At 52.1% G+C, this 45,561-nt stretch carries 40 protein-coding genes, 1 tRNA gene, 2 rRNA genes and 1 pseudogene; 24 read left to right on the forward strand and 20 right to left on the reverse strand.

Going from position 1 to position 45,561, the window contains the following annotated elements; all coding sequences use genetic code 11:
- Positions 1–3 precede the first annotated feature (3 nt).
- The 3 genes from rrf (ACH0WD_RS23145) to rrf (ACH0WD_RS23155) all read left to right on the forward strand — a co-directional run bounded on the left by rrf (ACH0WD_RS23145) (position 4) and on the right by rrf (ACH0WD_RS23155) (position 364).
- Positions 4–119, forward strand: a 5S ribosomal RNA gene (gene rrf / locus ACH0WD_RS23145).
- Between the two features lie 14 nt (positions 120–133).
- Positions 134–209: transfer RNA gene (locus tag ACH0WD_RS23150), tRNA-Thr, on the forward strand.
- A 39-nt stretch (positions 210–248) separates the two neighbouring features.
- Positions 249–364, forward strand: a 5S ribosomal RNA gene (gene rrf / locus ACH0WD_RS23155).
- 615 nt (positions 365–979) lie between these two features.
- On the opposite strand, the gene ACH0WD_RS23160 is transcribed toward rrf (ACH0WD_RS23155), so the two are convergent.
- The 3 genes from ACH0WD_RS23160 to ACH0WD_RS23170 all read right to left on the reverse strand — a co-directional run bounded on the left by ACH0WD_RS23160 (position 980) and on the right by ACH0WD_RS23170 (position 5,721).
- Positions 980–1,201 (reverse strand): membrane protein, encoded by a 222-nt coding sequence (locus ACH0WD_RS23160; RefSeq protein WP_000825645.1) that lies wholly within the window; start codon positions 1,199–1,201, stop codon positions 980–982.
- Positions 1,202–1,438: 237 nt separating this feature from the next.
- Positions 1,439–4,552, reverse strand: coding sequence for an efflux RND transporter permease subunit (locus tag ACH0WD_RS23165; protein WP_001273283.1), 3,114 nt, complete (start codon positions 4,550–4,552; stop codon positions 1,439–1,441).
- Between the two features lie 11 nt (positions 4,553–4,563).
- Positions 4,564–5,721, reverse strand: coding sequence for an efflux RND transporter periplasmic adaptor subunit (locus tag ACH0WD_RS23170; protein ID WP_000160383.1), 1,158 nt, complete (start codon positions 5,719–5,721; stop codon positions 4,564–4,566).
- A 413-nt stretch (positions 5,722–6,134) separates the two neighbouring features.
- Between ACH0WD_RS23170 and envR the strand changes: the two genes are divergently transcribed.
- A complete protein-coding gene (gene envR, locus ACH0WD_RS23175) occupies positions 6,135–6,797 on the forward strand; it encodes an acrEF/envCD operon transcriptional regulator (RefSeq protein WP_001085725.1) in 663 nt (220 codons plus the stop codon).
- A 26-nt stretch (positions 6,798–6,823) separates the two neighbouring features.
- Here the strand turns inward: envR and ACH0WD_RS23180 are convergent, their stop codons facing one another.
- The 13 genes from ACH0WD_RS23180 to ACH0WD_RS23240 all read right to left on the reverse strand — a co-directional run bounded on the left by ACH0WD_RS23180 (position 6,824) and on the right by ACH0WD_RS23240 (position 19,820).
- Positions 6,824–8,899, reverse strand: coding sequence for a bifunctional diguanylate cyclase/phosphodiesterase (locus ACH0WD_RS23180; protein WP_001145339.1), 2,076 nt, complete (start codon positions 8,897–8,899; stop codon positions 6,824–6,826).
- Between the two features lie 150 nt (positions 8,900–9,049).
- Complete coding sequence (locus tag ACH0WD_RS23185; RefSeq protein WP_000620015.1) at positions 9,050–9,214, reverse strand: DUF2556 family protein; 165 nt, start codon at positions 9,212–9,214, stop codon at positions 9,050–9,052.
- An 82-nt stretch (positions 9,215–9,296) separates the two neighbouring features.
- Positions 9,297–10,181, reverse strand: a complete 885-nt coding sequence (yhdJ, locus tag ACH0WD_RS23190; RefSeq protein ID WP_000642611.1) for an adenine-specific DNA-methyltransferase — start codon at positions 10,179–10,181, stop codon at positions 9,297–9,299.
- A gap of 85 nt (positions 10,182–10,266) precedes the next feature.
- Positions 10,267–10,563 (reverse strand): DNA-binding transcriptional regulator Fis, encoded by a 297-nt coding sequence (fis, locus tag ACH0WD_RS23195; protein ID WP_000462905.1) that lies wholly within the window; start codon positions 10,561–10,563, stop codon positions 10,267–10,269.
- Positions 10,564–10,588: 25 nt separating this feature from the next.
- Positions 10,589–11,554: a tRNA dihydrouridine synthase DusB gene (gene dusB / locus ACH0WD_RS23200; protein ID WP_001219664.1), complete on the reverse strand. Its 966-nt coding sequence runs from the start codon at positions 11,552–11,554 to the stop codon at positions 10,589–10,591.
- 661 nt (positions 11,555–12,215) lie between these two features.
- Entirely contained in the window at positions 12,216–13,097 is an 882-nt protein-coding gene (gene prmA / locus ACH0WD_RS23205; RefSeq protein ID WP_001145849.1) for a 50S ribosomal protein L11 methyltransferase, read from the reverse strand.
- An 11-nt stretch (positions 13,098–13,108) separates the two neighbouring features.
- On the reverse strand, positions 13,109–14,560 hold the full coding sequence (gene panF, locus ACH0WD_RS23210) for a sodium/pantothenate symporter (RefSeq protein ID WP_001175748.1): 1,452 nt from the start codon (positions 14,558–14,560) through the stop codon (positions 13,109–13,111).
- Positions 14,550–14,792: a YhdT family protein gene (locus ACH0WD_RS23215; RefSeq protein ID WP_000340018.1), complete on the reverse strand. Its 243-nt coding sequence runs from the start codon at positions 14,790–14,792 to the stop codon at positions 14,550–14,552. The genes panF and ACH0WD_RS23215 overlap by 11 nt, the downstream gene beginning before the upstream one ends.
- A gap of 108 nt (positions 14,793–14,900) precedes the next feature.
- Positions 14,901–16,250: an acetyl-CoA carboxylase biotin carboxylase subunit gene (gene accC / locus ACH0WD_RS23220; RefSeq protein ID WP_000884627.1), complete on the reverse strand. Its 1,350-nt coding sequence runs from the start codon at positions 16,248–16,250 to the stop codon at positions 14,901–14,903.
- 10 nt (positions 16,251–16,260) lie between these two features.
- On the reverse strand, positions 16,261–16,731 hold the full coding sequence (gene accB, locus ACH0WD_RS23225) for an acetyl-CoA carboxylase biotin carboxyl carrier protein (protein WP_000354626.1): 471 nt from the start codon (positions 16,729–16,731) through the stop codon (positions 16,261–16,263).
- 392 nt (positions 16,732–17,123) lie between these two features.
- Complete coding sequence (gene msrQ / locus ACH0WD_RS23230) at positions 17,124–17,723, reverse strand: protein-methionine-sulfoxide reductase heme-binding subunit MsrQ (protein ID WP_001240053.1); 600 nt, start codon at positions 17,721–17,723, stop codon at positions 17,124–17,126.
- Positions 17,724–18,728 carry a protein-methionine-sulfoxide reductase catalytic subunit MsrP gene (gene msrP / locus ACH0WD_RS23235; protein ID WP_000723877.1) on the reverse strand — a complete coding sequence of 335 codons (1,005 nt, stop codon included), beginning with the start codon at positions 18,726–18,728 and terminating at the stop codon, positions 17,724–17,726.
- A gap of 117 nt (positions 18,729–18,845) precedes the next feature.
- A complete protein-coding gene (locus ACH0WD_RS23240; protein ID WP_001148246.1) occupies positions 18,846–19,820 on the reverse strand; it encodes an MDR family oxidoreductase in 975 nt (324 codons plus the stop codon).
- 203 nt (positions 19,821–20,023) lie between these two features.
- On the opposite strand from ACH0WD_RS23240, the gene csrD reads away from it, so the two are divergent.
- The 8 genes from csrD (at position 20,024) to tldD (ending at position 32,485) form a co-directional block, all read left to right on the forward strand.
- Complete coding sequence (gene csrD, locus ACH0WD_RS23245) at positions 20,024–21,964, forward strand: RNase E specificity factor CsrD (RefSeq protein WP_001241381.1); 1,941 nt, start codon at positions 20,024–20,026, stop codon at positions 21,962–21,964.
- Between the two features lie 307 nt (positions 21,965–22,271).
- Positions 22,272–23,315, forward strand: a complete 1,044-nt coding sequence (gene mreB / locus ACH0WD_RS23250; protein ID WP_000913396.1) for a rod shape-determining protein MreB — start codon at positions 22,272–22,274, stop codon at positions 23,313–23,315.
- 64 nt (positions 23,316–23,379) lie between these two features.
- On the forward strand, positions 23,380–24,432 hold the full coding sequence (gene mreC / locus ACH0WD_RS23255) for a rod shape-determining protein MreC (protein WP_000802538.1): 1,053 nt from the start codon (positions 23,380–23,382) through the stop codon (positions 24,430–24,432).
- 2 nt (positions 24,433–24,434) lie between these two features.
- Positions 24,435–24,923 (forward strand): rod shape-determining protein MreD, encoded by a 489-nt coding sequence (mreD, locus tag ACH0WD_RS23260; protein ID WP_000179403.1) that lies wholly within the window; start codon positions 24,435–24,437, stop codon positions 24,921–24,923.
- Between the two features lie 8 nt (positions 24,924–24,931).
- A complete protein-coding gene (locus ACH0WD_RS23265; RefSeq protein WP_000210306.1) occupies positions 24,932–25,525 on the forward strand; it encodes a nucleoside triphosphate pyrophosphatase in 594 nt (197 codons plus the stop codon).
- Entirely contained in the window at positions 25,515–26,984 is a 1,470-nt protein-coding gene (rng, locus tag ACH0WD_RS23270) for a ribonuclease G (RefSeq protein ID WP_000123188.1), read from the forward strand. Before ACH0WD_RS23265 ends, rng begins: the two co-directional genes overlap by 11 nt.
- Before the next feature lie 110 nt (positions 26,985–27,094).
- On the forward strand, positions 27,095–30,895 hold the full coding sequence (yhdP, locus tag ACH0WD_RS23275) for an AsmA2 domain-containing protein YhdP (protein ID WP_001253502.1): 3,801 nt from the start codon (positions 27,095–27,097) through the stop codon (positions 30,893–30,895).
- 144 nt (positions 30,896–31,039) lie between these two features.
- Positions 31,040–32,485 (forward strand): metalloprotease TldD, encoded by a 1,446-nt coding sequence (tldD, locus tag ACH0WD_RS23280; protein WP_000055940.1) that lies wholly within the window; start codon positions 31,040–31,042, stop codon positions 32,483–32,485.
- A gap of 121 nt (positions 32,486–32,606) precedes the next feature.
- Here tldD and aaeR read toward each other — a convergent pair whose 3' ends face one another.
- On the reverse strand, positions 32,607–33,536 hold the full coding sequence (aaeR, locus tag ACH0WD_RS23285; protein ID WP_000440300.1) for an HTH-type transcriptional activator AaeR: 930 nt from the start codon (positions 33,534–33,536) through the stop codon (positions 32,607–32,609).
- Between the two features lie 181 nt (positions 33,537–33,717).
- Between aaeR and aaeX the strand changes: the two genes are divergently transcribed.
- The 4 genes from aaeX to ACH0WD_RS23305 all read left to right on the forward strand — a co-directional run bounded on the left by aaeX (position 33,718) and on the right by ACH0WD_RS23305 (position 37,278).
- Entirely contained in the window at positions 33,718–33,921 is a 204-nt protein-coding gene (gene aaeX / locus ACH0WD_RS23290) for a p-hydroxybenzoic acid efflux pump operon protein AaeX (protein ID WP_000051840.1), read from the forward strand.
- A 7-nt stretch (positions 33,922–33,928) separates the two neighbouring features.
- Positions 33,929–34,861 carry a p-hydroxybenzoic acid efflux pump subunit AaeA gene (gene aaeA / locus ACH0WD_RS23295; protein ID WP_000855138.1) on the forward strand — a complete coding sequence of 311 codons (933 nt, stop codon included), beginning with the start codon at positions 33,929–33,931 and terminating at the stop codon, positions 34,859–34,861.
- A 5-nt stretch (positions 34,862–34,866) separates the two neighbouring features.
- Positions 34,867–36,834, forward strand: a complete 1,968-nt coding sequence (gene aaeB, locus ACH0WD_RS23300; protein ID WP_000510912.1) for a p-hydroxybenzoic acid efflux pump subunit AaeB — start codon at positions 34,867–34,869, stop codon at positions 36,832–36,834.
- Between the two features lie 171 nt (positions 36,835–37,005).
- On the forward strand, positions 37,006–37,278 hold the full coding sequence (locus ACH0WD_RS23305; RefSeq protein ID WP_001103887.1) for a hypothetical protein: 273 nt from the start codon (positions 37,006–37,008) through the stop codon (positions 37,276–37,278).
- 59 nt (positions 37,279–37,337) lie between these two features.
- Here ACH0WD_RS23305 and yhcN-B read toward each other — a convergent pair whose 3' ends face one another.
- The 3 genes from yhcN-B to argR all read right to left on the reverse strand — a co-directional run bounded on the left by yhcN-B (position 37,338) and on the right by argR (position 38,806).
- Positions 37,338–37,604 carry a DUF1471 family stress response protein YhcN-B gene (gene yhcN-B, locus ACH0WD_RS23310; RefSeq protein WP_000853277.1) on the reverse strand — a complete coding sequence of 89 codons (267 nt, stop codon included), beginning with the start codon at positions 37,602–37,604 and terminating at the stop codon, positions 37,338–37,340.
- A 103-nt stretch (positions 37,605–37,707) separates the two neighbouring features.
- A complete protein-coding gene (yhcN, locus tag ACH0WD_RS23315; protein WP_000695693.1) occupies positions 37,708–37,971 on the reverse strand; it encodes a peroxide/acid stress response protein YhcN in 264 nt (87 codons plus the stop codon).
- Between the two features lie 364 nt (positions 37,972–38,335).
- Complete coding sequence (argR, locus tag ACH0WD_RS23320; protein ID WP_001257852.1) at positions 38,336–38,806, reverse strand: transcriptional regulator ArgR; 471 nt, start codon at positions 38,804–38,806, stop codon at positions 38,336–38,338.
- A gap of 414 nt (positions 38,807–39,220) precedes the next feature.
- Between argR and mdh the strand changes: the two genes are divergently transcribed.
- From mdh to ACH0WD_RS23360, 8 genes and pseudogenes are all read left to right on the forward strand, one after another.
- On the forward strand, positions 39,221–40,159 hold the full coding sequence (mdh, locus tag ACH0WD_RS23325; RefSeq protein ID WP_000861586.1) for a malate dehydrogenase: 939 nt from the start codon (positions 39,221–39,223) through the stop codon (positions 40,157–40,159).
- A 119-nt stretch (positions 40,160–40,278) separates the two neighbouring features.
- Positions 40,279–40,908: a GntR family transcriptional regulator gene (locus tag ACH0WD_RS23330; RefSeq protein WP_000723773.1), complete on the forward strand. Its 630-nt coding sequence runs from the start codon at positions 40,279–40,281 to the stop codon at positions 40,906–40,908.
- Positions 40,895–41,560, forward strand: a complete 666-nt coding sequence (locus tag ACH0WD_RS23335) for a GntR family transcriptional regulator (RefSeq protein ID WP_001171585.1) — start codon at positions 40,895–40,897, stop codon at positions 41,558–41,560. Before ACH0WD_RS23330 ends, ACH0WD_RS23335 begins: the two co-directional genes overlap by 14 nt.
- A 210-nt stretch (positions 41,561–41,770) precedes the next feature.
- On the forward strand, positions 41,771–43,039 hold the full coding sequence (locus tag ACH0WD_RS23340) for an SLC13 family permease (protein ID WP_000433397.1): 1,269 nt from the start codon (positions 41,771–41,773) through the stop codon (positions 43,037–43,039).
- Positions 43,040–43,071: 32 nt separating this feature from the next.
- The gene (ttdA, locus tag ACH0WD_RS23345; RefSeq protein ID WP_000045349.1) at positions 43,072–43,971 is read left to right on the forward strand and encodes a L(+)-tartrate dehydratase subunit alpha; all 900 of its coding nucleotides are present in this window, start codon (positions 43,072–43,074) and stop codon (positions 43,969–43,971) included.
- Complete coding sequence (ttdB, locus tag ACH0WD_RS23350) at positions 43,971–44,588, forward strand: L(+)-tartrate dehydratase subunit beta (protein ID WP_000162405.1); 618 nt, start codon at positions 43,971–43,973, stop codon at positions 44,586–44,588. Before ttdA ends, ttdB begins: the two co-directional genes overlap by 1 nt.
- 156 nt (positions 44,589–44,744) lie before the next feature.
- On the forward strand, positions 44,745–44,987 hold the full coding sequence (locus ACH0WD_RS23355; protein WP_000180118.1) for an oxaloacetate decarboxylase subunit gamma: 243 nt from the start codon (positions 44,745–44,747) through the stop codon (positions 44,985–44,987).
- A 15-nt stretch (positions 44,988–45,002) separates the two neighbouring features.
- Positions 45,003–45,561: pseudogene (locus ACH0WD_RS23360) on the forward strand (oxaloacetate decarboxylase); the annotation flags it as partial.

Raw genomic sequence — 45,561 nt, forward strand, 5'->3', positions numbered from 1 at the left:
TTGCCTGGCGGCACTAGCGCGGTGGTCCCACCTGACCCCATGCCGAACTCAGAAGTGAAACGCCGTAGCGCCGATGGTAGTGTGGGGTCTCCCCATGCGAGAGTAGGGAACTGCCAGGCATCAAATTTAGTGTGCTGATATGGCTCAGTTGGTAGAGCGCACCCTTGGTAAGGGTGAGGTCCCCAGTTCGACTCTGGGTATCAGCACCACTTAATACGGTTAAAGTTCGGCATTTGAAAAAGAATTTGTCTGGCGGCAGTAGCGCGGTGGTCCCACCTGACCCCATGCCGAACTCAGAAGTGAAACGCCGTAGCGCCGATGGTAGTGTGGGGTCTCCCCATGCGAGAGTAGGGAACTGCCAGACATCAAATAAAGCAAAGGGCCCAATCGAAAGACTGGGCCTTTTTGCATTTATCTTTCTATGGAAAAAGTTATCGGGTAATGACGCCGACGCGTTTTAAACATCTTCGTAGAGTGGATAAAAACCGTTTTAGTCAACGTGATTTCCCGCCATATATCCGCCTGAACCATCGAATGTGAACCGTGCTGAAGTAGATGTACAAACGGCTTTTACTTACGCCTCTAATAAGCAATAGAGATATTCGCTGAGGACTAAGAATCTGGCCCATTAGGCTATTTTATTTGCCAGTTTGGCCCTGGGACAGTGCTCAAAATCCTCATGTATTACGTGTATGTTCCGGTTTATATCCAGACTGTCTGTAATAATTACGCCTAATGATCACGCTCTAAGTCTTACTGTATAAAGCCTGTTTGTAATGCGGCTTACGATGCTATCAAGCTACAATTTTGTCTGCATCGGACAAGGAATAGAATAAATACCATCGGGATGGGCGAGTAAGAAAAGGGAGCGTTTTATCGTGTTAACTTTCGGGGGATAGACTGAACAGATTACGTCGCTGAGTATCCTTACGACCTTTATATTATTACTGAAAGCGCGGCATTGCCGCGCCTGCATGTATCATTTAGAAAGCGCAATGATACCCATCGTCAACCCTGCTACCGCCGCAGCTCCGCCAGCGATAGCGCCTGCTGTCTCCCAGTTATCCTGCGTAGTACCTTTCATACATGTATTGGTATGAACCAGCCGCCCTTGATCGTCATAAACCGGTACGCAGGGAGAATCATGTGCACAACCTGCCAATAAGGTGGTAAGCAATGCAACTGGAATTAGTCTTTTCATGGTGTTACCTCATTAATCAGCGTTTCGCGAAGTACAACAACGTAAATGCTGGCTCTAACCGCTGCGAAAACGAGAGTTATTTTACCACCACAGAAAAAATGGCCGACATGAGGAATCATCTCAATTCATGTGAATTGTAAAAACTATGGAGAATGCAAAAGTAAGCGGAGAGGGGGGAATAGCGGAGATAAAGACGTACCGTTTAAAAAGGCGTCCGAAGACGCCTCTGTTTACCGGTTAATCATGATGGCGATTAAATCGGCGTTTTACAACAACGAAGAATACTGGCACGAAGAAGATAGCTAATAAGGTTGCGGTTAACATTCCCCCCATAACCCCTGTGCCTACTGCGTTCTGTGCCCCACTACCTGCGCCACGACTGATAACTAACGGCATTACCCCGAGAATAAAGGCCAGCGAGGTCATTAGAATAGGACGTAAACGCATACGGGATGCTTCCAGCGTCGCTTCAATCAATCCACGTCCTTCTTTTTCCATGAGATCTTTGGCGAACTCGACAATCAGGATGGCGTTTTTAGCAGAAAGGCCAATAGTGGTTAACAAGCCAACCTGGAAGTAAACGTCATTGTTCAGACCGCGCAATGACGCTGCAAGCAGAGCGCCAACCACGCCGAGCGGTACGACCAGCATTACCGAGAACGGAATTGACCAGCTTTCATACAGAGCGGCAAGGCAGAGGAAAACGACAATGAGTGAGATTGCGTACAGCGCCGGCGCCTGGTTACCTGACAACCGTTCCTGATACGACATACCTGTCCAGTCATAGCCAATACCGTTTGGCAGCTGTGAAGCCAGGTTTTCCATTAACGACATGGCTTCACCGGTACTTCGTCCGGGCGCTGCTTCACCGAGCAGTTCCATTGACGGCATCCCGTTATAGCGTTCCAGGCGTGGCGAACCATAAATCCACCGTGCTGAGCTAAAGGTAGAGAAGGGCACCATCTCGCCATTGGCGCTGCGTACATAAAGATTGTTGATATCTCCCGGCAGCATACGGAACTGAGCGTCAGCCTGAACGTATACTTTTTTCACTCGTCCGCGATCGATAAAGTCGTTAACGTAATAGCCGCCCAACGCCGCGGAGATGGTTTCGTTGATATCAGACAGCGAAACACCGAGCGCCTGCGCTTTTTCTTGATCGACATCCAGCTTGAACTGTGGCGTGTCTTCCAGCCCGTTCGGGCGTACGCGCACTAATAGATCAGGATGCTTCGCGACCATACCCAGGAGTTGATTACGCGCTTTCGTTAACGCATCGTGACCGAGTCCTCCCTGATCAATCAGTTCAAAGTCGAAACCTGTCGCGGTACCTAACTCGACAATTGCCGGCATGTTGAAGGGGAACACCAACCCGTCGCGAATCTGGCTGAAGGCGCGTGTCGCTCTGGCGATAACGGCTTCGACGCTATTTTCTTCACCGTTACGCTCTTCCCAGGGTTTAAGGCTGACAAATGCCATCCCTGAGTTTTGTCCCTGACCGCTAAAGCTAAAGCCGTTTACGGTAAACACGCTTTCGACGTTCGCTTTTTCATTATTCAGGTAGTAATGAGTGACTTGATCCAGCACTTTCTGCGTACGTTCTTGCGTAGCGCCAGAGGGGAGCTGAATCATGGTCAGGAATACCCCCTGATCTTCTTCCGGCAGGAAGGAGGTCGGGAGGCGTAAAAACAGAACCGCCATTCCGACTACAATAAGTAGGTAGATAATGAGATAGCGACCCGTATTACGCACGATACCGCTTACGCTGTTAGTATAGTGATTAACGCTGTGATCAAACCTGGTATTGAACCAGCCAAAGAAGCCGCTTTTTTTCTCGTGATGTTCAGCAGATACGGGTTTAAGCAGCGTAGCGCATAGCGCTGGCGTCAGAATCAACGCAACCAGAACGGATAGCGCCATTGCTGAAACAATAGTAATAGAGAACTGGCGATAAATTGCCCCGGTCGAGCCGCCAAAAAAGGCCATCGGGATAAATACCGCAGACAGTACCATCGCGATACCAACCAGCGCTCCCTGAATCTGCGACATGGATTTTTCCGTCGCCTCTCGGGGAGAAAGGTTATCCTCCATCATTACACGTTCAACGTTTTCTACGACCACTATCGCATCGTCAACCAACAGCCCTATCGCCAGTACCATGCCGAACATCGTCAGGGTATTGATGGAATAGCCAAAGGCGGCGAGTACCGCAAAAGTGCCTAGCAACACGACAGGAACAGCGATGGTAGGAATCAGGGTTGCCCGGATATTCTGTAAGAACAGATACATTACCAGGAACACCAGAATAATTGCTTCAAACAGCGTTTTTACCACTTCGTGGATAGATATTTTTACGAAGGGCGTTGTGTCATAAGGATAAACCACCTTCATTCCCTGAGGGAAGAAAGGCTGCAGCTCCGCCAGTTTCGCTTTGATTGCGGTTGCGGTATCCAGCGCGTTAGCGCCGGTCGCCAGTTTAATACCGAGACCGGAGGCCGGTTTACCGTTAATGCGCGCTACAACATTATAGTTTTCACCGCCAAGCTCAATACGCGCGACATCTTTGAGATGGACGACAGAACCGTCGGTATTGACACGCAACGTAACTTTGCCGAACTCTTCCGGATCTTTCAGACGCGTTTGGGCGATGATTGAGGCGTTAAGCTGCTGGCCCGGTAATGCTGGCGTGCCGCCCAGTTGGCCTGCCGCAATCTGGTCGTTCTGTACTTTTAACTGGTTGATGACGTCAACTGGCGTGAGCTGGTATTTATTTAGCAGATTCGCATCCAGCCAGATACGCATGGCGTACTGTGCGCCAAATAGCTGAACGTCGCCCACACCATTAAGACGGCTGATAGAATCCTTAATGTTAGAGGCGACATAGTCAGAGATGTCGTCCTGGGTAGTGTTCGGATTATCCGAGACGAACCCGGCGACCATCAAAAAGCTGCTGCTGGACTTTTCAACGCTAATCCCCTGCTGCTGGACTTCTTGCGGTAGTAAAGGCGTGGCGAGCTGCAATTTATTTTGCACCTGAACCTGCGCGATATCCGGATCGGTTCCGGACTGGAAGGTCAGGGTGATGGTCACGCTACCAGCAGAGTCGCTGGTAGAGGACATATACATCAGGTTATCGATACCGTTCATATTTTGTTCGATAACCTGAGTAACCGTATCCTGTACCGTCTGCGCATCCGCGCCAGGATAGGTTGCAGAAATAGAAACCGCTGGCGGCGCAATGGTTGGATACTGCGCAACGGGAAGTTGCATTATTGCCAGTGCGCCAGCCATCATCAGGATAATGGCCAGAACCCAGGCGAAAATAGGACGTCTAATAAAAAAGTTTGCCATGTACGGTTACCTTATTGCGCCGTTTTCGCTGCAGGAGCATCGGTAGTGGCTTTCACCTGGACGCCCGGTCGCGCTTTTTGTAAGCCGCTGACGATGACCTTATCGCCCGGTTTTAACCCTTCGCTGATGAGCCATTTATCGCCAATAGCCTGCGCCGCCACGACATTGCGGGCTTCGACCTGGCTTTTATCGTTAACCACCATCACCATTGCGTCGCCGCGCGGCGTGCGGGTTACGCCCTGCTGGGGGACAAGGATGGCATTGGGCTGGACGCCTTCATCAATGCGGGCGCGAACAAACATACCGGGAAGCAGACTGTGTTGCGGGTTAGGGAAAACTGCCCTGAGCGTGATAGAGCCGGTGCTTTCATCTACGGTAACGTCGGAAAATTGCAGCGTGCCTTTAATCGGGTAGACCTGACCATTTTCCATTACCAGTTGAACCGTGCTACTGGCGCTGTCTTTATGCAGGTTACCTTGTTCGACGGATTGCTTGAGTCGCATAAAGTCGTTGCTTGATTGCGTCACGTCGACATAAATCGGATCGAGTTGTTGCACGGTAGCCAGTTCAGTTGACTGACCATTAGTCACCAGCGCGCCTTCAGTCACATTAGATTTTCCTATACGCCCGCTGATGGGTGAGGTGACTTTGGTATACGCAAGGTTAATACGCGCGCTTTCAACAGCGGCTTTTGCCGCCACAACGGCGGCATCGGCCTGGCGGGCGTCGGCAATCGCCTGATCATATTCCTGTTGGCTGATATATTTTGTGCCGACCAGTGGAACATAGCGTTTGACCGTCAGGTGCGCGATAGCCGCAGCCGCTTCGCTTTTAGCAAGTTCGCCTTTAGCGCTGTCATAATCGGCCTGATAAGTGGCAGGATCGATCTGATAAAGCGACTGCCCGGCCTCTACATCGCTACCTTCGGTGAAGTTTCTTTTAAGCACGATCCCGCTCACCTGGGGGCGAACCTCCGCAATGCGAAATGCGGACGTACGTCCGGGAAGTTCGGTCGTTACGGCTAGCGGCGCTGTTTCGACCACATGGACGGTGACTTGCGGCTCGCCGGCATGAGCCTGGGTATCTCCCTGGTCATTACAACCGGCCAGCAGCGCAGCAGAGAATATGATGAATGAGGGCAGGAGTGAAAACCTGGCATGTTTCGTCATTACTGTTCCTTAAAAAACCGAAAGCTCGTTATTCACCGGATAACGGTAAGGCGTTAACGCGCGAAAAATAGAATAGCAGTGGGGTATCCTACAAATTATTAGCTTGTGATGTAAGCAATACTTATTTTGGGATGGGGTTCACGGCACATAAAAGCAAAAAAAAAGAACTATTCCCTGTCGTTTCATAATGTCCCGATTAGTAAAATCATGATGTTGAATAACATAATTAGAAATATATATTTTATATGAATATGTTTTATTAATTTATTTGTTTTTATTATTGATTTGGCGATATTGTGCGAAATAAAAATGGCTGTCTCTCGTCTGACTAAAAAGGACATGGTAAAGTTGTTTTTTGTGCTGAGTATTTTATCAGCGTATTTATCGTTTTTATGGTCCAGGATATCTTAATTATGGCGAAGAAAACGAAGGCGGATGCGCTTAAAACGCGGCAACATTTGATTGAAACCGCTATTGCGCAGTTCGCTTTGCGCGGCGTTGCCAACACGACGTTGAATGATATCGCTGATGCCGCTGATGTCACGCGGGGCGCCATCTACTGGCACTTTGAGAATAAAACGCAGTTGTTTAATGAGGTTTGGTTACAGCAACCACCTTTACGCGAACTTATTCAGGATAGGCTTACGGGATGCTGGAATGATAATCCTTTACAGGATCTACGAGAGAAATTTATTGCAGCCTTACAATATATTGCGGCAGTGCCTCGTCAGCAGGCATTAATGCAGATTTTATATCATAAATGTGAATTCCATAATGGTATGATATCGGAACAGGCCATTCGGGAGAAGATGGGTTTCCATCATCAGTCGCTGCTTGAAGTATTACAGCGATGTATGGATAAAAAGCTGATCTCAGGCAGTCTTGATCTGGATGTCATATTAATTATTCTGCATGGTAGTTTTAGCGGAATAGTAAAGAACTGGTTAATGAATCCCACAAGTTATGATCTTTATAAGCAGGCGCCTGCATTAGTCGATAATGTATTAAAAATGCTAAGCCCGGATGGCAGTGTGAGGCAATTAATGCCAAATGAACAACAGGCGGAAGAAGCCTGAGATTATTTTGAGTTGATATTATATATTTACCTTGTGAATATATTGGCAGGGTCCCGAATATCGCGAGCAATTTCCTCTGCCGTACGCGGCTTGCCAAGCAGGAACCCCTGAAGCGTATGGCATCCTAACTGGGTCAAAAATTGTTGCTGCGTTTCATTTTCTACCCCTTCTGCCACAATTTGCAGATTTAACGCTTTCGCCAGCGCGACAATAGCCGCAACAATGGTCGCGCCGTCGCTTGCCTCGCTGAGTTCATGTACGAAAGCGCGATCAATTTTTAGTTCGCACGCCGGAAGACGTTTCAGATAGAGAAGGCTGGAATAACCGGTGCCAAAGTCGTCAATAGAGGCCTTAACCCCCATTTCCGTTAATCTGGTGAGTATAGCGACGCTTTGCTCTGGCTTGTTCATCGCCGTGGTTTCGGTGATTTCCAGAATCAATAAATCGGGACGGATACTGTGTCGGGCCAGGCTCCGCGTAATGGTGTCCACAAGCCCGGGCTGCTCAAATTGTAAGGCGGACAGGTTTACCGCCACTGACCATAAGGCGTATCCCTGTAAGTGCCACTCGCGGAGCTGTCGACACGCCTCGTCTATCACCCAGCTACCGATAGTGACGATAAGACCCGTTTTTTCCGCCAGCGGTAAAAACTGGTCAGGATTCAGTACGCCTTGTTTTGGATGATACCAGCGCAACAGGGCCTCAAATCCTACAATGGGGCCGGCAGGAGCCTGAAATTTAGGCTGATACACCAGCCTGAGCTCTTGTCTTTCCAGCGCCAGCCACAGATCATTCATTAGCTGAAGCTGGGTTTGCGCCAGCATATTCATTGATGGCTGAAAGAAATGGTATCCGTTACGCCCCGTATGTTTCGTGTGGTACATTGCGGCATCGGCGTTGAACATCAGTTCCCGTTCGTTTTTTCCGTCCAGCGGATAGAGCGCTATTCCCACGCTAAGGGTGACGACCAGTTCGTACGGATCTATCGTAAAGGGCGCATCTATCGAATGTACCAGCGCGCTGGCAAGGGAAGCCGCTTCGTCAGGCGCGCTGACTTCTGCAAGCAGCACAAATTCGTCGCCGCCAATCCGCGCCAGGGTAAACTGACCGCTCAGTGGTTGGTTCAGACGATGCGTGACCGCCACCAGTAGCTTATCGCCGATATCATGACCATAAGCGTCATTAACGGCTTTAAAGCCATCCAGATCCATAAACAGTAGCGCGAAAGACGAGCCTTCCCGATTCGCTTTGCTGATGGCCTGTTCCAGACGATCCTCAAGAAGTACCCGGTTTGGTAAACGGGTGAGCGTATCATGCAGCGCCAACTGCGCCAGTTCCTGGTTCGCCTGCGCCAGCGAAGAGGCAAGTAGTGCGGTGCGGGCCTGAAGCCGGGCGTCAAATAAAGAAACCAGAAGAGTAATGCCCAGGATAGTCAGCGCGACCACGCTGACAAGAACAGCCAGCCAGTTGCTATCGACGCCACGATGCTCCATCGGCCAGTTTTGGGGAAAGTGTGCGGCCTTCATACCGGCGTAATGCATGCCGGCGATAGCTATCCCCATTAATACCGCGGCGCCTGCTCGCCTCAGGGCGACATCTGTTCCCTCATTACGCAGGCGGAACGTGAGCCACAGCGCGCCGCAGGACGCCAGTAGCGCGATAATGATAGAGAGGGCAACCCATGCGCTATTCCAGACGATAATGGAAGCAAATTGCAGCGCCGCCATCCCGGTATAATGCATTGCGCTGATGCCCAGTCCCATCACCAGCGCGCCCGGTAGTAAACGGCGCAGGCGCAGTTTTTCAGCGCTAACCAGCCATAGCGCAAACAGGGAGGAGCCGATCGCGATCAGCATGGAGAGGCCGGTGAGGAACGGATCGAAGCGCATGTTCATCGCGTGATCCATCGCCAGCATCCCGACAAAATGCATCGCCCAAATACCGACGCCCAGCGCGAAGCCGCCGCCCATTAGCCATATTCTGGCGTTTGATCGGGCGCTTCCGGCTACGCGTCCGGCCATATTTAATGCGGTATAGGACGCAAAAATAGCGACAGCAAATGAAACCGCCACAAGGATGTGGTTGTACTCACTAACCGGCATGTATCATTAGCTCATTGGTTATGCAGGAAAAGAACAGGACAAGACAGTATCACCCCTTCTTTTATCCTCAACGTGTTTTAATTCCCTGTTTTTATAAGGGATAAAAGAAATCCGGGCGATAAATAATCATAGGTTAAATCGCCCGGTTCGCTACTCCAGATCGGTACAATTGATCAATTTAAGAGGGTTAACCGAGTCCATGTTTCGGCACTTATCCTGTTCAGTCGCCATCAATTCGATCCATTGCATCAAAAGCGCATCAAAAAGAAAAACGGAGACGGCAAAAACAACCAGCCACCAATACTTACGTATCATCGTCAAATCCTGTGTATTCATGCCCATGCGTGCTGGGAATATACATGAAATTTTGACGCTGAAAAGCGGACTTACAATGCTTTTACTTCTCTGAAGATAGCGCGTTTATCCCGACATTTCGCTGCTTTTTGGACAGGTTTTGTGTTTTTCTCTTTTTGACTTTTGCAAGTTCATTTTCTGAATAATGCGAAGTGACGCTCAATCTTCTGAGCCCCATTTTTACGTACTCATTATTGAGTTCAATACCGATAAACTTACGACCTGACGCCGCTGCGACAGCGCCTGTGGTGAAACTGCCCGCGAAAGGGTCCAATACGGTATCGCTCGGGTTAGAAGAGGCCAGTATGATCCGTTTTAACAGCGCGCTGGGCTTTTGCGTAGGATGGTTTTCATATTCATCCATCAGATAACGTACGCGAGGAAATGACCAGACGTTGCCCGGCACTTTTTTCTGATTGTATGGTTGGGGCGGGTTTTTTCGATAATCGATTAGCGCGCGCTTAGCGCCCGTGGTGGTCTCGACCAGAATCGCGTCACGGTTAAAGGTATAGCTTTTCGGGTTTTTTACCATCATCAGGATCGGTTCATACATAGAACCAAAGTATTTTTTCGCCTGCACCCCGGAACTATCATAGGACCAGACGATACGGCTTTTGATGGTAAAAAGCGTTCGGCATTTGAGATCGATATACGGCATATTTTCTGTGCTATTCATGATGTACATGGTGCCGTGTTTCTTCAGTACGCGGTGGCATTCATCAATGCATTCATACAGCCAGGCCAGAAAAGACGCTTCGTCCCAGGATTCCACCATACCGTCGAAATCTTTTCCGATATTGTAAGGCGGATCGGCAAAAATTAAGTCAATGCTTTCAGAAGGCAGTTTTTTAAGTTCTGTTAGCGCGTCACCGTGAATAATCTTCTTCGATTCATCGCCAAAGTACTGAGGTTCACATTCCGCTTTCATGACCAAATTCCATGTGATGCGTATAAAAAAGGCGCTTCCCCATGCCGAGTAGCGCCTTTTTAAACAAGCAGTTAGCTAATCGAAATTAGTTCATGCCGTATTTTTTTAATTTTTTACGCAGCGTACCACGGTTGATGCCCATCATCAGAGCAGCACGGGTCTGGTTACCACGGGTGTATTGCATCACCATGTCCAACAGGGGCTGTTCTACTTCAGCCAGTACCAGCTCATACAGGTCATTAACGTCCTGACCATTCAGTTGAGCAAAATAGTTCTTCAGTGCCTGTTTAACCGAGTCACGCAGGGGTTTTTGGGTTACCTGATCCTGAGAGTTAACGGTAGAAACGGTCAGTACGTCAGAATTTACGCGTTGTTCGAACATAGTTCTGTCAGCTCTTTATTTCTGTTTACGCAAAATTTTCGAAGTATGCCTCCAACGCCTCCAGCTGTTCGCTGGCGTCCTCAATAGCGTTGAATGTGCGCCGAAACTGGTCGTCTGGAGCGTGCTCCTGGAGATACCAGGAGACGTGTTTACGCGCGATTCGGTACCCTTTTGCCTGACCGTAAAAGTCATGCAGTTCCCGAACATGCGTGCAAAGCAAGCGCTTTACCTCTGCCAGCGGCAGCGGCGGAAGCAGCTCCCCAGTGTCCAGATAATGCTGGATTTCCCGAAAGATCCAGGGTCTTCCCTGAGCTGCGCGGCCTATCATCAGGGCATCCGCCCCTGTATAGTCGAGAACAGCTCTGGCTTTATGCGGGTTAGTAATGTCGCCATTCGCGATAATCGGAATGGAAACTTTCTGCTTAACTGCCCGAATACTGTCGTATTCAGCTTCTCCGTTGAACAAACAGGCGCGGGTGCGGCCATGGATGGTCAGAGCCTGAATACCACAATCTTCAGCCAGTTGGGCAATCTCTACGCAGTTACGGTGTTCCGGCGCCCAGCCGGTGCGAATCTTGAGAGTCACAGGAACGTCCACTGCGTTTACGACCCCGATGAGTATAGACTTCACTAAATCCGGGTACTGCAAGAGGGCTGAACCTGCCAGCTTACGATTCACTTTCTTCGCCGGGCACCCCATATTGATATCAATAATCTGGGCGCCGCTTTCCACGTTAATACGTGCGGCATCGGCCATCTCAACAGGGTCGCTACCGGCAATTTGCACCGTGCGAATTCCTGGCTCATCAACGTGCACCATCCGTAAACGAGATTTATCGCTTTCCCACACTTGCGGGTTAGAAGACATCATCTCGGATACTGTCAATCCTGCTCCCATCTCATAGCACAGCGTCCGGAAAGGTCTGTCAGTAATGCCAGCCATGGGCGCTGCGATCAGGCGATTTCTGAGCTGATATTGTCCGATGCGCATGAGTTAAGAAATGACCATACTGTGACTGCAAGGCGGCGTATATTACGCATTTTTTGCACGAGATGAAAGGCCAAACTTTGAACAATCCACTGTTGTAGATCAATGAATCGTGCTTAAAAACAGCAAAATAAATTTATAATTCAGTAAAATCATAGGGTTATTTATTGTCGGCGGTTTTGTACGCGCTTACAAATTCCCGTAACTTCTCTCTATTTCTTCGTCCAGAAACAAGATAAGCGGAATAATCTGCTTTTTTTATAAGCTAATTACCCCAAATGAATGGGATCGCCATCTCGTTTCAGGACAAGATCACTTCCCGCTGCGCGTGATTTTTCTCCATTGCCAGTCGGAAGGGGGCGCACAGATGCGCTTTTGTGTTCATGAATGGCACGGATAAATTTTTCCAGCTGCGCTGAAGAGAGGGTTAGCGGATGCTGCAGAACAACCCGGACAGCATTTACTAAGCACGAGGACGATGGCTGCCACCCGTTAAAACGCCAGTATCTTTTGTCCGCTGGTAGCAGCTGTTTATCCAGACGGATAGTGACAAAGAAGTTATTTCAGGCATTCATTTGATGAATTTAATGATGTCTCGGTGCCTGAAAGGCGTTAAGGCAGTTGTGTGGAGAAAAGCGTGGCCGGGCGACCACGCTGACAAGAATTATTTCTTACGGCCAGTAATGCGGCACCATTCTTCTTTTTCGACGACCGGGTCGAGAGTGAAAAGCTCGGCGTAAGCATCGCAGACGCTTTCCGCCTGGCTGGCGAGAATACCTGAAAGCCCCAGCAGACCGCCCTCAACGGGCAGTACGCTGATTAACGGGGCCAGTTCGCGTAATGGGCCTGCCAGGATGTTAGCGACGACCACGTCGGCTTTCATGGCTTCTGGCTGGTCTTTCGGCAGGTACAGCTCCAGCCGGTCAGACACGCCGTTGCGTTCGGCATTATCGCGACTGGCCTGAATAGCTTGCGGATCGATATCAATACCAATCGCCTTTGCCGCTCCCAGCTTCAGCGCGGCAATCGCCAGAATGCCTGAACCGCAGCCAAAGTCGATCACGGTTTTGCCGTTGAGATCGAGCCCGTCCAGCCATTGCAGACATAAAGAGGTGGTGGGGTGCGTACCCGTACCGAACGCCAGTCCCGGGTCGAGCATCACGTTGACGGCATTCTCGTCCGGAATGTCACGCCAGCTGGGACAAATCCACAGACGCTCGCCAAAACGCATCGGATGGAAATTATCCATCCATTCGCGTTCCCAGTCTTTATCTTCCAGTTGTTCGATTTTATGGGCAAATCCGGCACCCAGCAGCGGATGTTGCTCCAGAATCGCGACAACGTCTTTCATGTCGGTTTCGGCGTCGAACAGACCGATCACATCGGTATCCCCCCACAGACGGGTTTCGCCCGGCAACGGCTCAAAAACCGGCGTATCGTGCGTATCCTGAAAGGTAATGGAAACGGCGCCCGCTTCCATCAGCGCATCACTCAGCTCTTCAGCATTCGCGCCGGTGGTATTCAGTTTCAATTGGATCCATGGCATGGCAAAACTCTTTATTTATCAGTAGACAATACGGTGGCTTGCGAAGCGGAAGAGCCGAATCGGTTTCCGATCAGAAAAGCCAATAAACTTAACAGTAACGCGGGCACAATCGGATGAAAGCCCAGGTACTGAATATTAAATGTGGCAAGCAGGGCATATAGCACGCCGCCCACGATCATGGCGCTTAATGCGCCTGCCGCGTTTGCCCGCTCCCAGTAAAGGCCCAGTACCAGCGGCCATAAGAACACCGCTTCCAGGCCGCCAAACGCCAGCAGGTTGAGCCAAATGATCATCTCTGGCGGTTTCCATGCTGCCAGCAGCAACAGCGCGCCTAGCAGTAATGTAATCGCTGCCGACATACGCTTCAGCCGGATCTCATTTTGCATCTGATCGGGGCGCAGGTTGAGATAGAGATCTTTAATGATCGTCGCGGAACTTTGCAGCAGTTGGGCGTTAATTGTTGACATGATCGCCGCCATTGGCGCAGCGAGGAAGATCCCGGCGGCAAACGGCGGCAAAACTTTCACCATTAGCGTTGGGATCACCAGATCCGGCACCGTCAGATCCGGAAGCACCGCGCGACCCAGCGCGCCGGCAAGGTGCATCCCGAACATTAAAATCGCCACGACAATCGTACCGATAATAATGCCCCGGTGTACCGCTTTACTGTCTTTATAGGAGATGCAGCGCACCGCCGTATGCGGCAGGCCAATCACACCAAAACAGACCAGTACCCAAAAAGAGGTCATAAAGGCGGGAGAAAGTATGTCATCGGCGCCCTGCGGCGTTACCAGTTTAGGGTCGAGAGCGTGCAGCGTGTCAACGGCCTGACTTAGACCGCCCGCCGCATGCACCACGCCCACCAGCAGCACTATCGTGCCGACCAGCATCACCAGGCCCTGTAGCGTATCGTTAAGTACGCTGGCGCGAAAGCCGCCAAACGCCGTATAGAGTGCGATACTGACGCCAAATATTAGCAGGCCGGTTTCGTAGGGAATTCCCGCCGCGGTTTCCAGCAGTCGCGCGCCGCCGATAAATTGTACGGTCATTGCGCCAATAAACGCGACCAATAAACTCAGGCTTGCCAACCACACCAGCAGGCGGCTTTGGTAACGAGCGAATAACATATCGTTAAGCGTGACGGCATTATAGCGACGCGCCAGGATAGCGAATTTTTTACCCAGAATACCCAGTGAAAGCCAGACGGCGGGAAGCTGGATCATCGCCAGCAAGACCCAGCCCAGACCGTATTTATAAGCCGCGCCGGGACCGCCGATAAATGAACTGGCGCTAATATAGGTGGCGGTAAGCGTCATCGCGAGCACGATCCCGCCCATCGAACGGCTGCCAAGAAAATATTCGTTTAAAAAGGTGCCGGCGGTACGCTTGCGCATAGCGTAAATCGAGACCCCGAAGACCACGACCAGATAGGCTACCAGCGGTAGAATGACCTCAAGCTGCATCGTCATCCTCCAGCGAAATATCGCGATAAATGAATTTCACCATCGCCCAGCACAGCAAAATAAAGACCAGCGGCGTCAATAAGCAGGCCATCTCGAACCAGTGCGGCAGACCGGTAATTCCCGGCGAGTCTCCAGGTAAGTAAGCAGCCACTAACCATGCCGCCAGATAGCAAAGGGTCAGCCACAGCGCCCAGCGCGCCTCTTTATGGGCCTGAACAAAACGAGCGTCCATTTTTTGTCCCTTATGGGTGAAGAAAGCGGGAATTGTACATGATGGGGCATCGCTATCCCCAGAAATAAAAAAGGCCGGATTCACCGGCCTTTTGAGATTAACGTGCGATTACTTTTCCTGAAGACCGAGTTTTTTCTCCAGATAGTGGATGTTGGTTCCACCGTGCTGGAAGTGCTCGTCATTCATGATGCGGGTCTGCAGATCGATATTGGTTTTGATACCATCGATAATCAGTTCCTGCAGGGCATTTTTCATACGGGCAATCGCCACGTCGCGGTTTTCACCGTAGCAGATGAGTTTGCCGATCATGGAATCATAGTACGGCGGCACCGTGTAGCCCGCGTAGATATGAGATTCCCAGCGAACGCCAAAGCCGCCAGGCGCATGGAAGCGCGTGATTTTGCCAGGGCTTGGCAGGAAGGTGTTCGGATCTTCGGCATTGATACGGCATTCTACCGCATGGCCTCGAACGACAACTTCGTCCTGTGTGATCGACAGCGGCTGACCCGCCGCGATGCGCAACTGCTCTTTGATCAAATCGACGCCGGTAATCATTTCAGTCACCGGGTGTTCAACCTGAATACGGGTGTTCATTTCGATGAAATAGAACTCGCCGTTTTCGAACAGGAATTCGAACGTCCCTGCGCCGCGATAGCCGATGTCTACGCACGCTTTCGCGCAGCGTTCGCCGATATAGCGACGCAGTTCCGGCGTAATGCCTGGCGCCGGGGCTTCTTCAACCACTTTCTGGTGGCGACGCTGCATGGAACAGTCGCGTTCCGCCAGATAGATAGCGTTGCCCTGGCCGTCCGCCAGCACCTGAATTTCGATGTGGCGTGGATTTTCCAGGTATTTTTCCATGTATACCATGTCGTTGCTGAAAGCCGCTTTCGCTTCCGCTTTGGTCATGGAGATGGACTGCGCCAGTTCAGCATCGCTACGAACCACGCGCATACCGCGGCCGCCGCCGCCGCCGGACGCTTTGATGATCACCGGATAGCCAATACGTTTGGCATGAGCGCGGTTCGCATTCATATCGTCGCCCAGCGGGCCGTCAGATCCTGGTACGGTCGGCACGCCCGCTTTTTTCATCGCGGTAATCGCGGACACTTTATCGCCCATCAGGCGGATGGTGTCCGCTTTCGGGCCGATAAAGATAAAGCCGGAGCGTTCAACCTGCTCGGCAAAATTGGCGTTCTCAGAAAGGAAGCCGTAACCCGGGTGGATTGCCACCGCGCCGGTGATTTCAGCGGCGCTAATGATAGCCGGGATGTTCAGATAACTTTTTACGGACGGTGCCGGACCAATACAGACCGTCTCATCCGCCAGCAATACGTGTTTTAAATCGCGATCCGCGCTTGAGTGCACAGCGACGGTCTTGATGCCGAGTTCTTTACAGGCTCGAAGAATACGTAGTGCGATCTCGCCGCGGTTGGCGATGACAATTTTATCCAACATGTTCGCCTCGTTACTCGATGACGACCAGTGGCTCGTCAAATTCTACCGGTTGACCACTTTCGACCAGAATCGCTTTCACAGTACCTGCTTTGTCAGCTTCGATCTGGTTCATCATTTTCATGGCTTCAACGATGCACAGGGTATCGCCCACGTTCACTTTCTGGCCCACTTCGATGAACGCTTTCGCGTCCGGGCTTGGGGTGCGGTAGAAAGTACCAACCATTGGGGAGCGTACGATGTGACCACTGATTTCCGCTGCGGCAGGCGCTTCCATTGCTGGAGTAGCCGCTGGCGCGACAGCGTTAGACAGAGCGGGTTGCTGCATCATCGGTGCCGCATAAGCCTGCTGCATCACCGGAAAACCGGCGTTTGCCGTTGTGCGGCTGATGCGAACAGATTCTTCGCCTTCAGAAATTTCCAGTTCGGAGATACCTGATTCTTCAACCAGCTCGATCAGTTTTTTAATCTTACGAATATCCATGAGTGGGTTCCGTACTCTTTGTTTAGTGTGATTGTGACAGGCGTTTTAGCGCCGTCTGTAAAGCATGTGAATGACTGCCGCGGGTAAAATACCGCGCATCTTTGATTTGCCTGTTATGCCGTAGCACCCGAAGGTGAAATTCATGATTTGCCAGTCATTGTGTGGCTATCTTCTGCCATTTTCGGGCAAAAAACAAAATATACCTTCATTGCTCGATTGTCACCCTTTCTGCGAACGAAAATCGCCGTTGGGCAATGTAAAGTCGCACATTATAACTATTTCGTCGCAATTGGCAGCTAAATACTGGTCTTATCAGGGAAGATAATCAACCCGAAACATAAAAAGGACATTACCTGTTTTGCGTTTTGTAATCGACCGCACAGTTCACCAAACTAGCGCCACCACTGGCGAAACTTCCGGTAACGCAACGCTAAAAGGGCTAACGCTAATGCCGCGTAGATGACCGGTTGCGGTGATAAAATCTTTACCGACCACAGGTAATGTATGGGAGCCAGGATCGCGACAAGATAGACGACGTTATGCAGTGTTTGCCAGCGTTTGCCCAATTTACGCTGCGCAAATTGCGTTGAGGTCAACGTCAGCGCCAATAACACCAGCCAGCTAATGATCCCAAGCGTCAAATAAGGGCGTGAAATCAACTCGCTTCCTAACAACGCCAGGTTATGTATCCCCAGTTCCAGTAAGGCATAGCTGGTTAAATGCAGCGTAGCCCAAACGAAACACCATAATCCTAACAGGCGGCGTGTGCGTATCAATAATGGCTGTTTAGCGTAGCGCGCCAGCGGTGAAACCAGCAAGGTGGCGAGCAAAAATTTGAGCGCGGTTCTGCCGGTAAAGTGTTGGATATCCTTTACCGGGTCTGCGCTGAGTCCACCGTGATTTATCGCCCAAAAGAGCCACAGAAGCGGCAAAAAACCGGCAAGATGCAGACAAACTTTTAGCCAGGTTATCTGTTTTGCTGTCAGACGCACTTAAAAATTCTCCCGCAAATTGAGACCGCGATACAGCGAAGCGACTTCATTGGCATAGCCGTTAAACAGCAGCGTCGGCTGCCTTTGCACATCAAGGATACCGCCTGAACCAATAAAGCGTTCGGTAGCCTGAGACCAGCGTGGATGATCCACATGCGGGTTCACATTGGCGTAAAAACCATATTCGTTGGGAGCCGACAAATTCCAGGTGGTTGGCGGACGTTCGCGGGTGAGTTTAATGCTAACAACAGATTTAATACCTTTAAAACCATACTTCCATGGAACGATGAGTCGAATAGGCGCGCCGTTTTGCGGGGGTAACGCCTTACCATAGACGCCAACGGTCATCAGAGTCAGCGGATGCATGGCTTCGTCCAGACGTAGCCCTTCGACATAAGGGTATTTCAGTCCGCCGCCAATAAAGCGATCTTTCTGTCCTGGCATATCATCCGGCGCGTATAGCGTTTCGAATGCCACATATTTAGCGTGGCTGGTGGGCTGTGCCTGCGCGAGTAGCTTATATAAAGGGAAACCAATCCACGGCACGACCATGGACCACGCTTCGACGCAGCGCATTCGATAGATACGCTCTTCTAATGGGAAACGATGTGTTAAATCGTCGTAATCCAGGGTAAATGGCTTCGCGACTTCCCCGCTGATTTTCAACGTCCACGGTTCGGTTTTCAGACTTCCGGCATTGGCCGCCGGGTCGGCTTTATCAAGGCCAAACTCATAGAAATTGTTGTAGCCCGTCACCTTATCTTCCGGCGTTAACGCTAAATCGCTTCGCCAGGCGGCAGGCTGACTAAACTCAAGCGGTTTACCGGCAGGCGCTTTCGGACGATCGTTGCCTTTAAACCAACTGAAGAGATCGGCCTGCGCCGTTGAGGGTAAGGATAAGGCGGCCGCGCTGATGCCTAATGCTTTTAGCACCTGTCGGCGCTGCATAAAAAAAGCCGATTCCGCAGTCACATCGGCTTCTGTTAATGGACGTATCTTTTTCATCACAGACTCCCGGTCTACCCACCACAACACAACATGGCGTGTAGTGAATATGACAGGGAGTGTGTCAATGTGTAAAAATAAATAGTTAATTAAGTGTAAATTTTTTTATACGTGACGTTATTTTATCTTCACCAGCGTACGGCCCTGAACCTGATTATTGATGATGGCATCGGCGAACTTCGGCGCATCCGCCAGCGTAATCTCTGTGGCGGCCTGAGCATAGAACGATTCCGGCAGATCCTTAACCAAACGCGCCCAGGCTTCTGCGCGACGTGCCGGTGGGGTCATCACCGAGTCCACCCCTTGCAAACGCACATTACGCAGAATGAATGGCATAACGGTGGTCGGCAGCGCGAAGCCGCCCGCCAGGCCGCAGGCGGCCACGCAACCGCCATAGTTCATCTGTGCCAGGACTTTCGCCAGCACTTTATCGCCAACGGTATCAATTGCACCGGCCCACAGCTGTTTTTCCAACGGGCGAGATTCAGCAAACTCATCGCGGCTGAGAATACGGTTAGCTCCCAAGCTCTTAAGATAGCCGTGGGTGCTTTCACGTCCTGATACTGCTGCAACCTGATAGCCCAGCTTATGCAGTAATGCAACGGCAGTGCTGCCCACGCCGCCGCTGGCACCGGTGACGACAACCTCACCGTCTTGCGGGCGAATACCTGCATCTTCAAGCGCCATGACGCACAGCATGGCGGTAAAACCGGCGGTGCCGATGATCATGGCGTTACGGCTGCTCAGTCCCGCAGGCAGCGCGACCAGCCAGTCGCCTTTAACGCGTGCGCGTTCGGCCAGGCCGCCCCAGTGGTTTTCGCCCACGCCCCAGCCAGTCAGTAGTACTTCCTGGCCTGCATGAAAGCGAGGATCTTCGCTTGCGTGAACGGTGCCGGCGAAATCAATACCAGGAATCATCGGAAAATGACGGATAATTTTCCCTTTTCCGGTGATAGCCAGAGCATCTTTATAATTCAGGCTGGACCAGTGGACATCCACCGTCACATCACCTGCCGGCAGTTGACTCTCTTCGAGATGTTGCACGGATGCGAGGGTTTTACCGTCCTGCTGTTCTAAGATCAACGCCTGCATAACCTGTCCTCACTTTACATGGTAGATTGGAAAAATAGCTACGAAGACTATACTCGCTAATTAAAACGTGATGCCGATGCAACGCAATAAATTGCCAGATAGATCCATTTTGGTAGTATGCCTGCTTCATTGCGCGCCGTGGCGAATTCCGCCTTCAGATTCGCTTTTTCATACTGTTTATAACCGTCGGAGTTAACTCAAGGATGCGATTAACGACGAAATTCTCAGCTTTTATCACGCTGCTCACGGGGTTAACGATCTTCGTGACTCTGATAGGTTGCTCGCTAAGCTTTTATAACGCCGTACAGTATAAGTATGTCAGCCGTGTGCAGGCGACGGCGACAGCCATTGATACGCACCTGGTGACCCATGATATTGTCTCGCTGACGCCGCAAATCGACGAACTCATGATCGCTTCCGATATTGTGCGTGTCGATCTGTTGCAGGGGGAGCGCAGCGTCTACAGCCATTCTCGCGCCAGAGGTTATCGGCCAGCCGGCACCAGCGACATGTATCGCGAGCTGGTCGTACCGCTGATAAAACATCCAGGAATGTCGCTACGTCTGGTTTACCAGGACCCGATGGGTAACTATTTTCACTCACTGATCACCACGGCGCCGCTGACGCTGGCGATCGGTTTTATCGTTCTGATTTTGTTTTTATCGGTGCGCTGGCTGCAGCGGCAGCTTTCCGGGCAAGAGCTTCTGGAAATTCGCTCAACGCGTATTCTGAACGGCGAACGCGGGGCGAATGTCCGCGGTTCTGTTTACGAATGGCCGGCGCGCACCAGTAGCGCGCTTGATGTATTGCTTTCCGAAATTCAGTTTGCTCACGAACAGCGTAGTCGCCTGGACACCCTCATTCGCTCCTACGCCGCGCAGGACACCAAAACCGGACTCGGTAACCGACTGTTCTTTGATAACCAGCTGGCGACGCTGCTGGAAGATCAGGAAAAAGTGGGAGTGCATGGCGTGGTGATGATGATCCGCTTGCCAGACTTCAATCTTCTGCGCGACAGCTTGGGAGGCAATCAGGCGGAAGAGCAGATGTTTATGCTTATCAATCTGCTATCGACATTTATTATGCGTTACCCAGGCTCGCTGCTGGCGCGTTATCACCGCAGCGACTTTGCCGTGCTGCTACCGCATCGAACGCTGAAAGAAGCGGAAAGTATTGCCGGACAACTTTTAAAAGCTGTCGATGCGCTACCGGCTAACAAAATGCTCGATCGTGACGATATGGTACATATCGGCATTTGCGCCTGGCGCAGCGGACAGTCCACCGAGCAGGTGATGGAACATGCTGAAGCCGCGGCACGGAATGCCGCCCTGCAGGGGGGAAATAGCTGGGCTATCTACGACGACACTCTGCCGGAAAAAGGGCGCGGCAATGTGCGCTGGCGCACATTGATTGAGCAGATGCTGAACCGGGGCGGACCGCGACTTTATCAAAAACCGGCGGTCACGCGAGAAGGTCGCGTACATCATCGGGAATTGATGTGTCGCATCTATGACGGTAAAGAAGAGGTGAGCTCGGCGGAGTATATGCCGATGGTGTTGCAATTTGGTTTATCGGAAGAGTATGACAGATTACAAATTAGCCGCCTGATTACGTTGCTGGGCTACTGGCCGGATGAAAATCTGGCAATGCAGTTGACGGTTGAGTCGCTGATTCGTCCGCGTTTTCAGCGCTGGTTGCGCGATACGTTAATGCAGTGTGAAAAATCACAGCGAAATCGCATAATTATTGAACTTGCGGAGGCAGATGTTTGTCAACACATCAGCCGGTTACAACCCATCCTTCGCTTAGTTAATGCGCTTGGCGTTCGGGTGGCGGTGACACAGGCGGGTTTGACGCTGGTTAGCACGAGCTGGATTAAAGCGCTCAATGTGGAATTACTCAAGCTGCATCCGAGTCTGGTCAGAAACATTGAGAAGCGAACGGAAAACCAGCTTCTGGTTCAAAGTCTGGTAGAGGCCTGCGCGGGCACGCCTACGCAGGTTTACGCGACGGGCGTCCGTTCGCGCGGCGAGTGGCAGACGCTGACAAAACGCGGCGTGGCTGGCGGGCAGGGTGATTTTTTTGCCTCCTCCCAACTACTTGACACAAACGTGAAAAAATATTCGCAAAGATACTCGGTTTAACCTGCCGTTTAATTTGTTTTCACGTAGAATAACGCGCGCTGCGCCTCATGGGGGTGTGCTTGTCTGCTCGCCAGATTGTTGCAGCAAATATGCAGGTGAATGACCTTTGACAGGTTGCAAACGAAGGCGAGGATTGCTGCTGATTTTTTCAGCCCTGAGGGACTCAGGCCGAGATTTGTAACAAAGGAAACGAACTGCACTAATTTTCACCGTAGCAGATGATTTTTGCGCCTTGTCGCTGCTGCGTGTGGTTGGTAAAGTAAGCGGATTTTGTTTTCCGCCCCAGCTTTCAGGATTATCCCTTAGTATGTTGAAAAAATTTCGTGGCATGTTTTCCAATGACCTGTCCATTGACCTGGGTACCGCGAATACCCTCATTTATGTAAAAGGACAAGGCATCGTATTGAATGAGCCTTCCGTTGTGGCCATTCGTCAGGATCGTGCCGGTTCGCCGAAAAGCGTGGCTGCAGTCGGTCATGATGCGAAGCAGATGCTGGGCCGTACGCCGGGCAATATCGCTGCGATCCGTCCGATGAAAGACGGCGTTATCGCTGACTTCTTTGTGACCGAAAAAATGCTCCAGCACTTTATTAAACAAGTGCACAGCAACAGCTTTATGCGCCCAAGCCCGCGCGTACTGGTATGCGTGCCGGTCGGCGCGACGCAGGTAGAACGCCGCGCAATTCGTGAATCCGCTCAGGGCGCAGGCGCCCGTGAAGTCTTTTTGATCGAAGAGCCGATGGCGGCCGCGATCGGCGCAGGTCTGCCAGTTTCTGAAGCAACCGGTTCAATGGTTGTGGATATCGGTGGTGGTACCACTGAAGTTGCCGTGATCTCCCTGAACGGCGTGGTTTACTCTTCTTCTGTCCGTATTGGTGGTGACCGCTTCGACGAAGCCATCATTAATTACGTTCGTCGTAACTACGGTTCTCTGATTGGTGAAGCCACCGCAGAACGTATTAAACACGAAATCGGTTCCGCTTATCCGGGCGACGAAGTCCGCGAGATCGAAGTGCGTGGCCGTAACCTGGCGGAAGGTGTTCCACGCGGCTTTACTCTGAACTCAAACGAGATTCTGGAAGCGTTGCAGGAACCGTTGACCGGTATCGTCAGCGCGGTAATGGTGGCGCTGGAACAGTGTCCGCCGGAGCTGGCGTCAGACATCTCCGAGCGCGGTATGGTGCTCACCGGCGGCGGCGCGCTGCTGCGTAACCTTGACCGTCTGTTAATGGAAGAGACGGGCATTCCTGTCGTGGTTGCTGAAGATCCGCTGACCTGTGTGGCGCGCGGCGGCGGCAAGGCGCTGGAAATGATCGATATGCACGGCGGCGACCTGTTCAGCGAAGAGTAGTTGGATACGGGCAGGATTATCCCTGGATTGTCCTGCCTCTCCGACGCGAGAATACGCATAGCCTATGAAGCCAATTTTTAGCCGTGGCCCGTCGCTACAGATTCGCCTTATTCTGGCGGTGCTGGTGGCGCTCGGCGTTATCATTGCCGACAGCCGCCTGGGGACGTTCAGTCAAATCCGAACGTACATGGACACTGCCGTCAGTCCTTTCTATTTTATTTCAAACGGCCCTCGTGAACTGCTCGACAGCGTGTCACAAACGCTGGCTTCTCGCGACCAGCTTGAGCTGGAAAACCGGGCGCTGCGCCAGGAATTACTGCTAAAAAACAGCGACCTGCTGATGCTGGGGCAGTACAAACAGGAGAACGCGCGGTTGCGCGAGCTGCTGGGGTCGCCGCTGCGTCAGGACGAGCAGAAAATGGTGACGCAGGTTATTTCAACGGTTAACGATCCTTACAGCGATCAGGTCGTTATCGATAAAGGCAGCGTTAATGGCGTATATGAAGGTCAACCGGTCATTAGCGACAAAGGTGTCGTAGGGCAGGTTGTCGCCGTGGCGAAACTGACCAGCCGCGTGTTGCTGATTTGCGATGCGACTCATGCGCTGCCGATTCAGGTACTGCGCAATGACATCCGCGTGATTGCCGCCGGTAACGGCTGTACTGACGATCTTCAGCTTGAACATCTGCCCGCCAATACCGATATTCGCGTCGGCGATGTGCTGGTAACGTCCGGACTTGGTGGGCGTTTCCCGGAAGGGTATCCGGTGGCGGTGGTCTCCTCCGTCAAGCTGGACACTCAGCGCGCCTATACCGTCATTCAGGCACGTCCAACCGCGGGTTTGCAGCGTTTACGCTATCTGCTGCTGTTGTGGGGAGCCGATCGTAACGGCGCCAATCCGATGACGCCGGAAGAGGTTCACCGCGTCGCCAATGAGCGCCTGATGCAGATGATGCCGCAGGTGTTGCCTTCTCCGGATGCGATGGGGCCGCCGGCGCCAGTGCCGGATCCGGCGACGGGGATTACTCAGCCATCTGCGGGCCAGACTGCGCCGGTATCAACGCAACCATCGCCTTCGGGCGCGACCACGCCGCCTGCGCGTGCGCCGGGAGGGTAATGGTGGCGAGCTATCGTAGCCAGGGGCGCTGGGTTATCTGGCTCTCGTTTCTTATTGCGCTGTTGCTGCAAATCATGCCTTGGCCGGACGACATCATTGTTTTCCGGCCAAACTGGGTTTTGCTTATCTTACTGTACTGGATTCTGGCCCTGCCGCACCGCGTAAATGTGGGGACGGGATTTGTGATGGGTGCCATACTTGATCTCATCAGCGGTTCCACACTTGGCGTGCGCGCTCTGTCGATGAGTATTGTCGCCTATCTGGTCGCTCTGAAATTCCAGCTCTTCCGTAACCTGGCGCTCTGGCAGCAGGCGCTGGTGGTAATGTTGCTTTCACTGGCCGTGGACATTATTGTTTTCTGGGCCGAGTTTTTAGTGATCAACGTCTCTTTCAGACCGGAAGTGTTCTGGAGTAGTGTAGTCAATGGCGTGCTGTGGCCCTGGCTCTTTTTGCTGATGCGTAAAGTACGCCAGCAGTTTGCTGTGCAATAAAGGTCGATATGACAACTCTGTATCTTGCTTCCGGTTCCCCGCGTCGCCAGGAATTATTGACTCAACTTGGATTTTCATTCGAGCAGGTCGTGCCTGGTATTGAAGAGCAACGGCGTGCTCAGGAAAGCGCGCAGCAGTATGTTGTTCGGCTGGCGCGCGAAAAGGCGCAGGCTGGCGTGGCGCTGGTTCCCCGTGATCTGCCGGTGTTGGGCGCGGATACGATAGTCGTGTTAAACGGCGAGGTGCTGGAAAAGCCGCGCGACGCCGCTCATGCCGCAGAAATGCTGCGTTTGCTTTCCGGAAATACGCATCAGGTGATGACTGCTGTTGCGCTTGCGGACTCGCAGCAGACGCTGGATTGTCTGGTGGTAACGGAGGTGACTTTCCGCACGCTTTCTGCGCAGGATATTACTGGCTATGTCGCCAGCGGCGAGCCTTTAGATAAAGCAGGTGCATACGGTATTCAGGGGCGGGGTGGCTGTTTTGTCAGGAAGATAAATGGCAGCTATCACGCCGTGGTCGGCTTACCGCTGGTTGAAACGTATGAGTTGTTGAGTCATTTTAACGCACTGCGTGATAAAAGGGATAAACATGACGGCTGAATTGTTGGTAAACGTAACGCCATCGGAAACGCGCGTGGCGTACATTGATGGCGGTATTCTTCAGGAAATCCATATTGAGCGCGAAGCGCGACGCGGAATCGTAGGCAATATCTACAAAGGTCGTGTAAGTCGTGTACTTCCAGGTATGCAGGCGGCTTTTGTAGATATTGGGCTGGATAAAGCCGCATTTCTTCATGCTTCCGACATTATGCCGCATACCGAATGCGTGGCAGGCGACGAGCAAAAACAGTTTACCGTGCGCGATATCTCCGAACTAGTGCGTCAGGGACAGGATCTGATGGTGCAGGTAGTGAAAGATCCGCTCGGCACGAAAGGCGCGCGTTTGACCACGGACATCACGTTGCCCTCCCGTTACCTTGTTTTTATGCCCGGCGCGTCACACGTTGGCGTTTCCCAGCGTATCGAAAGCGAAAGTGAACGCGAGCGCCTGAAAAAGGTGGTGGCGGAATACTGCGACGAACAGGGCGGGTTTATTATCCGTACCGCGGCGGAAGGCGTGTGTGAAGAGGATCTCGCGTCTGACGCCGCCTATCTCAAGCGCGTCTGGACGAAAGTCATGGAGCGCAAAAAGCGTCCGCAAACGCGCTACCAGATGTATGGCGAACTGGCGCTGGCGCAGCGCGTGCTGCGCGATTTCGCCGATGCGCAGTTGGACCGAATTCGCGTCGACTCACGTCTGACCTATGAGTCGCTGCTGGAGTTTACCGCAGAATACATCCCGGAAATGACCAGTAAGCTGGAGCATTACAGTGGCCATCAGCCGATCTTCGATCTTTATGACGTGGAAAATGAGATCCAGCGCGCGCTGGAGCGTAAGGTTGAACTCAAGTCCGGCGGTTATCTGATTATCGACCAAACCGAAGCGATGACGACGGTAGATATCAATACCGGCGCGTTTGTCGGACACCGTAATCTCGACGACACCATTTTTAATACCAATATTGAAGCGACTCAGGCCATTGCCCGCCAGCTACGCCTGCGTAATCTGGGCGGCATTATCATTATCGATTTTATCGACATGAATAATGAAGATCATCGCCGCCGGGTGCTGCATTCGCTGGAACAGGCGTTAAGTAAGGATCGCGTGAAAACCAGTATTAACGGTTTTTCGCCGCTGGGACTGGTGGAAATGACCCGTAAACGGACTCGTGAAAGCGTGGAACATGTGCTTTGTAACGAATGTCCAACCTGTCATGGCCGCGGGACGGTAAAAACGGTGGAAACCGTCTGCTATGAGATCATGCGTGAAATTGTACGTGTTCATCACGCTTATGACTCCGATCGCTTCCTGGTTTATGCTTCTCCTGCGGTGGCGGAAGCGCTGAAAGGCGAAGAATCACACGCGCTGGCGGAAGTCGAAATCTTTGTCGGCAAACAGGTTAAAGTTCAGGTCGAACCGCTTTATAACCAGGAGCAGTTTGACGTCGTAATGATGTAATTGAGTAGTAGCACCAGCGCATGTAGGCCGGATAAGGCGCAAGCGCCGCCATCCGGCAATATACCTTCAAGGGGTGTGAGTCGTATTTTTTGGCAGACAAGGAGAGACGCGTGAGGCGATTGCCGGGGATTTTATTGCTCACTGGAGCCGCGCTCATCGTCATTGCAGCGCTGCTGGTTAGCGGGCTGCGCCTGGCGTTGCCTCATCTTGACGCCTGGCGTCCGGCTATCCTGAATAAAATTGAGTCTGTGACCGGCGTGCCGGTGGCCGCCAGCCAACTCTCCGCAAGCTGGCAAAATTTTGGCCCTACGCTGGAAGCGCATAATATTCATGCCGCCCTGAAAGATGGCGGCGAACTGTCGATAAAACGCGTTACGCTGGCGCTGGACGTCTGGCAAAGCCTGTTGCATATGCGCTGGCAGTTTCGCGACCTGACCTTCTGGCAACTCAATTTCCGCACCAACACGCCTCTTCAAAGCAGCGACGGCGAAGGCATCGAAACCAGCCGTTTAAGCGATCTTTTCCTGCGGCAGTTCGATCATTTCGATCTGCGCGATAGCCAAATCAGTTTTCTGACGCTTTCCGGACAACGCGCGGAGCTGGCGATCCCACAGCTTACCTGGCTAAACGGCAAAGAGCGGCACCGCGCCGAAGGCGAGGTCAGCCTCTCCAGCCTGACCGGGCAGCACGGCGTGATGCAGGTGCGGATGGATTTACGCGATGACGACGGTTTGCTAAATAACGGCAGAGTCTGGTTACAGGCCGACGATATTGACGTCAAGCCGTGGCTGGGCAAATGGATGCAGGATAATGTGGCGCTCCAGACGGCGCGTTTCAGTCTGGAAGGCTGGATGACGCTCAGTAAAGGCGAAATCGCCGGAGGAGACGTCTGGCTGAAACAGGGCGGCGCAAGCTGGCTGGGCGATAACACGACGCACACGCTGTCTGTCGATAACCTGACGGCGCAGATTAGCCGCGAGCAGCCGGGCTGGCAGTTTTATATTCCGGACACACGGATTACGCTTGATGGTAAACCCTGGCCGAGCGGAGCCTTAACCGTGGCCTGGCTCCCGCAGCAGGACGTCGGCGGCGAGAATCACACACGTAGCGATGAGCTACGCATTCGCGCCAGTAATCTTGAACTGGCGGGGCTGGAAGCATTACGTCCGCTGGCGGCTAAACTGTCGCCTGTGCTGGGCGAAATATGGCAGGCTACGCAGCCGAGCGGAAAGATCGCCACACTGGCGCTGGATATTCCGCTACAGGCCACCGAAAAAACGCGTTTTCAGGCATCGTGGGAAAATCTTGCCTGGAAACAGTGGAAGCTGTTGCCCGGCGCGGAACATTTTTCCGGTACGCTGGCAGGAAGCGTAGAAGACGGGCAGATGAAGGTTGCGATGCAGCAGGCTAAGATGCCCTATGAAACCGTTTTTCGCGCGCCGCTGGAAATTGAAAACGGCGTCGCGACGCTTAGTTGGTTGAAGAATGAGAACGGCTTTCAGCTTGATGGCCGCGACATTGACGTCAAAGCAAAGGCGGTACATGCGCGCGGCGGGTTCCGCTATCTGCAACCGACGGGCGACGAACCGTGGCTGGGCATTCTGGCCGGAATCAGTACCGACGATGGATCTCAGGCGTGGCGCTATTTTCCGGAAAACCTGATGGGCAAAGCGCTGGTCGATTACCTTAGCGGCGCGATTCAGGGCGGCGAGGCGGATAACGCCACGTTGGTTTACGGTGGTAACCCGCACCTCTTTCCCTATAAGCATAACGAAGGTCAGTTTGAAGTGCTGGTGCCGCTACGCAATGCGACGTTTGCTTTTCAACCCGACTGGCCGGCGCTAAAAAATCTCAACATTGAACTGGATTTCCTGAACGACGGTCTGTGGATGCGTTCGGATAGCGTCGATTTGGGCGGGGTGAAGGCCAGCAAACTCGCGGCGGCGATTCCGGATTATTCCAAAGAGAAACTGCTCATTGATGCCGATATTAACGGGCCGGGAAAAGCCGTTGGGCCTTATTTTGACGAGACGCCGCTAAAAGACTCGCTTGGCTCGACGCTGGCGGAGCTCCAATTAGATGGCGATGTGAATGCTCGCTTACATCTTGATATTCCGCTGGACGGAGAACAGGTTACCGCCGAGGGCGATGTCTCGTTGCGTAATAACAGTCTGTTTATTAAGCCGCTAAACAGCACGCTCAAAAATCTGAACGGTAAATTCAGCTTTGTGAATGGCGCGCTAAAAAGCGGGCCGCTGACGGCAAACTGGTTTAATCAGCCGCTGAACCTGGATTTCAGTACGACGGAAGGGGCAAAAGCCTATCAGGTCGCCGTCAACCTGAACGGTAACTGGCAGCCAACGCGTATGGGCGTCTTACCGCCGCAACTGAATGACGCCCTGAGCGGCAGCGTGACGTGGAATGGTAAAGTCGGCATCGATCTTCCATATCACGCTGACACCACTTATCACATCGAGCTGAACGGCGATCTGAGAAATGTGAGCAGTCACTTACCTTCTCCGCTAAATAAACCCGCAGGCGAAGCCATTCCGGTGAACATTCAGGCTGACGGCAACCTGAAAAGTTTTGCGCTAACGGGGAGCGCAGGGAGTAAAAATCACTTTAACAGCCGCTGGTTATTAAATCAGAAGCTGACGTTGGATCGGGCTATCTGGACGACGGACAGCCGGACGATTCCGCCATTACCTGCTCAACAAGGCGTTGAGCTCAATCTGCCGGCGCTGGATGGCGCGCAGTGGCTGGCGTTATTCCAGAAAGGCGCGGCGGATAACGTGAGCAGTTCGGCCGAGTTTCCTCAACGCGTCACGTTGCGTACTCCCGCGCTATCGCTGGGTGGCCAGCAGTGGAACAATTTGAGCGTTGTTTCAGCCCCCTCGCTGAACGGAACAAAAATTGAAGCGCAGGGGCGTGAGGTGAACGCCACGCTGCTCATGCGCAACCATGCGCCGTGGCTGGCGAACATTAAGTACCTGTATTACAACCCTGGCGTCGCAAAAACGCACGCCTCGTCACCAACGCCGACATCGCCGTTGGCTTCGGCGAACACGATTAGCTTCCGCGGCTGGCCGGACTTACAGCTTCGCTGCGAAGAGTGCTGGCTGTGGGGGCAAAAATATGGGCGTATTGATGGCGATTTCGCCATCAAAGGCAATACGCTGACTCTGGCGAATGGCCTGATCGATACCGGATTCGCCCGTTTGAAAGCGAACGGCGAGTGGGTGAATGCGCCGGGTAATGAACGAACCTCGCTGAAAGGTAGTCTGCATGGTAGTAACCTCGACACGGCTGCCGGGTTCTTCGGCATCTCGACGCCAATCCAGAACGCGTCTTTTAACGTAGATTACGATCTGCACTGGCGAAACCCGCCCTGGCAACCTGAGGAAGCCACGCTCAACGGGATTTTACGTACGCGTCTGGGTAAAGGCGAGTTTACTGATCTCAGTAGCGGTCATGCCGGACAGTTACTGCGGCTGCTCAGTTTTGATGCGTTGCTGCGTAAGCTGCGGTTTGACTTCAGAGATACCTTTAGCGAGGGCTTCTATTTCGACTCTATTCATAGTACCGCGTGGATTAAAGATGGCGTCCTGCATACTGACGATACGCTGGTGGATGGGCTGGAAGCGGATATTGCAATGAAAGGTTCTGTTGATCTGGTGCGTCGTCGTCTTGATATGGAGGCCGTTGTCGCGCCGGAAATTTCCGCCACCGTGGGCGTCGCCGCCGCGTTTGCCGTTAACCCGATTGTCGGCGCGGCGGTATTTGCCGCCAGTAAAGTGTTGGGGCCGCTATGGAGCAAGGTCTCCATTTTGCGATATCGCATTACCGGTCCGGTCGATGCGCCGCAGATCAACGAAGTTCTGCGCCAACCGATAAAAGAAAGCCAGCAATGATTTGACGGGGGCGAGGAATTGCCCCACTCTCAGTAAATAGTCATGCCGGACGGCGCTGCGTTTATCCGGTTTGTACAATCTAACAACGTAGTCCGGATAAGGCGTGAACCGCCATCCGGCAGAAATCAACGAGTAGCAAAAACGATGAGTCTGAACCTGGTAAGTGAACAATTGCTAGCGGCGAATGGCCTGAACCATCAGGATCTGTTCGCTATTTTGGGCCAACTGGCCGAACGCCGTCTTGATTATGGCGACCTCTATTTTCAGTCGAGCTATCACGAATCCTGGGTTTTAGAAGACCGCATCATTAAAGATGGTTCATATAATATCGACCAGGGCGTTGGCGTTCGCGCCATTAGCGGCGAAAAAACCGGTTTTGCTTATGCTGACCAGATAAGCCTCCTGGCGCTGGAGCAGAGTGCGCAGGCAGCGCGAACCATTGTACGCGAGAACGGCGAAGGCAAGGTAAAAACGCTCGCCGCCGTAGCGCATCAGCCGCTCTACACCACCCTTGATCCACTGCAAAGTATGAGCCGCGAAGAGAAGCTGGATATCCTCAGACGCGTTGACAAAGTGGCGCGAGAAGCCGATAAACGCGTGCAGGAAGTTAACGCCAGCCTGACCGGCGTATATGAATTAATCCTCGTGGCGGCGACCGACGGGACGCTGGCGGCGGATGTCCGTCCACTGGTGCGGTTGTCCGTTAGCGTGCAGGTGGAAGAAGACGGTAAACGCGAGCGCGGCGCCAGCGGCGGCGGCGGTCGCTTTGGTTATGAGTATTTTCTTGCCGATCTCGACGGCGAGGTGCGCGCCGACGCGTGGGCGAAAGAAGCGGTACGCATGGCGCTGGTTAATCTCTCCGCGGTCGCTGCGCCAGCGGGGACGTTACCGGTGGTTCTGGGCGCCGGGTGGCCGGGCGTATTGCTGCACGAAGCGGTCGGTCACGGGCTGGAAGGTGATTTTAACCGTCGTGGGACATCTGTGTTTAGCGGTCAGATCGGCGAGCAGGTTGCCTCCGCGCTTTGCACCGTAGTGGACGACGGCACAATGATGAACCGTCGCGGCTCCGTTGCTATCGATGATGAAGGTACGCCAGGCCAGTACAACGTATTGATTGAAAATGGCGTGCTGAAAGGATACATGCAGGACAAGCTGAACGCGCGCCTGATGGGCGCTGCGCCGACCGGTAACGGGCGTCGCGAATCTTATGCGCATCTGCCGATGCCGCGTATGACGAATACCTATATGTTGGCGGGGCAGTCAACGCCGCAGGAAATTATCGAATCCGTTGAGTACGGCATCTATGCGCCTAACTTTGGCGGCGGTCAGGTGGATATCACCTCCGGCAAGTTTGTGTTCTCTACCTCGGAAGCGTATTTGATTGAAAACGGCAAAGTCACGACGCCGGTGAAGGGCGCGACGTTGATTGGATCAGGCATTGAAACGATGCAACAGATCTCCATGGTCGGCAATGACCTTAAGCTGGATAACGGGGTGGGGGTTTGCGGTAAAGAGGGGCAAAGTCTGCCGGTAGGCGTAGGCCAGCCGACGCTGAAAGTCGATAACCTGACGGTTGGCGGCACCGCATAACTGTCCGCCTTATCAGGCCTGTGGTGTGTGCCGCCCAGGCCTGATAAGCGCAGCGCCATCAGGAAATGTCTGCGTCGGGTGGCATCTGGCTACAATCGTCTTCAGCAATTACCCGGTGTTTTTATTTTTCTTTCCCTCGCCCGTGCATCCCCTGAAACAGGTGTGCGACATCGACAAAATAGTCAGTTAACGCGTTAATCACTACCTGCACTTTAAGCGGCAGCTTATCTTTTTCGGTGTAAAGCGCGTACACCGGACGGGGATCGGACTGATAGCGAGGCAGCAGGATCTCCAGATCGCCACGATTGATCTCATCGATCACCCACATCAGCGGCACATAGGCGATTCCGGTTCCGGCGGTCAGCCAGCGTACCAGCGTCATCGGATCGTTAGTGACGAACCGCCCCTGTGGAATCAGTCGGGTAGAAATTCCTTCCGGCGCGATAAGTTCAAACTCATTATCCGGGCGCACGCTATATTCCAGCCAGGAATGGCTACTGAGATCGGCGGGTTTTTCCGGGACGCCGTACTGAGCGAGGTACGGCTTGGCGGCGCACACAACCATCGGCATCGCGCCGAGTCGACGGGAAAACAGGCTGGAGTCTTGCAGCGCGCCCACGCGGATCACCACGTCCAGCCCGTCGGCAATTAAATCCGGAGCCGGAATTCCTGTCACCAGATTGACCGCCAGACCGGGATACTCTTTTAATAATTTTGCGGTAAGCCCGGCCAGCACATTTTGCGCCATGGTTGAAGAACAGCCGATACGCAATGTACCGATAGGCGTGTTATTAAAAGCGTAAAGCTGCTCGTGAACATCCTGCACTTCATGCAGCATACGACGACAGCCCTGATAATAGATTTTTCCAGCTTCGGTGAGCCCAATGCTGCGTGTGCTGCGGTTGAGCAATTTAACCTGAAGCTCATCTTCCAGTTTCGCCACAGTCTGGCTGATGGACGATACGCTCATTTGCAGCTGTCTGGCTGCGGCGGTAAAAGAGCCAAACTCGACAACTTTGGCGAATACCGACATTCGTTTTAATCGTTCCATTATTCACTCTGGCTTAAAAGTGATTTAGATCACATAATATAGATAACAGCATAACAATTACGTTAATATACTATTATTCGAATAAGAGCTATGTCGCTCTCGCCTGGCGTCTCTTGCCCTTCTCTGCGGCGATGTAGCTTAACAATCTATCGCCTGCTCTCTCTCAGAAATCAAGGTCAACATGAGTCTGTTTCCCGTTATCGTGGTGTTTGGTCTTTCCTTCCCACCGATATTTTTCGAATTGCTTTTGTCACTGGCTATTTTTTGGCTGGTGCGTCGGATGCTTGTGCCGACGGGTATCTATGATTTTGTCTGGCATCCGGCTTTGTTCAATACCGCGCTGTATTGTTGTCTGTTTTATTTAATATCGCGCCTGTTCGTTTGAGGTTGAAGTGAAAACACTAACAAGAAAACTCTCCCGTACGGCCATTACCCTCGTACTGGTTATTCTGGCCTTTATCGCCATTTTCCGCGCCTGGGTGTATTACACCGAATCTCCCTGGACGCGAGACGCGCGTTTTAGCGCCGATGTCGTCGCTATTGCCCCGGATGTCGCGGGCCTGATTACCCATGTAAACGTGCATGATAACCAACTGGTGAAAAAGGATCAGGTCCTGTTTACCATCGATCAGCCACGCTATCAAAAAGCGCTGGCGGAAGCGGAAGCTGATGTAGCCTATTATCAGGTCCTGGCGCAGGAAAAACGCCAGGAAGCCAGTCGCCGTAATCGCCTCGGCGTACAGGCGATGTCCCGGGAAGAGATCGATCAGGCGAACAATGTCTTGCAGACTGTACTGCATCAACTGGCTAAAGCCCAGGCGACGCGCGATCTGGCTAAACTCGATCTGGAACGCACCGTCATTCGCGCGCCTGCCGACGGCTGGGTGACTAACCTCAATGTTTATGCCGGTGAATTTATTACCCGCGGTTCCACAGCCGTCGCCCTGGTGAAAAAGAACTCTTTTTACGTGCAGGCCTATATGGAAGAGACCAAGCTGGAAGGCGTGCGTCCGGGATATCGTGCCGAAATCACGCCGCTTGGCAGCAACCGGGTATTAAAAGGTACCGTCGATAGCGTGGCGGCAGGGGTAACGAATGCCAGCAGTACCAGCGATGCGAAAGGGATGGCGACGATAGACTCTAACCTCGAATGGGTGCGTCTGGCCCAGCGTGTTCCGGTGCGCATCCGGCTCGACGAGCAGCAGGGGAATTTGTGGCCTGCCGGTACGACGGCAACCGTCGTGATCACCGGTAAGCAGGATCGTGACGCAAGCCAGGACTCCTTCTTCCGTAAACTGGCGCACCGGCTGCGCGAATTCGGTTAATCGTCATGGGCATTTTCTCCATTGCCAACCAGCACATTCGTTTTGCGGTAAAGCTGGCGTGCGCCATTGTGCTGGCATTATTTATCGGCTTCCATTTTCAACTGGAGACGCCGCGTTGGGCGGTGCTGACCGCCGCGATCGTGGCGGCAGGCCCGGCATTTGCCGCCGGCGGGGAACCCTATTCCGGCGCTATCCGTTATCGCGGAATGTTGCGTATTATCGGGACGTTTATTGGCTGTATCGCCGCGCTTATCATTATTATCTCTATGATCCGCGCGCCGTTATTGATGATTCTGGTGTGCTGTGTCTGGGCCGGTTTTTGTACCTGGATCTCCTCTTTAGTACGGATCGAAAACTCTTATGCGTGGGGACTGTCAGGTTATACTGCGCTGATCATTGTGATTACCATTCAGACGGAGCCGCTGCTCACGCCGCAATTTGCGCTTGAGCGCTGTAGCGAAATCGTCATCGGCATTGGCTGCGCTATTTTAGCGGATCTGCTTTTCTCGCCGCGATCGATAAAGCAGGAGGTTGATCGCGAACTGGACAGTTTACTGGTAGCGCAATATCAGCTAATGCAACTTTGTATTAAGCATGGCGACAGCGAAGAAGTCGACAACGCCTGGGGCGATCTGGTGCGACGCACGGCGGCGCTGGAGGGAATGCGAAGTAATCTGAATATGGAATCTTCGCGCTGGGTACGCGCTAACCGCCGCCTGAAAGCGTTGAATACGCTTTCGCTCACGCTGATTACGCAATCCTGTGAAACTTATCTCATTCAAAACACGCGGCCGGAACTGATTACCGATACATTCCGGGAACTGTTCGAGACGCCGGTTGAAACGGTACAGGACGTCCACAGGCAGTTAAAACGGATGCGGCGTGTCATTGTCTGGACCGGCGAGCGCGAAACGCCCGTCACGCTTTATAGCTGGGTAGGCGCTGCGACGCGCTATCTGCTGCTTAAACGCGGCGTGATCAGCAACACCAAAATCAGCGCGACGGAAGAAGAGATCCTGCAAGGCGAACCCGTGGTTAAAGTGGAATCCGCTGAACGTCACCATGCGATGGTGAACTTCTGGCGCACCACGCTTTCCTGCATTCTGGGGACATTATTCTGGCTATGGACCGGCTGGACATCGGGTAATGGCGCGATGGTGATGATTGCCGTGGTGACCTCGCTGGCGATGCGTTTACCCAATCCGCGCATGGTCTGCATTGATTTTATTTATGGCACTCTGGCGGCGTTGCCGCTGGGATTGCTCTATTTCCTGGTGATTATTCCCAATACGCAGCAAAGTATGCTGTTGTTATGTTTGAGCCTGGCGGTATTGGGGTTCTTTATCGGCATTGAGGTCCAGAAACGGCGTCTGGGGTCGATGGGGGCGCTGGCCAGTACGATTAACATTATTGTGTTGGATAATCCGATGACGTTCCATTTCAGCCAGTTCCTCGACAGCGCGTTGGGGCAAATTGTCGGCTGTATGCTGGCGTTTATCGTCATCCTGCTGGTGCGTGATAAATCCAAAGATCGAACCGGTCGCGTGCTGCTTAATCAGTTTGTTTCCGCTGCGGTCTCGGCAATGACGACTAACGTGGTACGTCGTAAAGAAAACCGTCTGCCTGCGTTATATCAGCAACTCTTTTTGCTGATGAATAAATTCCCTGGCGATTTGCCGAAGTTTCGCCTGGCGCTAACGATGATCATTGCTCATCAACGTCTACGCGACGCGCCGATACCGGTTAATGAAGATCTGTCAGTGTTCCACCGCCAGCTTCGTCGTACTGCAGACCATGTTATTTCCGCCGGAAGCGATGATAAACGGCGACGCTACTTTGGTCTGTTGCTGGATGAGCTGGATATCTATCAGGAGAAATTACGTATCTGGGAGGCGCCGCCGCAGGTGACGGAACCGGTTAAACGCCTGACGGGCATGTTACATAAATACCAGAACGCGCTTACCGATAGCTAACCCACAAGAACCGATGCCAAAAGCGTCGGTTTTTTTATGACTATACTTATTTGAGATACAAAAACAGCGCAAGAGTGCTCCGGGGCTAAAAGCGTTTCTGGAAGTGAAACCTCTGCATAATGATGCTTAGTAGTAAAACAGACAATTGTCTGTCGGGGATGGTGGCTGGCTATGAATGTCTATACTTTTGATTTTAATGATATTAAAAACCAAAGCGATTTTTATCGCGAGTTTACGCAGACGTTTGGTCTTGCCAGTGAGAAAGTAAGCGATCTTGATACATTATGGGATGCGGTAATGAGCGATATCTTACCCCTACCGCTAGAGATTGAGTTCGTTCACCTGCCTGATAAACTGCGCAGGCGCTACGGGGCGCTGATTTTACTCTTTGATGAAGCGGAAGAAGAGCTGGAGGGGCGGCTACGGTTTAATGTCCGGCATTGAAAAAGCATAAAAAAGCCCCCGGCAGGCGGGGGCAAGTCGTCGGGTTAGACGACGAGGGTTTACTTATACAACTCGGCGGTGGCGTGCCAGTTATCACCTTCTTTTAATTCGATGATGCGATAGCTATTAGCGCCTGCTTTTTCAGCTTTAGCGACGATCTCCTGGCGCATATCCATTGGCGTACTGCCAATCTGCGAGACGGAAATGGTGCCCATCGGTTGCAGATTCTGCGCCTGTTCCGCGTTGACCTGATGTACTGCGGCATTTGCGCCGAAAGAGAGCAGAGTGGCCAGGCCGAGTGATGCGATAATGTATTTCGTTTTCATGGTCTTTTATTCCTTTATAGGGTCAACCTCGCGGATTAATGGGCTTTTCTTATGCGATATCTCCGCGAAGCAATGACACGTTATATGCGATGGCAGGTGAATTTTATTTGTACAGTTCGGCAGTGGCGTGCCAGTTGCTGCCGCTACGCGCTTCGGTAATGTGGTAGGCCGTAGCGCCTTGTTCATCCGCTTTTTTGCTCAGCATGGCATTCATATCCATAGGCGATGAGCCGATAGCGCTGACTGAAACCGATCCGATTGCTTCACGATTTTGCGCTTGCTCTGCGCTGATAGGTTCTGCGGCGAAAGCGCCAAAAGAGAGAACGGACAGAATACTTAATGTTGCAACAGTGGTTTTGATTTTCATGATTTTTACCTCGTCGAATTCCTTTACTGGGGTCTTTGTTTCGTGACCCTCATCACAAAATTAAGTATACACTAATCACGCGATTAATTAATACCACGCTAATTGTTTCTGCTTTTTAAAGACATTAAAAATTTTATTTTTTATAACGTTATGGAATTAAAATTGCTGTTTTTCGCCGCTGTCATTTAAAAAATAAAATAAAATCAATGTCTTAATAAGTTTGACATTTTGTGCGTTTTTTTGATTTGTCATTCATGTGGTGAATGTTTAAGGGCATGATTTGCCAAATGATAGCCGTACAGGAAAGCGGCGAGGGGAGGGGACAAAAAGGTGCCTCCGCCGTACGACGACGGAGGAAGTGGGACTAAAGCTCTTGTTCAAAAAGTTCCAGAATGGCTTCGTACAGATCTCTTACGGAAAAGCCGCTGGCAGGCGTAGTGAAGATAGTATCGTCGCCGGCAATCGTGCCGAGAATACCTTCTGCTTTCCCCAGTGAATCCAGCAGGCGCGCGATGAGTTGTGCCGCGCCGGGGCTGGTATGAATCACCACGACAGCGTCGTTATAGTCGATATCCAGCACCAGATTTTTCAACGGACTGGATGTTGTTGGGACGCCCAGTTCAGCCGGAAGACAGTACACCATTTCCATTTTTGCGTTACGTGTACGCACTGCGCCGAACTTAGTCAACATGCGCGAGACCTTGGACTGATTGATATTTTCAAAGCCCTGATCCTGCAACGCGAGGACGATTTCGCCCTGTGAGCTGAATTTTTCTTCTTTGAGGAGCGCTTTAAACGCTCTTACTAGTTCTTCTTGTTTAGCCGAGCTTCGCATAAGTCACCCGTAATATGGCGGTAGAAACAACATTATTGTGCATACAGATGAATTTTTATGCAAACAGTCTGCCTTGTTTAAGGCTGAAATAATGTTATGAAAGAGCGGAATTTTATCAAATTTCGTTATCAAGAAACATGCCTGTGTCACGCCTCGCAAATAAGATTAAAAGTAAATTAATTGTTATCAAAATGATGTTGTTTTGAGGGGGTAGTAGGGTATATTGTCACCATCTGTAGGAACGTTGCTCTCTGGTTGCAGTCGATCCGGATTACGCAAATTAAATGCATAAAAGCCAAAATTGCGCGACTCCGCATTCTTGATGAGTGAGGATTGTAATCATTGAATTTGTGAATTAAGGTCGCCGCCGCGGAGCAATAGACACTTAGCTAATCATATAATAAGGAGTTTAGGATGAAAGTCGCAGTCCTCGGCGCTGCTGGTGGTATCGGTCAGGCGCTGGCATTACTTTTAAAAAACCAACTGCCTTCAGGTTCAGAACTCTCCCTGTACGACATCGCTCCAGTGACTCCCGGTGTGGCCGTTGATTTGAGCCACATCCCCACCGCTGTAAAAATCAAAGGTTTCTCCGGTGAAGACGCAACCCCGGCGCTTGAAGGCGCTGACGTAGTACTGATTTCTGCGGGTGTGGCGCGTAAGCCGGGTATGGACCGTTCCGACCTGTTTAACGTTAACGCTGGCATCGTGAAAAACCTGGTGCAGCAGATCGCTAAAACCTGCCCGAAAGCGTGCGTGGGCATTATCACCAACCCGGTGAACACCACCGTTGCGATTGCGGCGGAAGTGCTGAAAAAAGCAGGCGTATACGACAAAAACAAACTGTTTGGCGTTACCACGCTGGATATCATCCGCTCTAATACCTTTGTCGCAGAGCTGAAAGGTAAGCTGCCAACGGAAGTTGAAGTGCCGGTGATTGGCGGACACTCCGGCGTGACGATTTTGCCGCTGCTGTCGCAGATTCCAGGCGTAAGTTTTACCGAACAAGAAGCGGCCGAGCTGACTAAACGTATTCAGAACGCCGGTACTGAAGTCGTCGAGGCGAAAGCCGGCGGCGGATCGGCAACCCTCTCTATGGGCCAGGCTGCCGCGCGTTTCGGTCTTTCTCTGGTTCGCGCTCTGCAGGGCGAAAAAGGCGTGGTGGAATGCGCCTATGTGGAAGGCGACGGTCAGTATGCCCGTTTCTTCTCTCAGCCGCTGCTGCTGGGTAAAAACGGTGTAGAAGAGCGTAAATCCATCGGCACACTGAGCGCTTTCGAGCAACATTCGCTCGACGCTATGCTGGATACGCTGAAAAAAGATATTCAGTTGGGTGAAGATTTTATTAATAAATAAGCTGTTCCTGCCCGATGCCGGGGCTTTTGCTCCGGCTTCTTTGACTGTAAACAAGCCACGAAATCAAGTACTAAATCTGCTAAACTCCTCACGTCTTATCGGTTATTAACGAGAACGTCGTGAAAAAGATCCAAAGAACGCAAACCCGCGATCACATTACGCAAATGCTTCGCTATGAAATTCTTTCCGGCAATATAAAAGCGGGAGAAGAACTCGCGCAGGAATGTATTGCGGAGCAGCTTGGTCTTTCACGAATGCCGGTTCGAGAAGCGCTACAGTCACTCGAACAGGAAGGTTTTTTAATCCGACTGCCCAACAGGCACATGCAGGTCGCGCATCTTGAGGCCGATCGCGTGAGTCATATTTTTCGCGTGATTGCCGCGATGGCCGCCGAAATGTTTTCGCTGATACCCAGCGAAGTAGGCGATGCCCTCCTGATACGTGCGCAAGCGCTGGCTGTCGCAGAAGACAAATCCTGCGAACTGGAGTGTCATGCGATGCTGATTTCTTATGTGAATAACCGCTATCTGGAAAAGGTGTATCAGCAGTTCCTGGACGGTTATGTCTCTTATGTTATTTTGCATCTGAAAAAAGATAATCAGGAGTCGGCGCAGCTTTTCGCTGAACTGGCTGACGTCATACGCCAGGGGCGGCGTGATGAGATTGGGCAAGTTATGCAGCGTTATTTCCTCTCTTTAGCAGAAATAATGCGTCAACATATGAAGGATTGGGAAAGTGCAGAAGCCTAAGTTAGGGAAGATTAAGCTTCTTTCAGCGAAAGAACAGGTCGCGGCAGTGCTGCGTAAAGCGATTCTTTCGAGGGAGTTAGTGGAAGGGCAGGAGATTACGTTAGAAGGCATTGCCAGAATGGTCGGCGTGTCCAGTATGCCAGTGCGCGAGGCGTTTCAGATTCTGGCGGCGGATGGGCTGATAAAAGTGCGCCCTAATAAAGGGGCGGTGGTGTTGGGCATCAATGAACAAACGATCCGTGAACACTATGAAATTCGCGCGCTGTTAGAAAGTGAGGCGGTGGCTAAAGCTTCTCGTCCTGGCACCGATATCTCGCGGATAGCCCAGGTGCATTATGCCGCTGAAAAGGCTCTCGCGGAAAATAACTCGGCGGAATACTCCGACCTGAATCAGGCATTTCATATGGAAATATGGAATGTTGCTGGCAACGAAAAAATGAAAATGTTGCTCTGTAATATGTGGAACGGCCTGTCGATGGGCCATAAGGTCACCGAAGAAGAGTATGCCGTGATTTCCATTCAGGAACATAAAAGTATTCTGCAAGCTCTTGAACTTCATGATGAAACATTGGCACGCCAGCGCATGCGCGAACACATTATTCGCTCAATGGAGAATATGCTGACCCGCTATGTTGGTGACCCTTCTGCCTGATCTTTTCGCCTGCGTGAGCATCGCAGGCGCTTCAACCAATTCTTCAATTCTATTAATCACGTCCAGTAACGATCTAACCACGATCTTGATGTAGATCCCACTCCTGCATCTTTCCTAAGAAACGATTTGACTTAGTTTTTGTATGGGAATAATTTCTTCCTGTCAACATTGGATACAATATCATATATCATTGATTGGATAATTATAAATATGGAACCCATTACCCTTACCTTATGTTTATTGGTGTTCGCTATCGTCATGTTTGTATGGGAAAAAGTGCCACTGGCCGTCACTTCCATGATTGTCTGCGTGGCCTTAGTGATCACCGGAGTTCTGAATATCAAACAGGCCTTTGCTGGCTTTATCGACACTAACGTCATCCTCTTTGTCGCGATGTTCATCGTGGGGGGCGCGTTGTTCGAGACCGGTATGGCAAACAAAGTGGGCGGCGTCATCACGCGCTTCGCGAAAACAGAAAAACAGCTGATCTTCACCATTATGGTGGTGGTGGGTTTGATGTCTGGCGTCCTCTCTAACACCGGTACCGCTGCGGTTTTGATTCCGGTGGTGATCGGCGTGGCGGCAAAATCGGGCTTCTCGCGTTCTCGTCTACTGATGCCGCTGGTTTTCGCCGCTGCGTTGGGCGGTAACCTGTCGTTAATTGGCGCGCCGGGCAACCTGATTGCGCAATCGGCATTGCAGAATATCGGCAGCGGCTTTGGTTTCTTTGAATACGCCAAAGTGGGTTTGCCGATGCTGGTTTGCGGTATCCTGTATTTCCTGACCATCGGCTATAAGTTCCTGCCGAATAACCCAAACAGCGGCGCTGTAGGCAGCATCGGCGAGCAGCATGACTACAGCCATGTTCCGCGCTGGAAGCAACTCCTGTCGTTAATTGTGCTGATCGTCACGATCCTCGGCATGATTTTTGAAAAGCAGATTGGTATTAGTCTGGCGGTTACCGGCTGTATCGGCGCGCTGGTGCTGGTGGTGACCGGCGTGCTGAGTGAAAAACAGGCGTATAAAGCCATTGATTCCCAAACTATTTTTATCTTCGGCGGTACGCTGGCGCTGGCAAAAGCGCTGGAAATGACCGGCGCGGGCAAACTGGTTGCGGATTGCGTGATCGGTATGCTGGGGCAAAACTCCTCGCCGTTCATGCTACTGGTCGCGGTTTTTGCGCTCTCCGTCATCATGACCAACTTTATGTCTAATACCGCCACGACCGCGCTGCTGGTGCCGGTAAGTCTGTCGATTGCCGCAGGCATGGGGGCCGACCCGCGTGCGGTTCTGATGGCGACGGTCATTGGCGGTTCCTGCGCCTACGCAACCCCTATCGGTATGCCTGCCAACATGATGGTGCTCTCCGCGGGTGGCTATAAATTTGTCGACTACGCTAAGGCCGGTATCCCCCTGATTATCGTTTCAACCATTGTCAGCTTGATCCTGCTGCCAATCCTTTTCCCTTTTCATCCGTAATTAACGGAAGCTGTTCTGACTAAGGAGCATTTATGAGTAAAAGTGAACAGATATCCCATATGACCGACGTTATGGCCAAGTTTGTAGGATATACCGGCAAAGTTTTGCCTGATGATGTCACTGCAAAACTGGAAGATTTGCATAAGAAAGAGACCAGTAAACTGGCCGACGTCATCTTTACTACCATGATTGAGAACCAGCGTCTGGCGAAAGAGCTGGATCGACCTTCCTGCCAGGACACCGGTGTCATTCAGTTTCTGGTGGAGTGCGGGACGAACTTTCCGCTGATTGGCGAGCTGGAAGCGTTGTTGCGTGAGGCGGTGATCAAAGCAACTGTAGACTCTCCGCTGCGCCACAACAGCGTAGAAACTTTTGATGAATACAACACCGGTAAAAACGTGGGTAAAGGTACGCCGACGGTCTTCTGGGAAATCGTTCCCAATTCCGATCAGTGCAGCATTTATACCTATATGGCAGGCGGTGGTTGTTCTCTGCCGGGGAAAGCGATGGTGCTGATGCCGGGTGCAGGCTATGAAGGTGTGACCCGCTTTGTACTGGATGTGATGACTAGCTACGGCCTCAACGCGTGTCCGCCGCTGCTGGTTGGCGTGGGCGTAGCGACCTCTGTTGAAACGGCGGCACTGCTATCGAAAAAAGCGCTGATGCGTCCGATCGGTTCGCATAACGAGAATGAGCGTGCAGCCTCGCTGGAAAAAATGCTGGAAGACGGCATTAACAAAATTGGCCTGGGGCCGCAGGGGATGTCCGGTAATACCTCCGTTATGGGCGTGAACATTGAAAACACCGCGCGTCATCCTTCTACCATCGGCGTGGCGGTAAACGTCGGCTGCTGGTCGCACCGTAAAGGGCACATCGTTTTCGATAAAGATTTGAATTACACCATTACGTCTCACAGCGGAGTGAATTTCTGATGACTAAAAAAATCCTGACTACGCCAATTAAAGATGAAGATTTAGCAGATATTAAGGCTGGCGATATTATTTATCTCAACGGTCATATTGTTACCTGCCGTGACGTAGCCCATCGCCGTTTAATTGAAGGTGGTCGCGAGCTTCCGGTAGATGTTCGCGGCGGCGCTATTTTACACGCTGGCCCAATTGTCCGCCCAATTAAAGGCGAAGACGATAAGTTTGAAATGGTCTCCGTTGGACCAACCACCAGCATGCGTATGGAGAAATTCGAAAAAGAATTTATTGCGCAGACTGGCGTGAAATTAATTGTGGGTAAAGGCGGAATGGGCAAAGGCACGGAAGAGGGCTGTGCTGAACACAAAGCGCTGCACTGCGTATTCCCTGCCGGTTGTGCGGTTGTAGCCGCCGTGTGCGTGGAAGAAATTGAAGATGCCCAATGGCGCGATCTGGGGATGCCGGAAACGCTGTGGGTCTGTCGGGTTAAAGAGTTTGGCCCGCTGATTGTTTCTATTGATACCCATGGGAATAATCTGTTTGAACAGAACAAAATTATTTTTAATCAGCGTAAAGAGATCGTCGCTGATGAAATATGCCAGAACGTAAGTTTCATCAAATAAACCTGATTACGTAAATTGCACGATAATGGTGGTAATACGTTATGACGATAATAATAACCAAGGGCTCTGGCCGGGGGCGGCTCAGGGAAATCCACCCTTATTATTTCATCGTCATAAATAGCCCCATTATCGTGCCTCCTGCCTGAAGGCTATTTTATGACTAATGCAGCTCTGCTATTAGGTGAAGGCTTCACCCTGATGTTCCTCGGCATGGGGTTCGTACTGGCCTTTCTGTTCCTGCTGATCTTTGCCATTCGCGGCATGTCTGCCGTGATTGCTCGCGTCTTCCCGGAACCCGTCGCCGCACCCACACCGCGCGCCGTTCCCGTCGTGGACGACTTCACCCGCTTAAAGCCGGTGATTGCCGCCGCCATTCACCATCACCGCCTTAACGCTTAATTCCCGGAGGGATCCATGACTATTGCCATTACCGACGTCGTCCTGCGTGACGCCCACCAGTCCCTGTTCGCCACCCGCCTGCGCCTTGATGACATGCTGCCGATTGCCGCTCAGCTCGATGACGTGGGCTACGGGTCGCTGGAGTGCTGGGGCGGCGCCACCTTTGACGCCTGCATCCGTTTTCTCGGCGAAGACCCGTGGGTCCGCCTGCGCGAGCTTAAAAAGGCCATGCCGAAGACCCCGCTGCAGATGCTGCTGCGCGGCCAGAACCTGCTCGGCTACCGGCACTACGCCGATGACGTGGTGGAACGCTTCGTCGAACGCGCGGTGAAAAACGGCATGGATGTGTTCCGCGTCTTCGATGCCATGAACGACCCGCGCAATATGAAAGCGGCGCTCAGCGCGGTGCGCAGCCACGGCGCGCACGCCCAGGGCACGCTGAGCTATACCACCAGCCCGGCGCACACGCTGCAGACCTGGCTGGATTTAACGGAGCAACTGCTGGAAACCGGCGTCGATTCCATCGCCATCAAGGATATGTCCGGCATTCTCACACCGATGGCGGCGTATGAGC

Source organism: Salmonella sp. 2020_1395 (assembly GCF_043848115.1).
Taxonomy (GTDB): domain Bacteria; phylum Pseudomonadota; class Gammaproteobacteria; order Enterobacterales; family Enterobacteriaceae; genus Salmonella; species Salmonella enterica.

Excerpts from the sequence above, each read along its gene's own strand:
- ACH0WD_RS23160 (WP_000825645.1), bottom strand. The coding sequence starts at position 1,201 with ATGAAAAGACTAATTCCAGTTGCATTGCTTACCACCTTATTGGCAGGT.
- ACH0WD_RS23165 (WP_001273283.1), bottom strand. The coding sequence starts at position 4,552 with ATGGCAAACTTTTTTATTAGACGTCCTATTTTCGCCTGGGTTCTGGCC.
- ACH0WD_RS23170 (WP_000160383.1), bottom strand. The coding sequence starts at position 5,721 with ATGACGAAACATGCCAGGTTTTCACTCCTGCCCTCATTCATCATATTC.
- envR (WP_001085725.1), top strand. The coding sequence starts at position 6,135 with ATGGCGAAGAAAACGAAGGCGGATGCGCTTAAAACGCGGCAACATTTG.
- ACH0WD_RS23180 (WP_001145339.1), bottom strand. The coding sequence starts at position 8,899 with ATGCCGGTTAGTGAGTACAACCACATCCTTGTGGCGGTTTCATTTGCT.
- ACH0WD_RS23185 (WP_000620015.1), bottom strand. The coding sequence starts at position 9,214 with ATGATACGTAAGTATTGGTGGCTGGTTGTTTTTGCCGTCTCCGTTTTT.
- yhdJ (WP_000642611.1), bottom strand. The coding sequence starts at position 10,181 with ATGAAAGCGGAATGTGAACCTCAGTACTTTGGCGATGAATCGAAGAAG.
- fis (WP_000462905.1), bottom strand. The coding sequence starts at position 10,563 with ATGTTCGAACAACGCGTAAATTCTGACGTACTGACCGTTTCTACCGTT.
- dusB (WP_001219664.1), bottom strand. The coding sequence starts at position 11,554 with ATGCGCATCGGACAATATCAGCTCAGAAATCGCCTGATCGCAGCGCCC.
- prmA (WP_001145849.1), bottom strand. The coding sequence starts at position 13,097 with ATGCCATGGATCCAATTGAAACTGAATACCACCGGCGCGAATGCTGAA.
- panF (WP_001175748.1), bottom strand. The coding sequence starts at position 14,560 with ATGCAGCTTGAGGTCATTCTACCGCTGGTAGCCTATCTGGTCGTGGTC.
- ACH0WD_RS23215 (WP_000340018.1), bottom strand. The coding sequence starts at position 14,792 with ATGGACGCTCGTTTTGTTCAGGCCCATAAAGAGGCGCGCTGGGCGCTG.
- accC (WP_000884627.1), bottom strand. The coding sequence starts at position 16,250 with ATGTTGGATAAAATTGTCATCGCCAACCGCGGCGAGATCGCACTACGT.
- accB (WP_000354626.1), bottom strand. The coding sequence starts at position 16,731 with ATGGATATTCGTAAGATTAAAAAACTGATCGAGCTGGTTGAAGAATCA.
- msrP (WP_000723877.1), bottom strand. The coding sequence starts at position 18,728 with ATGAAAAAGATACGTCCATTAACAGAAGCCGATGTGACTGCGGAATCG.
- ACH0WD_RS23240 (WP_001148246.1), bottom strand. The coding sequence starts at position 19,820 with ATGCAGGCGTTGATCTTAGAACAGCAGGACGGTAAAACCCTCGCATCC.
- csrD (WP_001241381.1), top strand. The coding sequence starts at position 20,024 with ATGCGATTAACGACGAAATTCTCAGCTTTTATCACGCTGCTCACGGGG.
- mreB (WP_000913396.1), top strand. The coding sequence starts at position 22,272 with ATGTTGAAAAAATTTCGTGGCATGTTTTCCAATGACCTGTCCATTGAC.
- mreC (WP_000802538.1), top strand. The coding sequence starts at position 23,380 with ATGAAGCCAATTTTTAGCCGTGGCCCGTCGCTACAGATTCGCCTTATT.
- ACH0WD_RS23265 (WP_000210306.1), top strand. The coding sequence starts at position 24,932 with ATGACAACTCTGTATCTTGCTTCCGGTTCCCCGCGTCGCCAGGAATTA.
- rng (WP_000123188.1), top strand. The coding sequence starts at position 25,515 with ATGACGGCTGAATTGTTGGTAAACGTAACGCCATCGGAAACGCGCGTG.
- tldD (WP_000055940.1), top strand. The coding sequence starts at position 31,040 with ATGAGTCTGAACCTGGTAAGTGAACAATTGCTAGCGGCGAATGGCCTG.
- aaeR (WP_000440300.1), bottom strand. The coding sequence starts at position 33,536 with ATGGAACGATTAAAACGAATGTCGGTATTCGCCAAAGTTGTCGAGTTT.
- aaeX (WP_000051840.1), top strand. The coding sequence starts at position 33,718 with ATGAGTCTGTTTCCCGTTATCGTGGTGTTTGGTCTTTCCTTCCCACCG.
- aaeB (WP_000510912.1), top strand. The coding sequence starts at position 34,867 with ATGGGCATTTTCTCCATTGCCAACCAGCACATTCGTTTTGCGGTAAAG.
- ACH0WD_RS23305 (WP_001103887.1), top strand. The coding sequence starts at position 37,006 with ATGAATGTCTATACTTTTGATTTTAATGATATTAAAAACCAAAGCGAT.
- yhcN-B (WP_000853277.1), bottom strand. The coding sequence starts at position 37,604 with ATGAAAACGAAATACATTATCGCATCACTCGGCCTGGCCACTCTGCTC.
- yhcN (WP_000695693.1), bottom strand. The coding sequence starts at position 37,971 with ATGAAAATCAAAACCACTGTTGCAACATTAAGTATTCTGTCCGTTCTC.
- argR (WP_001257852.1), bottom strand. The coding sequence starts at position 38,806 with ATGCGAAGCTCGGCTAAACAAGAAGAACTAGTAAGAGCGTTTAAAGCG.
- mdh (WP_000861586.1), top strand. The coding sequence starts at position 39,221 with ATGAAAGTCGCAGTCCTCGGCGCTGCTGGTGGTATCGGTCAGGCGCTG.
- ACH0WD_RS23340 (WP_000433397.1), top strand. The coding sequence starts at position 41,771 with ATGGAACCCATTACCCTTACCTTATGTTTATTGGTGTTCGCTATCGTC.
- ttdA (WP_000045349.1), top strand. The coding sequence starts at position 43,072 with ATGAGTAAAAGTGAACAGATATCCCATATGACCGACGTTATGGCCAAG.
- ttdB (WP_000162405.1), top strand. The coding sequence starts at position 43,971 with ATGACTAAAAAAATCCTGACTACGCCAATTAAAGATGAAGATTTAGCA.
- ACH0WD_RS23355 (WP_000180118.1), top strand. The coding sequence starts at position 44,745 with ATGACTAATGCAGCTCTGCTATTAGGTGAAGGCTTCACCCTGATGTTC.